The organism is Ancylobacter rudongensis (genome assembly GCF_900100155.1).
GTDB classification, from domain to species: Bacteria; Pseudomonadota; Alphaproteobacteria; order Rhizobiales; family Xanthobacteraceae; genus Ancylobacter; species Ancylobacter rudongensis.
The window spans coordinates 57672-112868 of sequence record NZ_FMTP01000005.1 but is presented as its reverse complement, the minus strand read 5'-3'; the positions used below and the strand labels follow the sequence as shown (position 1 = coordinate 112868).

Here is a 55197-nt window from a genome sequence, read left to right as displayed (position 1 = left end):
GAAAAGCGTCCGGGGCCCAAGGACGGCTCCAGCTCGGTGCCGGGCTCCCACAGGCGGAACAACAGCGGCTTGCCGGCCTCCAGCACGATCGGCAGCGCGACCCTGGCCCCGGCCTCCCGCAGCCGCCGCACCAGCGGATCGGTGGCGATCTCGCCACCAATGGGTGAGAAGACGGAGACGACCTCGTCCGCCACCCCGCCGAGCCATTCCATGGCATTGGCCGCCGCCGCCTCGGCCGCCTCGGCGCGCGCGGCCGGGTCAAGCGCCGCCCGCCGGGCGAGCGCCAGGGTGCGAAGGCTGGCCTTGTCGAGTTGGGCGTCGGTCAATTGGGGCATGATACGATGAGTGCGGAGCCGCGATGGCCGTTGGAGGCTCGATCCCGGGAACCTACAACGTAGGTGGGCACCGTGTGTCCAAGCCCAGGGGCTTGGTCAGGGACAGTTCCCTTTGAGATCGATAAGGCCCCGGAAATATGTGCTCCTGACGAACCCCGCAGCCCCGCAGGACAAATCTAGGATGCCACCGGCCAAATTGCCAGAGGGGGAACGCCCGGGGTGAACAGCTTTCGGTGAACGGGGGCGGGCGCGTGGCGTTTCCGCCAAAGAGTCTCTGCTGGGTCCCGGCTCGGCGCTCCGGCTGCGCCGTCGCTGGACCGGGACACGAAGCGCTGGGTCCCGGACCAGCGGCGCAAGGCGCCGCGCCGATCCGGGACCCAGCGAAGAGTCCTCAGTAGGCCCCTCGCCCGGGCATCCGCCGCAGCGATCTGTCAGGCCTCACCCCACGCTCAGCATGATCTTGCCGATATGGGCGCTGGTTTCCATGCGGGCATGGGCCTCGCTCGCCTTCTCCAGCGGGAAGGTCTGGTCCAGCACCGGCTTCACCGTGCCGGCCTCGATCAGCGGCCACACCTTCTCGACCAGCGACGCGGCAATGGCCGCCTTCTCCGCCTTCGGCCGCGAGCGCAGGGTCGAGCCCATATGCGACAGGCGCTTGAGCATCAGCCGCATGAAGTCGATCTGCACCTTGGAGCCTTCCATGAAGGCGATCTGCACCAGCCGGGCCTGCGGCGCGGCGGCCTCGTAATTGCGGGCGATGTAGGAGCCGCCCACCATGTCGAGAATGACGTTGACCCCCTTGCCGCCGGCCTTCTCCTTCACCACGGCGACGAAGTCCTCGGTCTTGTAGTCGATGGCGACATCGGCGCCGAGCTGGCGGCAGACCTCGCACTTCTCCGGGCTGCCGGCGGTGGTGAACACCGTGGCGCCGAAGGCCTTGGCGAGCTGGATCGCCGTGGTGCCGATGCCGGAGGTGCCGCCATGCACCAGGAAGCGCTCGCCCACCTTCAGCCCGGCCAGGTCGAACACATTGGTCCAGACGGTGAAGAAGGTCTCCGGCAGCGCCGCCGCCTCGACCATGGAAAGACCCGCCGGCACCGGCAGGGCGGAGCCCTCATCGGCGAGGCAATACTGCGCATAGCCGCCGCCGGACACCAGCGCGCACACCTTGTCGCCCAGCTGCCAGCGCGTCACGCCCGCGCCGAGCGCGACCACTTCGCCGGAGATTTCAAGGCCGGGAATATCAGGCGCGCCGGGCGGCGGCGGGTAGAGCCCCTTGCGCTGCATCACATCAGGCCGGTTGACGCCGGCGGCGGCGACCTTGACCAGGATTTCGCCGGCACCCGGCACCGGCACCGGGCGCTGCTCGGGAACCAGGGCTTCCGGGCCGCCCGGGGTGGGCAGGCCGATGGCGGTCATGGTGGCGGGCAGCTCGGTCACGGCATCGTCCTCATCCTGTCGAATGTGATGTCCGTCCTAGGTCAAGCCGCCAGCGCTGGCAACCGCAGGCAGCGGCGGCTAGACTGGCGCGAACAGCCATCCGCCGGCCGGCGGTCCTCGTGCCGGCGGTGAATGGGAGCGGCGCCATGGCGATCGACGACGACCTCTTTCCCTCCACCACCCCGGCCCTGAAGCCGGCGGGGCATGTGGTCGGCAGCGACATTTCCGCCCTGTCCGAGACCGAGATCGAGGAGCGCATCGGCCAGCTTTCCGCCGAGATCGAGCGCCTCACCCGCACGCTGGAGGCCAAGCGCGCCTCGCGCTCGGCCGCCGAGACTTTCTTCAAGCGCTGAGACGGGGCGTCTTAACCCGCGGTTAAGCTTTCCAACCTATTACTGGCGATGGTCTTTTTTGACCGCGAGTGGCCTCTGTCCACTCTGTTTGACGCATCCCTGTCTATCACTTTGCGAGCCGCCCCCTGGGCGGCTCTTTTTTCATCCCCGCTATCCCCCAGCCGAATCGAACCCGCGCCGAATCCCGCGCCGCCGACTGGACAGCGCCGCGCCGCTGCGCGACAGACTGCGGGGTCGGGCGCCGCCATGCGCCAGTGAGGGTTTCGGCACGATGGGCAGCTTCCGCGACGGTTCGGACAGAGACGGCACGCCGGATGCCAGCCCGCGCGCGACCCGCGAGGCCCCCTCGGCCGAGATGATCCGCTTCGCCGAGCGTCGGCTGGCCTCGCCCGCCTTCTTCGCGCTGTTTCAGGACGGCATGGCGCTGGTTGAGGAGACCGCCGCCTATCTCGACGGCGAAGGGCGCGCCGCCAGCGCCACGCTCTCGCCGGGCCGGCTCGCCGCCTATGTCCAGCAGAGCATGCGGCTGTCCACCCGGCTGATGCAGCTTGCCTCCTGGCTGCTGCGCCGCGCCGTCGCCGAAGGCGAGATGGCGGAGGCCACCGCCCGCCGCGAGGCGGGCAAGATCGACATAAGAGGACCGCTGCGCGACATCGACCAGGAAGCGCTGGTGCCGGATGCCCTGGTCGCGCTCATCCAGCGCAGCTTCGAGCTGCAGGGACGCATCGCTCAGCTCGAATCGGCGCTGTCAGCGCCATCAGCGGTGGAGAATGCCGGCCTGCGACCGAATGTCGTCGCCGGGCAGATCGGCCGCCTGCGCCGCGCCTTCGAGAACCGTTGACCGCCCCCGCGCTTCAGTTTGCACCGGACGCCAGGCAAACGAAAACCCTCGCGCCAGGCCAGGCCTTGCGCGAGGGCGGATGCCGATGGTTCGACAAACGCTGCGGTGGCGCGCCCCGAGGGGCGCCCCTCCCCGGCCGATCAGGCCTTGAGGAAGCCCGCGAACTTCTTCTGGAACTTGGACACGCGGCCGGCGCGGTCAAGCAGCTGGCCGGAGCCGCCGGTCCAGGCCGGGTGCGAGGTCGAATCGATATCGAGCTGGAGGACGTCGCCCTCCTTGCCCCAAGTCGTCCGGGTCGTGTACTCGGTGCCGTCCGTCATCACCACCTTAACGAAGTGGTAGTCGGGATGGATGTCGCTCTTCATGGGTAGCATCCTCAGCCGCCGCAGGCCGGCCCCTCGCGGGAGCCATGCGGCGATCTACAAAACGATCCTGCCGGAAATCCGAGCGGCTCTATAACCGAGACATGCCCGTGACACAAGCCGCCTCCCAGCCTTCCCCATCCGCGTCCACCATCGCGTCCACGGCCGCCATGCCCGACAAGGCCGCAACGCGCCGCCCGCGCCTCAAGCCGCTGATGGCGCTCTGGCCGCATCTGCTGCGCTATCGCGGCCGCGCTTTGGCGGCGCTCGCGGCGCTGCTGGTGGCGGCCATCGCCACTCTGGTGGTGCCGATCGCGGTGCGGCGGATGATCGATTTCGGCTTTGACGAAAGCCATGCCGGCTTCATCGACCGCTATTTCGCTGTGATGATCTGCGTCGTGGCGGTTCTGTCGATGGCCTCGGCGGCGCGCTATTATCTCGTCATGACGCTGGGCGAGCGCATCGTCGCCGATCTGCGCACCCAGCTGTTTACCCACGTGCTGACCCTTGATGGCGCCTTCTATGACGGCGCCAAGTCGGGCGAGCTGATCTCGCGCCTCACCGCCGACACCACCCAGATCAAGTCGGCCGTCGGCGCCTCCGCCTCCATCGCCCTGCGCAACATCGTGCTGTTCTTCGGCGCCACGGTGATGATGGTCATCACCAGCCCCTGGCTTGCCGCCACGTTGCTCATCGCCATCCCGGTCATCGTCGCGCTGCTCATCGGCGCCGGGCGCGGGGTGCGCAAGCGCTCGCGCAGCGCGCAGGACACGTTGGCCGAGGCCTCCGCCTATGCCGCCGAAGCCATCGGCTCGGTGCGCAGCCTGCAGGCCAACACCGCCGAGGGCGCCGCCTCCCGCCTCTTCGCCGGCGAGGTCGAACTTGCCTTCAACGCGGCGCGCAACGCCGTGCGGGCGCGTTCCTGGCTCACCGGCATCGGCATCTTCCTGGTCTTCGCCAGCGTCGTGGGCATCCTCTGGGCCGGCGCCAACGCCGTCCTCGCCGGCTCGATGAGCGCCGGCACGCTCGGCCAGTTCGTGCTCTACGCCGTGCTGGCAGCCAGCGGCCTCGGCCAGCTCGGCGAGGTGTGGGGCGAGATTTCGCAGGCTGCCGGCGCCACCGAGCGCATCGCCGAGCTGCTGCACGAGAAGCCCAAGGTCGCGGCCCCGGCCAACCCCGTGCCGCTGCCCGCGCCGGCGCGCGGCGCCATCGCCTTCCGGGACGTCGCCTTCGCCTATCCCGCGCGGCCGGACGTGCCGGCGCTGGCCGGCGTCAGCTTCAGTGTCACCCCGGGCGAGCGCATCGCCGTGGTCGGGCCCTCGGGCGCCGGCAAGAGCACGCTGTTCCAGCTGCTGCTGCGCTTCTACGATCCTGTCGCCGGGCAGGTGCTGGTGGACGGCGTCGACATCGCCGAGGCCGATCCGCAGGCGGTGCGCGCCCGCATCGCGCTGGTGCCGCAGGACGTCGCCATCTTCGCCACCTCGATCCGCGAGAATATCCGCCTCGGCCGCCCCGATGCCAGCGACGCCGAGGTGGAGGAAGCCGGCCGGCTCGCCCGCGCCGACGAGTTCGTCGCCCGCCTGCCCGAAGGCTGGGAGACCCCGGTGGGCGAGCGCGGGGTGACGCTGTCCGGCGGCCAGCGCCAGCGCCTCGCCATCGCCCGCGCCATCCTGCGGCAGGCGCCGATCCTGCTGCTGGACGAAGCCACCTCGGCGCTGGACGCCGAAAGCGAGACGCTGGTGCAGCAGGCGCTCGACCTCTCGATGCAGGGCCGCACCACGCTGGTCATCGCCCATCGCCTGGCGACGGTGCTGTCGGCCGATCGCATCCTGGTGATGGAGGGCGGGCGCATTGTCGAGGAAGGCACCCATGCCAGCCTCGTCGGGCGCGGTGGCCTCTATGCCCGGCTGGCGGCGCTGCAGTTCGGCGAGGCGAATGGCGGCAGGTAGACGCCCCCCGTCGGCCGGATCACCCTCACCGGCCTGACACTCCACGTCATCGGTCCAGAACTCACCCTCATCGGCCTAACGCTGAACCCGACGCTCCATCCGCAGCGTCGGGCGGCCGGAGGTCGGGTTGACCCCATGGCCGACCACGGTGAAGCCGGCCTTCTCGTAAAAGCGCACCGCGCGCTCATTCTGCTCGTTGACGTCGAGCACGAGATGGCGCGGCGAGCGGGCGGCGGCGGCGGCGACCAGCCGGCTGGCCACCCCGGCGCCCCAATGGTCGGGATGCACCACAAGCTGGTCGACATAGCCGGTGCGCGGGTGCACCGAGACGAAGCCGAGCAGCGCCCCGGGCGCGCCGCCCTCCCCCGGCGCCAGCGCCAGGTCGATCGCGGCGCCCTCGTCGAGCAGCGTGCCGATACGGTGGCACAGCCAGCCGCGCCGGGCCTCGAAATCGATCTCGGGCAACGCCTCCTGCCACGCCTCGACCCACAGATGCGTCATCTCGGGCATATGGCTCCAGTCGAAGCCGATCAGCAGGGGCGCGGGGGACTCGCTCATCGCCGTCGGCTCATCGCTCGGTGAGCTTGAGTTCGATACGGCGGTTGCGGGCGCGGGCCTCGTCGTCGCTGCCGGAATCGATCGGCTGGTATTCGCCGAAGCCGGCGGCGACGAGATGCTGGGGCGATACGCCCCTTTGCGCGAGATACTGCACCACCGCGATGGCGCGCGCCGCCGAAAGCTCCCAGTTCGAGGGATAGAGCGGGGTCGAGATCGGCCGGTCGTCGGTATGGCCGTCGACGCGCAGCACCCAGGGAAGATCGGCCGGGATCTGTTTCTCCAGCTCGATCAATGCGGTAGCGAGCTTGTCGAGCGCCGGCAGCGCATCGTCCCGCAGCTGCGCGGCGGCCCGATCGAAGAAGATCTCGGACTGGAAGACGAAGCGGTCGCCCACCACCCGCACATCCGGCCGGTCGCCGAGAATGGCGCGCAGCCGGCCGAAGAAGTCCGAGCGGTAGCGGGTCAATTCCTGCACCCGCTGGGCGAGGGCGACATTGAGCCGCCGGCCGAGATCGGCAAGGCGCGACTGGCTCTCCTTGTCCTTCTGGTCGGAAATGTTCAGCGCCTCCTCCAGCGCGGCGATCTGCCGGCGAAGCGCGGCGATCTGCTGGTTGAGGATGGCGATCTGCGCCGCGGCCTGGGCGGCGGCGTCCTTCTCCTGCCCCAGCTCGCGGGCGAGTTCGGCGCTGCGGCTCTGCGCGGCAGCGATTTCCTCCGGGCCGGCGACAGCGATCGCCGCCTCCCGCAGCGCGTCGCGCTCCTGCTCCAGCCGCAGCAGGCTGGCGCGCAGCGCGCCCATCTGGCTGTCGGTCTCGGCGTCGCTCGCCCGCTCCAGCGCCAGCAGGTCGGTCAGCTCGCGGATCTGCGCCTGCAGCCGCGCCATGGCGTCGTCCTTGGAGCCGATCTCCTGGGTCAGCACGAATTGCGCGAGCACAAAGACCGACAGCAGGAAGACGAAGACCATGAGCAGCGTCGACAGCGCGTCGACGAAGCCGGGCCAGTAGTCGATGTGGCGCTCGCCACGGCGGGAACGTCCCAGGGCCATCAGGCGCTCTCGCGATCCGACTTGGCGTCGGCGATGCGTTCCAGCAGGCGCTTGATGTCGCGCTGCTGTTCGGCCTGCGCCTCGACCCAGTCACGCACCATCTGCTGCTCGCTGCGCATGTGCTGCACGAGTCCCTGCAGGCTTTCCGCCAGATGCGCCATCGCGGTGGTGACGCGCTGCGAACCGGCTTCGGTCATGGTGCGCTCAAGCCGCGCAATGGCGGCGGAAAGATCGCTGAAATCAGGCGCCGGCGGCGCCGGCAAGGGCAGCGGCAGCGGTCCGATCGGCGCCGCGTGGGACGGCACGGGAACCGGCCCCCGGGCGCGGGCCGCCTCCGTGCCGAGATCCTCGACCGTGGTGGAGAGCCAGTCTTCAAGGTCGATATAGAAGCGGTTCTGCGCCTGCCCCGCCTGGAGGTCGAGGAAACCCAGCACCAGCGAGCCGGCAAGGCCGAACAGCGAGGAGGAGAAGGCGATGCCCATGCCGCCCAGCGGCGCGGCCAGGCCGGCCTTCAGCGTGTCCAGCACCGACCCCGATTCCGGGCCGACATCGAGCGCACTGATCACCCCGGCGATCGAGCTGACGGTCTCCAGCAGGCCCCAGAAGGTGCCGAGAAGGCCGAGAAAGACGAGCAGGCCGGTAAGGTAGCGCAGCAGGTCGCGCGCCTCGTCGAGACGGGTCCCGATGGATTCGAGGATGCCGCGCATCGTCGCCTGCGAGATCGACATGCGCCCGACCCGGTCGCCGAGCAGCGCCGCCATCGGCGCCAGCAGCACCGGCGCCTGCCGCACTTCAAGGCCGGGATCGGCGATGCGGAAGCTGTTCACCCATTCGACTTCCGGCAGCAGGCGCACCACCTGGCGGAAGGCGAAGATGATGCCGATCAGCAGAACACCGAAGATGACGCCGTTCAGGCCGGGATTGTTGAGAAAGGCACGCCAGATCGGTTCGTGCAGAATGGAGGCTAGCGCCACGCACAGCAGGATAAACACGAACATCCGCACCAGAAAGATGCGGGGCGATGACAATTTATGAAAAGAATCCGTAGCGCTCATACCCTCGGCCGTCCCCGTGAAGGACGGCGATGGCCCGAAAAGACCGCCCTTCGGGCCGGACTATGCCACAGACGCACGGAAAAGGAACGCCGCAGAACCCAGATGGACCGGCGCTATCTTTTTACCGTTACGGCTTTCTCTACGCCTTGCTTACGAGCGCGAGAAGGTCGCGGCGCACCGTGTCGTTGCCGACGATGATGTCGCCCTTGGCCAGCATCTTGTCGCCGCCGTCGAGATCGGAGACATAGCCGCCCGCCTCGCGCACCAGCACGATTCCGGCCGCCATGTCCCAGGGGCTGAGGCCCCGCTCCCAGAAGGCGTCGAAGCGGCCGGCGGCGACCCAGGCAAGATCGAGCGCGGCGGTGCCGGTGCGGCGCAGGCCCGCCACCTTCGGGGCAATGGTCGCATATTCACGGCCGAACTGCGCGAAGTCGCCGCGGCCCATATGCGGCAGGCCGCAGCACACCACGGCATCGGCCAGGTTGCGCCGGGCGGCGACGCGGATGCGCCGGTCGTTCATGAAGGCGCCGGCGCCCTTCTCGGCGACGAAAAGCTCGTCCGTGACCGGGTTGTAGATCACCCCCGCCACCGGCACGCCGTCGCGCGCCAGCGCCAGCGAGACGCAGAACAGCGGGATGCCGTGCAGGAAATTGGTGGTGCCGTCGAGCGGGTCGATGATCCAGCGATGGCTCTCGTCGGCCCCGTCGACCTCCCCACTCTCCTCCATGATGAAGCCGTAGCTCGGGCGCGCCTTGGTCAGCTCGTCCTGGAGGATGCGCTCGGCCTTGCGGTCGGCGTTGGAGACGAAATTGGCCGGGCCCTTGAGCGACACCTGCAGGTTCTCGACCTCACCGAAATCGCGGATCAGGGAGCGGCCAGCCTTGCGGACGGCCTGGACCATGACGGTCATCAGGGGAGTACGGATCATGTCAAATTCCAGATGAAGCGCGATCGGCAGCCAGAGAACGGTCTGCTCCTGTGCGCCGCGCGGCGAACCGCGTCAAGCCCGTCAGGCCCGCCGCCCGGGGCGCGGCGGCGAAAGGCGGCAGGCGCAAACCCGCACCGCCGCAACAGCTTTCAGCCCATCCCCACGCCGCCGGACGGGCTGGTGCCCAGTTCCCGGGTCAGGCGCTCCAGCCGCTCGGCGGCGGAGGCGACGCTGCGGGCCAGCCGCGCCTCGGTCTCGCCGAGCCGCTGGGTCGCGGCGCTGCGGGCGGCGCGTTCGGCGGCGGCCTCCTGCTCCAGCGCGGCCAGCCGCCGGCGCGCCTCGCTCAGTTCATCGGCGATGGTGATCGCGGCCATGATGCTCAGGCGCTGGTCGCCGATCTCGCCAAAGGCGACGCGCAGCTGGTCGATGCGGGCATCGACCTCCTCGCCGAGCCCGCTGAGGTGGTCTTCCTGGCCGTCGTCGCAGGCCATGCGATAGGCGCGCCCGCCGATGCTGATGGTCACATACGCCATAGCCGCCCCTTAGCGTTCCTGCGCGGCGAGCACCGCGCGAATGGTTTCCATGGCGCTGCCGAGGCGGCGCGCTACCTCGTCATTGGCGGTATCGAGGCGGTCGGCGCGAGCCTGCGCGCCGTCGAGAGCGTCGGCGAGGCGCGAACGGTCGGCCCCGAGGACATGAAGCTGCTGGGCGAGCGCGGCTTCCTGCCGCTCCACCTCCAGCCGGCGCTCGATCGCGCCTTCGAGCGCATCGACCGCACTATCGAAACGCCGCATCGCCGCTTCCAGTACGCTCGTCGGTTCACCCGCCTCGGGCGCGTTCATGACGTCTCCGTTCATTCGCCCGGCAAGGGCAGCCGTCGTGAAGCGATTCATCGCCGAACGATTCCGGCGATATTGAGCCTGCGGGGGGAAACCGCGTCAACTAACGCGCCCCGGGCGCAAACGACACACAGCTTCCGTGCCTCGGCGGCCGGCAAGGGCGGCCGACAGAGGCTGTCGCGGGCCTGTCGTCACACGCCTGTCTTTGACAGCGCGCCCGGTGGTGCTATCACTCGCCGGCCCCCGCCCGCATGCTGAGCTGGCCCGCCCGGGAGCAACGCCGCCCGGCCTGCGGCCTCGAAACGTCGCGCCCTGACACAGCAACCCATCTGCCTCGGAGACATCCGTCCTCATGTCGAACCGCGAGAAGCACGATCGCATGGCCAATGCCATTCGGGCACTGGCCATGGACGCCGTCGAAGCCGCCAATTCCGGCCATCCGGGCATGCCCATGGGAATGGCGGACGTCGCCACTGTCCTGTTCGGCAAGGTGCTGAAATACGACCCGACCGACCCGCACTGGCCGGACCGGGATCGCTTCATCCTCTCCGCCGGCCACGGCTCGATGCTCATCTACGCCCTGCTCTACCTCACGGGCTATGAGGGCATGTCGATCGACGACATCAAGAATTTCCGCCAGCTTGGCTCGCGCACGCCCGGCCATCCCGAATATGGCCATACGGTCGGCATCGAGACCACCACCGGGCCGCTCGGCCAGGGCCTTGCCAATTCGGTCGGCTTCGCGCTCGGCGAGCGCATGCTCGCCGCCCAGTTCGGCTCAGACCTGGTCGACCACCACACCTATGTCATCTGCGGCGATGGCTGCCTGATGGAAGGCATCTCGGAGGAGGCGATCGAGATCGCCGGCCGCCAGAAGCTGAACAAGCTCACTGTGCTGTGGGACGACAACCACATCACCATCGACGGCTCCACCGCGCTCTCGGTCGCGACCGACCAGCTCGCCCGCTTCGAGGCCTCGGGCTGGCACGCGACCCGCGTCGACGGCCATGACCCGGACGCCATCCTTGCCGCGCTGGAAGCCGCCAAGACCAGCGACAAGCCGACGCTGATCGCCTGCCACACCACCATCGGCTATGGCGCGCCCAACAAAGGCGGCACCAATGCCGTTCACGGCGCCCCGCTCGGCGCCGCCGAGATCGCCGCGGCCCGCGCCTTCCTCAACTGGGAATACGAGCCCTTCGTCATTCCCAGCGACGTGCTCGACGCGTGGCGCCTCGCCGGCCTGCGCTCGCGCCAGGCGCACAAGAACTGGAACCAGCGGCTCAGCGAGGCCGATGTCGAGCTGCGCGGCGAGTTCGAGCGGCGCGTGCGCGGCGACCTGCCCTCCAAGCTGGGCGAGACGGTCGCCGCTGTCATCGCCAAGGCCCGTGCCGATGGCGGGGCCGTGGCCACCCGCAAATCCTCCGAGATCGTGCTGGAAGCCCTCACGGCGGCGTTGCCGGAAATGGTGGGCGGCTCGGCCGACCTCACCCACTCCAACAACACGAAGACCAAGGCCACCTCGGTCTATGTCGAGCCGCCGAAATATGACGGCCGCTATGTGAACTGGGGCATTCGCGAGCACGGCATGGCCGCGGCGATGAACGGAATCGCCCTGCATGGCGGCTTCATCCCCTATGGCGGCACCTTCCTCGTCTTCTCCGACTATTGCCGCCCCTCCATCCGCCTCGCGGCGCTGATGGGCGTGCGCGTGGTCTATGTGTTCACGCATGATTCGATCGGCGTGGGCGAGGACGGCCCGACCCACCAGCCGGTCGAGCAGATCGCCGCGCTGCGCGCCATTCCGAACCTCCTTGTCTTCCGCCCCTGCGACACGGTGGAAACGGCGGAAGCCTGGAAGCTGGCGCTGGAGCACAAGACCGGCCCGAGCGTGATGGCGCTGACGCGCCAGAACCTGCCGCTGCTGCGCACCGACGACAGCGAGCGCTGCCTCACCGCGCGCGGTGCCTATGAGCTGGCGAGCGCCTCCGACGAGGCGCAGGTCACGCTCTTCGCCTCCGGCTCGGAAGTCTCGCTGGTGATGAAGGCCCGCGAGCAGCTGGAAGCGCAGGGCGTGCCGACCCGCGTCGTCTCCGTGCCCTGCTTCGAGCTGTTCCTGAACCAGCCCGAGGAAAGCCGCCGTCAGGTGGTGGGCACGGCGCCGGTGAAGATCGCGGTCGAAGCCCTGATCCGCCAGGGCTGGGACGAGATCGTCGGCTCCGACGCTGCCTTTATCGGCATGCGGGGCTTCGGTGCCTCCGGCCCGGCTCCCGAGGTGTTCGCCCATTTCGGCATCACCGTCGAAGCCGTGGTGGCGACCGCGCTCAGCCGCCTCAAGCGCTGAACACGCCCGACAAGCTATGCGGCTGGCGCATACATAATGCGCCAGCCCTGCGCCCAGCAAGCAGCGTCAAAAGAGCGACTGGTGTCCTGGCAATCGCCGCGCTATGAGGCCCTCGCGCGGATCATGATGATAAAGCTTACCTGGGGATTAAACGCATGACGCTCAAGGTTGCCATCAACGGCTTTGGACGCATCGGTCGCAATGTGCTGCGGGCCATCATCGAGTCCGGGCGCACCGATATCGAAGTCGTCGCCATCAATGATCTCGGCCCGGTCGAGACCAATGCCCACCTGTTCCGCTTCGACAGCGTCCATGGCCGGTTCAACGGCACGGTGACGGTCGACGGCGACACGATCGACGTCGGTCGCGGCCCGATCAAGGTGACGGCGGTGCGCAATCCGGCCGAACTGCCGCACACCGCGCTCGGCGTGGATATCGCGCTCGAATGCACCGGCATTTTCACCGCGCGCGACAAGGCTGCCGCCCACCTCGCGGCCGGCGCCAAGCGCGTGCTGGTTTCCGCCCCGGCGGAAGGCGCCGACCTGACGGTCGTCTTCGGCGTCAACCACGACAAGCTGACCAAGGATCATCTGGTCGTCTCCAACGCCTCCTGCACCACCAATTGCCTCGCGCCGGTGGCCAAGGTGCTGAATGACGCCGTCGGCATCGACCACGGCTTCATGACGACGATCCACTCCTACACAGGTGACCAGCCGACGCTGGACACCATGCACAAGGATCTCTACCGCGCCCGCGCTGCGGCGCTTTCGATGATCCCGACCACGACGGGCGCCGCCAAGGCCGTCGGCCTCGTGCTGCCCGAGCTCGCCGGCCGGCTGGACGGCACCTCGATCCGCGTGCCGACCCCGAACGTCTCGGTCGTCGACTTCAAGTTCGTCGCCAAGAAGAAGGTGACGAAGGAGGAGATCAACGAGGCGATCAAGGCCGCCGCCGCGAGCGGTCCGCTCAAGGGCGTTCTCGGCTTCACCGACCAGCCGAACGTCTCCACCGATTTCAACCACGACCCCCATTCCTCGATCTTCCACCTCGACCAGACCAAGGTGCTGGAAGGCAATTTCGTCCGGGTGCTGTCCTGGTACGACAATGAATGGGGTTTCTCGAACCGCATGTCCGACACGGCGGTCGCCCTCGGAAAGCTGATCTGAAATCCGGCCCGGCCGGGTCTCCCGCCAAGGAGGCCCGGCCGTTTCGCTTCCAAGATCAACAATCCAAGGGAGAAGACCATGAGCGAGGCCTCCGCCTTTCGCACCCTCGACGACGCCGACGTCGCCAATAAGCGCGTGCTCGTGCGCGTCGATCTGAACGTGCCGGTCGATAATGGCCGCGTCACCGACGACACCCGCATCCAGGCCGTGCTGCCCACCATCCGCGAAATCTCCGACAAGGGCGGCAAGGTCATCCTGCTCGCCCATTTCGGCCGCCCCAAGGGCGAGGACCCGGCGCTGTCGCTTGGGTTCATCGCCCAGGAAGTGGCGAGCCGGCTCGGCAAGCCGGTCGCCTTCGCCCCCGCCACCATCGGCCCGGTGGCCGAGGCGGCGGTCGCGAAGCTCCAGCCCGGCGACGTGCTGCTGCTGGAAAACACCCGTTTCGACAAGCGCGAAGAAAAGAACGACCCGGACTTCGTGGCGGCGCTGGCCGGCCTCGGCGACCTCTATGTCAACGACGCCTTCGCCACCGCCCACCGCGCCCATGCCTCGACCGAAGGCCTCGCGCACAAGCTGCCGGCCTTTGCCGGCCGCTGCATGCAGGAGGAGATCGAGGCGCTGGCCAAGGCGCTGGAGAAGCCCGAGCGCCCGGTGCTGGCCGTCGTCGGCGGCGCCAAGGTGTCGTCGAAGCTGGACCTGCTCGGCAATCTGGTCGCCAAGGTCGATATTCTGGTGATCGGCGGCGGCATGGCCAATACCTTCCTCGCCGCGCAGGGCAAGGATGTCGGCAAGTCGCTGTGCGAGCACGAGCTGGCCGGTACCGCGCTGGACATCCTCGACAAGGCCAAGGCCGCCGGCTGCGAGATCGTGCTGCCGGTCGACGCGCTCGCCGCCACCGAGTTCAAGGCCAACGCGCCGCACCGCGTCGCCTCGGTCGATGACATCCGGCCGGACGAGATGATGCTCGATGCCGGCCCGGCCTCGGTGGAAAACGTCGTGGCCCGGCTGAAGGACGCCAGGACCATCGTCTGGAACGGCCCGTTCGGCGCCTTCGAGCTGCCGCCCTTCGACACGGCGACGGTGGCGGTTGCGCGGGCGGCGGCGGAACTCACGGACGCCGGCGGACTTCTGTCGGTAGCGGGCGGCGGCGACACGGTGGCCGCGCTCAACCATGCCGGGGTGGCGGACCGCTTCACCTATGTGTCGACGGCGGGCGGCGCCTTCCTCGAATGGCTTGAGGGCAAGCCCCTGCCGGGCGTCGAAGCCCTGAGACGTTGAACGACGCCTGGGCGGCGTGGTCCTGTCATTCAGGATCGCGCCGCCCGGTGCTAGTATCCGACAGGTCCGGCCCCGCGTTCGATCCGGTCGCGGTGCCGGACGGTCAGTTTCGCGCGGGAGAGAGAGACATGACGGCAAGCCTCGAAGAGGTTGCGTATAAGCTAGCGGCGGGTGGCAAGGGCCTCCTGGCGGCGGATGAGAGCGCCAGCACCATCAAGAAGCGCTTCGATGCCATCGGCGTCGAATCCACGTTCGAAAATCGGCGCGATTACCGCGAGATGCTGTTCCGCTCCGAGGCGATGAAGCAATACATTTCGGGCGTCATCCTGTTCGACGAAACCATCCGCCAGAAGGCGCAGGATGGCACCACGCTGGTCTCGCTGATCGAGGCCGCCGGTTCCATTCCCGGCATCAAGGTCGATCTCGGTGCCCAGCCGCAGCCGGGCTGCCCCGGCGAGACCATCACCGAGGGGCTCGACGGCCTCGCCGGCCGCTTCAAGGAATATTACGATCTCGGCGCCCGCTTCGCCAAATGGCGGGCGGTGATCGATATCGGCCAGCACATTCCCAGCTACACCTCGATCCTCGCCAATGCGCAGGCGCTCGCCCGCTATGCGGCGCTGGCGCAGGCGGCCGGCATCGTGCCGATCGTCGAGCCGGAAGTGCTGATGGATGGCGATCACGACATCGACCGCTGCTACGACGTGACCGAATGGGTGCTGAAGGAAGTGTTCCAGCAGCTCTTCTATGGCCGCGTGAAGCTTGAAGGCATGGTGCTGAAGCCGAACATGGTCATCGCCGGCCGCAAGGCGCAGAAGCAGGCCTCGGTCGAGGAAGTCGCGGCCAAGACCGTGCGCTGCCTCAAGAACTGCGTGCCGAGCGCCGTCCCCAGCGTCGCCTTCCTCTCCGGCGGCCAGTCGGACGAGGAGGCCACCGCCCATCTCGACGCCATGATCCGTGGCGGCGGGCTGCCGTGGAACCTCACCTTCTCCTATGGCCGCGCCCTCCAGGCCGCGCCGCAGAAGGCATGGTCCGGCAAGCCGGAGAACGTCGCCGCCGGCCAGGCCGCCTTCACCCACCGCGCCCGGATGAACTATCTCGCCGCGCTGGGCCAGTGGACGCCGGAGAGCGAGCAGCAGAAAGCCGCCTGATCGGGCTCTCTTCTCACGACTGCAGGACGCCGCCGCAAGGCGGCGTCTTTTATTTGTCGGCTTATAGTCGACCGATCGACTTTTATCTCACCTTGACCTTGCGCAAGGCGTGCATGTTCCCAGTCTCTAACCTTGGCATCATGGCAAGGGAGAGACGCGCGTGCGACACGATCTCAAGACGAGCCTTCCGCCCGGCGGCGTCGATCCGCACGGCCTCGCCCCTTTCTCCGCCCGGGCCGGCGAGCCCTCGCCGAGCCCGGTGAAGCTGGACATCCGCCATGTCGGCTTCCGCTTCGGCTCCACGCCGGCGCTGCACGACATCTCCTTCCCCATCCACGCCAACCGCGTGACGGCGCTGATCGGGCCTTCCGGCTGCGGCAAGTCCACGCTGCTACGGGTGCTGAACCGCATGGCCGACCTTTATGAGGACCAGCATGTCGAGGGACAGGTGCTGCTCGACGGGCAGAACATTCTCGCCCCCGATGTGGATGTGCTGACGCTGCGCCGGCGCGTCGGCATGGTCACGCAGAAGCCCTCCCCCTTCCCGATGTCGATCTATGACAATGTCGCGATCGGCATGCGCCTCAACGAGGAACTGACCAAGGTACAGCTCGACCAGCGGGTGGAGGATGCGCTGCGCCGGGCGGCGCTGTGGGAAGAGGTCGGCGGCCTGCTCGACCATTCCGCCCTCAGCCTGTCCGGCGGCCAGCAGCAGCGCCTGTGCCTCGCGCGTACCATGGCGGTGCGGCCGGAAGTGATCCTGCTCGACGAGCCGTGCTCGGCGCTCGACCCGATCTCCACCGCCAGGATCGAGGAGACGATGGAGGAGCTCAAGAGTGTGAGCACCCTCGTCATCGTCACCCACAATCTGCAGCAGGCGGCGCGGATCGCCGATTACACCGCGTTTCTCTATCTCGGCGAGCTGGTCGAGTTCGGTGCGACCACCCAGCTGTTTTCCGCGCCGCGCGAGGAGCGCACCCTCAGCTATATCTCGGGCCGGATGGGCTGAGCCACTGGCGTTGCTTGCCGCCGGCCACGGCGAAAAAAGAATCCCCGGCACATGGCCGGGGATGATGTGTTGCTAGGCCTGTTGGACGGGTCCGGCTCAGCGGCGCCCGCCGCCGAAGCCGCCGCCAAAGCCACCATGGAAGCCGCCGCCAAAACCGCCGCCGCCGCCGCCGAAGCCGTCGTGGAAGCCGCCGCCATAGCCGCCGCCATAATGGTCGCCGCCGCCGAAGCCGTCATAGCCGCCGGACCGGGCAAAGCTGTCGGCGCGGGCGTCGCCATAGCCCTGATACTGGCGCTGCTGGTCGAGCCGGCCGATCTGGTCGGCATCGGTGGTGTTCTTCCAGCCGTCGATCGACTGGTGCTGCCAGCCATTATCGGCGTCGTACTGGTGAATCGAGCCGTCATGATCGGTGTAGATGTTGCCGTTGTTCCAGGCGACGCCATTGCCGGTCTTGGCATTGCCGGCGACGCCGCGGCTGTCGACGCTGACATGGCCATCATTGTCGACCACGCCCGTCTGCGAGGCATGGCCGATGCCGGTCGTCGGGTTGTAGCCGGCCGATTCACGACCCGCGACGGCATTGCCGGTATAGGCATTGCCCGCCACACCCGCACGCGCCTCGCCATGCGCGCCGGTATAGGGATTGAAGAAGGCGGCCGAGCGGCCGGCGGCATAGTTTCCGGTCCAGGGGTTGAAGGCGGCCCCTGAGCGCCCGGCGAAGTCGGTGCCCCAGCCGGTCACGCCATGCACGGCATTGGCGCCCCAGGCGGTGCCATACGGACCGACGCCCCAGGCGTGATCCCACGTCGCCGCCCCGCCCCAGGCGCCATAGATGTTGGTGCGGGCAATGTCGACGCCCGCCCAGGGGCCGCCCCACGGGCCGGGCCGCCAATAGGGGCCCCACCAGGGATACATCGCCCCCCAGCCGAACGCGGCGTCGTAGCCGAAGCCGAAGCCGCCGGTCCAGACGAAAGCGGCGTCATAACCATATGTGGCGGGGCAGCCATACCAGTAGGTGCCGATATAGCCGACGCAGTTATAGCCGGTGCCATAGACCACCGTGCCGCCCGGCTCGATCACCACGCCCATATAGCCGGGCGTGTAGCCGACCGTCACCACATCCGCCGTCGAGGCGTAGACGCGGACATAGGTGACGTAGTGCAGCGGCGAGGACACCGGGATGGTGTAGATCGCGTCCGGCACCACGTCCGCGACCAGCCACGGGCCGGTCGGTGTCGTCGAGACGAACCAGGCGCCCTGGAACAGCGCGTAGTAGCGCGCCGGGTCGAGCTGGATCACCGGCGTGCGGGTGTTCGCCGCATAGGCCAGGATGGTGCCCTTGATCGGCTCGAACTTCGGCGCCCCGCCGTCATATTTGATGGTGAGCTGGGTATCGCGCTTGATCGAGGCGGTCTGCGGCACGGTGGCGGCAATCGCCGCCTCCTTCGCCTGCGGCGTGCCGGGCACCGCGACCAGCGCATTGGCCGCCGGATCGGTCGGTGCGATCTGGGCGAAACCGGCGGGCAGGCTGGTGCCGGGCACGAAGCTCCACGGCCCGGCAAAGCCGGCGGCGCGGAACCAGCGGCCCGAGATCAGCACATAATACTGGTTGCTGTCGGGATCGAGGATGATCGCGTGGTCGGCATTGCTGACGCGCAGCAGCGAGGTGCCGCCCACCGGCGTCATCTGCGGCGCGCCGGCAGTGATGACGAGCTCGGCAGGGGTGGTGGAGACGATGATCGCCGGGGGCGTCGCCGGCTTCTGGCCATTGGCCGGCAGCATGGTCTGCGCCGGCTCCTCATAGGTCGCGGTGCTGCCGGCCGCCTCGAGCGCCGGGTCCGGCTGGGCGGTGACGGTCCAAGGCCCCGTGATGGCGGGCGCCTGGTACCAGGTGCCGGCGGCCTGCAGGTGATAGAGGCCCGCGCCATCGACCAGCATCAGCGGCTGGGTATTGACGATACGCTGGAAGCCCTGCACCCCGTCGATCGGCCGCGGCACCGGCTCGCCGGCCACAAGCACGAGCAGGGTCGGCGTCTGGGCGAAGACGATGCGCGGCGGGGTATTCTCCACCGGCTGCGTCATCTCCTTGTCCAGCTGCTTGGTCGCGGCGTAGCTGGTCATCAGATGGTCGAGGGCGAAGGTCATGCCCTGCGGCGAGATGCGCGACTGCAGCGCGTTCAGCAGCACCGCGTCCTGCGAGGAATCGGTCGGCACATCGACCGAGGTGATGCGGATATTGCTCAGCTGTGCCAGCTTGGACGGCTTGTCGATCGCCACCCGCGCGGTGAAGCGGGCGAGGCCATAGGTCGGGCCCGCCGCCGGCGCGCCGGAAGCGGCGAGGTCCGGCTTCGGGCCGATGGCGACGGCGGCGCGACCGGAAATCTGATCGCCGTTCCACTGCTCGATCATCGGCTGGTAGACCTGCAGCAGCTTGTCGCCGAGGTCGAAACTGCGCGGCCAGGCCAGCGCCGGCGGGATCGCCGAGGCCGGGGCGGCGGTGGAAGCGGTCGTGGCCGCCGGCGCGGCCGGCTGCTGCGCGAGAGCCGGCGTGACGCTCAGGGCGAGCACCGCCGCAAGCGCGGCAGCGGGACGAGGATGATGGCGCATGTTTCCCCCAACGGGTAGCAACGATCCGGCGACGGGCCAGGCACACCCGCCCGGCCAACCAATATCACCGCCATTCTGCGCCGATAAGGCTGGCCTGAGCCTGACGCGAAATGACGGGAGGAAAGAACGCCGTTAAAATGTTACCGCATTATGGCACAGCCGGGCGCTCCCTGCGTTCAGGCGCCTGACTGGACCGCCAAGGGGCGGGCGCGCTAGACAGTCAGGCGCGCGTGCCGTGCTTTCGCCGCCATCCTGCACGATGGCTTCACCCATGGCTCGTCACAAGACTGTTTCCTGATGGCACGTTCCTCCTCCCGCTCCGATTCCGCGCCGCCCCGACCGGCGCCCCGCCTCTATGTGCTCGTGCCGGCCCTCGCCGATCCGGCCGGCATCGCGGCACAGGCCGAGGCGCTCCGCCAGGCCGCGCAGGAGGTCGACATCGCGGCCGTGCTGCTGCGTCCGGGCGATGGCGCGGCGGCACAGGCCCTGGCGCCGCTGATCGAGGCCTGCCAGGCCATCGGCGCCGCCGGGCTCGTTGACGGCAACGCCGCGCTCGTCGCTCCCCTTGGCGCCGACGGCGCGCATTTCGACGAGGCGGCGGCGCTGAAAGGCGCGGCGCCGTCGCTGCGCCCTGACGGCATCGCCGGCGCTGGCGGGCTGCGCAGCAAGCACGACGCCATGACGGCGGCGGAAAACGGTGCCGATTATGTGATGTTCGGCGAGCCCGATGCCGAGGGGCGCCGCCCGCCCTTCGAAGCGACGCTGGAGCGCACCGAGTGGTGGGCGCAGCTCTTCGAGCCGCCCTGCGTCGGCTATGCCCGCACGCTGGACGAAGTGGCCGCGCTGGTTGCCGCCGGTGCCGATTTCGTGGCGGTGGACACGCTGGTCTTCGACGCGCCGCGCGAGGGCGCCCGGGCGCTGGCCGAGCGTCTGGTTCCTGCCGGGGACGCCTCCTGATGCCGCCGCGCCCGCCCGGACGACACATGGCCCTCCCGGCCGGCGCGCTGCTGGCGTGCCTGGCATGGGCCGCCCCGGCGAGCGCGGCACAGGGACAGTCGCCGGCCGACACGGCACCCAGTGCCGTGAAGCGCGCCGCGCCGAATACGGCCGCCCCCAGGCTGGCGAGCCCGACGACCCTGCCCCCGTCGGGCGCGGACCCCGACCCGGCGTACACCGCCTTTCAGCGCGGGCGGTACCGCACGGCCCTCGACCTCGCGGTCAGCCGTGCCAATGCGCAGGGGGATGCCGTCTCCATGGTGCTGGCGGCGGAGTTGCTTTCCCAGGGCTATGGGGTGCGCCAGGACCCGACGGCGGCGCGTCAATGGTATGAGGCGGCGGCGGCGAAGGGCAATCCCGACGCGCTTTTCACCCTTGGCGGCATTCTCATGGCCTCCGCCTCCACCGCCAACAAGGATCAGGCGGTCGATTTCTTCCGCCGGGCCGCCGAAGCCGGCAGCGCGCGTGCCGCTTATAATCTCGGTCTTGTCTATCTCCAGGGCGAGGTGGCGCCGAAGGAGCCCGCCATCGCCGCCGAATGGTTCAAGCGCGGGGCCGAGAGCGACCAGCCGGACGCCCTCTACGCCCTGGCGACGCTCTACCGCGACGGCAATGGCGTGCCGCAGGACGCTGTCGAGTCGGCCCGGCTGCTCCAGCGCGCCAGCGAGGTCGGCAACGATGTCGCCACCACCGAGCTTGCCATCGTCGTGTTCAACGGCACGGGCGTGCCCAAGGACGAGGAGCGCGCCGCCGCGCTTTTCCGCAAGGCGGCGCTACAGGGCAATGCCATCGCGCAGAACCGCTATGCCCGTATTCTCTCCGCCGGTCGGGGCGCTCCCAAGGACGTGATCGCCGCCGCCGCCTGGCACCTCGCCGCCAAGGCGCAGAAGCTCGACGATCCCATGCTCGACAAGCTGGTCGCCTCCCTCACCCCCGAACAGCGGGCGCAGGCGCAGGCGCGGGTCAAGCCATGGGCGCCCGCCCCGGCCTATTAGCCGGGCATGGCGTTTGCGATCACGACCCGGTTGCGGGGAGCGGGCGCCTCCCTTCCAGCCCGACGCCGGCGCCGGGTGGGGCGTTCCCGCCTTGCTCATGCCGCCGGGCACCGTTACTCATCGTGACGCTTCGCCGTCGGCAGCCGGCGGCGCGGCGTCCAAGACCGTCTTCTGGGGATTTCGCTTGCTCATCGCTTGTCCAGTGCCGTCGCGGGGAACGCCGCGTCTTCCCTCCCGCCGGCCGGCCGTCGCCCGGGCGTTCGCGGTGGTGGCGGCGCTGCTGTTGGCGATGCTCGCCCTGGGCATGCCGGGCGCCCAGGCGCTGGAAGCGGTGGCGATCCGGCTCGATGCCCCGGTGGTCGACCTCGCCCCCGCCATTGAGCGCCGCACCAGCGACACCGACCGCATCCAGGTTTCCACCGTGCCGGGCGCCGACGGCATCGTCCGCCGCATCGAGGTGCGCTCGGTGGCAACCGGGCCGGATGGCAGCAAATGGGCCGTCTTCGCCCTCGCCAACAACACCGACGAGCAGGTCGACCGGCTGATCGTCGCCCCGCATTACCGCATGGTCGGCTCCGGCGTGTTCTGGCCGGACCTCGGCAATCGCCGCATCCTCAATGTGACAACGAGCCAGGGCTTCCGCCCCGAATTGCAGAACGCGCCCGATGCCGACGTGTTCTTCCTCACCCTCGACCCCGGCACCACGGTGACGCTGGTGGCCGAGCTCGGCGATGGCGGCCTGCCGCAGCTCTATCTGTGGGAGCCGGAGGCCTACAAGGACAAGGTCAACAGCTTCACGCTGTATAATGGCATCGTCATCGGCATTGCCGGCCTGCTCGCGCTCTTTCTCACCATCCTGTTCGTGGTGAAGGGCAGCGCCATGTTCCCGGCGGCGGCGGCGCTGGCCTGGGCGGTGCTGGGCTATATCGGCCTCGATTTCGGCTTCTGGTCGAAAGTGTTCGGCATCTCGCCGCTGGCGCAGCAATTCTGGCGCGCGGCGGGCGAGGCGATCCTCGCCGCGACGCTTGTCGTGTTCCTGTTCGCCTATCTCAACCTCAACCGCTGGCATGTGCGCTACGCCCATATCACGGCGGGCTGGCTGGTGTTCCTCGCCGCCATTGTCGGCCTGGCCCTGCTCGACCCCTCGGCGGCGGCCGGCATCGCCCGGCCCTCGCTGCTCGTCGTCTCCTTCATGGGCTTCGGCGTGGTCGTCTGGCTGGCACTGCACCGCTACGACCGGGCGGTGCTGATCATTCCGACGCTGTTCCTGCTGGTGGTGTGGGTGATCACCGCCGGGATGGCGGTGTCGGGCCGCATCGGCAACGATCTCGTCGCCCCGGCGCTGCTCGGCGGCCTCGTCCTCATCGTCATGCTGATCGGCTTTACCGTGATGCAGCACGCCTTCGCCGGCATCGGCTCGGTCGCCGGCAGCGCGCAGGAGCTGGAGCGCCGGGCGCTGGCGGTGGCGGGTTCGGGCGACATCGTCTGGGACTGGGACGTCGACACCGACCGCATTCATGTCAGCCCCGAGGCCGAGCACATGCTGGGCCTCAAGCAGGGCACGCTGGAGACCGAGGCCGCCGGCTGGCTCGACATCATCCATCCCGGCGACCGCGACCGCTTCCGCGCCACGCTGGACGGGCTGCTGGACCAGCGGCGCGGGCGCATCGACCAGGATTTCCGCCTGCGCGCGCATGACGGCCATTATCTCTGGTTCAACCTGCGGGCCCGGCCGGTGGTCGGCACCGATGGCGAGGTGGTGCGCTGCATCGGCACGCTCTCCGACGTCACCGACAGCCGCACCGCCGAGGAGCGCATGCTCCATGACGCGGTGCATGACAACCTGACCGGCCTGCCCAATCGCGAGCTGTTCCTCGACCGCGTCTCCGGCGCCGCCGGCCTCGCCCGCAGCGACGACCAGATCCGCCCGACGGTGATGCTGATCGACCTCGACCGCTTCAAGCAGGTGAACGCCTCGCTCGGCATGCCGGCGGGCGATTCCATCCTGCTCACCGTCGCCCGCCGCCTGATGCGCCTCGTCAAGCAGCAGGACACGCTCGCGCGCCTGGGCAGCGACCATTTCGCCCTGATCCTGCTCTCCGAGCGCGACCCCGAGCGCATCACCGCCTTCGCCGACACGCTGCGCCGCACGCTGCGCGCGCCGATCACCTTCGGCGACCGTGAGATCTTCATCACCGCCTCCATCGGCCTGCTGCTCGCCGACGGCCAGAAACGCACCCCGATGGAGACGCTGAAGGATGCCGAGCTGGCGATGTACTTCGCCAAGCGCGTCGGCGGCGACCGCATCGAAGTGTTCCGGCCCAACATGCGGACGCAGAAACTCGACCGGCTGACGATGGAGCAGGACCTGCGCCAGGCGCTGCAACGCGGCGAGATCAGCGTTCTCTACCAGCCCATCGTCGATCTCGCCACGCGCCGGATCGCCGGCTTCGAATCGGTGATGCGCTGGCAGCACCCCACGCTGGGGACCATGGCCGCCGACGACTTCCTCGGCCTCGCCGAGGAAACGGGGTTGATCGTCGATCTCGGCCTATTCGTGCTCGACACCGCCGCCCGCCAGCTCGGCGTCTGGCAGCGAACCCTGCGCGGCGAACCGATCTTCGTCTCGGTCAACATCTCCTCGCGCCAGATGCTGCGCCACGACATGCTGCAGGACCTCAAGGCGGTGCTCGCCCGCAATGTCGTCGCCCCGGGCACGCTGAAGCTGGAGCTCTCCGAGTCGCTGGCGATGGAGAACCCGGAATATACGGCGCAGATTCTCCTGCGCATGCGCGAGCTCGATGCCGGCCTGACGCTGGAGGATTTCGGCTCCGGCTATTCGGCCCTCGCCTATCTCCAGCGCTTTCCCTTCGACAGCATCAAGGTCGACCGAACCTTCACCAAGGCGCTGGGCCGCAGCGGCAACAAGGCACAGCGCCCTGTCATCCTGCGCACCATCGTCAACATGGCGCAGGATCTGGGCATGGACATCATCGCCGAGGGTGTCGAAAGCGAGCAGGTCGCCGCCGCGCTGGGCAAGCTCGGCTGCCGCTATGGCCAGGGCCGCTTCTTCGGCGAGGCGCTGACGACCGACGAGGCGCGCAAGCGCCTGCAGCCCGAGCAGCCGCCGACCTCGCTGCTCGAACGCGGGCGCCAGCTCTCGCGCGGCGCTCGTGCCGGCGCCGGATCGGCCACCACACCGCTGGCCGCCGCCCGTCCCGCCAGCGCCGCCGAGGCCGCGCAGCATGTCGAAGCCAAGCAGCGCGCCGCTCAGCCGGCCGTCGCCACGGCAGCCCCGCAGGCGCCGGCCCGCCCGGCCGCCTCACCTTCGGTGACACCGGCATCCGCGCCGACCACCCAGGCCTGACACGGAAGGCAGGCGCGGCCCAAAGTGCGGACCGGCTCGCGTGCCGGCTCAGGCGTGGCCGGCCTCGCTGGAGAGCATGCCGGGGTCGATGCCGATCTTGCGCAGTGCCAGATCGTATTTCTGGCCGGCCTCGGCCTCGAACACCAGAGTCGAATCGGCCGGGCAATGCAGCCAGCCATTCTGCTGGATCTCGTTTTCGAGCTGCCCCGGCGCCCAGCCGGCATAGCCGAGCGCCAGCATGGCGTTCGCCGGTCCGCTGCCGGTTGCCATCGCCCTGAGAATGTCGAGCGTCGCCGTCAGGCAGATGCCGTCATCGATCGGCAGGGTCGAATCCTGGATGAAGAAATCGGCGGTGTGCAGCACGAAGCCGCGCCCGGTCTCGACAGGCCCTCCGCGCAGCACCTTCACCCCGCCGGCGCTGCGCGGCAGATGGATACGCTCCTCTTGCGGGATGACGTCGAGCTGCACCAGCAGATCGGGAAAATTCACATGGCTGGCCGGCTGGTTGACCACGATCCCCATCGCCCCTTCCGGCGAATGCGCGCACAGATAGATCACCGCCCGGGCGAAACGCTCGTCACGCATGCCCGGCATGGCGACCAGCATCTGTCCGTCAAGAAAGGTCCCGCCCGCAGGGGCGTCGGAGTTCCGGGGGCGCTCGCGTCCGATCCACATGAAGAGAAGCCTAATCCCCGCAGGGGCATTTTCAAGCCCGCCCGTTCGCCACGGCGCGAGGTCGGGCGTGGCCTCACACGAAAGTGCGCCCGGCGCGGCTTCCCCATCGGGAGCGGAGAGGCTATCGCCTTGGCCATGCTCTCCCGTCTGCGTCACTACACTCTGTGCTCGCTTGCGCTCGTGCCCCTCGCGGGCCCGGCCCTTGCCGGCGACATGTCCGCCTGGTCCGCCCCGGAAGGCACCGCCGCGCGCCTCGTCGCGGGCGGGAGCCAGGACGGCGCGCTGATGGGCGGTGTTGAAATCCGCCTGCCCCCGGGACTGAAGACCTATTGGCGCTATCCCGGCGACAGCGGGGTGCCGCCGCATTTCGACTGGAGCGGCTCGCGCAATGTCGAGGCGGTCGAGGTGCTGTGGCCGGCCCCCACGCGGTTCGACGATGGCGGCTCCTTCTCCATCGGCTACAAGCACGACGTCGTGCTGCCGCTGCGCATCACCCCGAAGGACCGGGCGCAGCCGGTCGAGCTGAAGCTGAACCTCGATTTCGCCGTCTGCGGCAAGATCTGCCAGCCGGCCAATGCCGCGCTCGACCTCGCTCTGCCGCCCGGCGGCGCCGCCACGGCCTACCCCGCTCTGAAGCAGGCGCTGGCAAGCGTTCCGCACCCGGCCACGCTCGGCGCGCAGGGCGAAACGGGGATCGCCACCGCCGAACTGCACCAGGGCGCCGATGGCGCCGTCCTGCGCATCGTGACCCATGTCGACCACGCCGAGGCGGCCGATCTGTTCGTCGAGGGACCGGGCGAGGACTGGGCGCTGCCGCTGCCGTCGCGCGAGACCGGGGCCGACGGGCGGACCGTTTTCGTGTTGCCCGTCGAGGGCGTTCCCAGCGGCGTGGACGTCGCCACCGCCCGTCTGCGCTTCACCCTCGTCGATGGCGAGCGCGCCATCGAGGTGGACGCGCCTCTTTCCGCCCGCTGAACCCGCTTCCCGCCACGCGGGAAATCGCTATGGTACCGTCCGACCTGACCCGCCCGTCGCGGCGGGCGCCGGTCTGCACGGTCCCTCGGCGGGTTCCGTTCCCCATTCTCCGCCGTAAGAAAGGAAACACCCATGACGATCAAGGTCGGCGACCAGCTTCCCAGCGTCACTTTCCGCGTAGCCACGGAGGACGGCCCGGTGCCGAAATCCACCGATGAGCTGTTCAAGAACAAGAAGGTCGTGCTGTTCGCCGTTCCCGGCGCCTTCACGCCCACCTGCCACAAGAACCACCTGCCGAGCTTCATCGCCCGCGCCGAGGAAATCCTCGCAAAGGGCGTCAGCACCATTGCGGTGACGGCGGTGAACGATCCCTTCGTGATGGCGGCCTGGGAAAAGGCGTCCAACGCCAATGGCAAGATCGTCTTCCTGTCGGACGGCAATGCCGAGTTCGCCAAGGCGGTCGGCCTCGACTTCGACGCCTCCGGTGCCGGCCTCGGCGTGCGCTCCAAGCGCTATTCCATGCTGGTCGACGACGGCGAGGTGATGATCCTCAATGTCGAGGACGTGCCGAGCAAGGCCGACAAGACCAACGCCGACGTGCTGCTCACCCAGTTCTGAGCCTGTCGACGCCGATCCCGGCCGACGGCGCAGCCCTCGCGCCGGGATCGTCCGCCTGAGCCCCGGACCGGCGATCCATCGCTCAGGCGATGATATCCGGGCAGATCTGATCCTCGATATAGCCGATGCGATCGCGCAGCTGCAGCTTGCGCTTCTTGAAGCGGGCGAGCTGAAGCTGGTCGCTGCCCGGCATGTCCTGAAGTGCCTGGATCGCAACATCCAGATCACGGTGCTCCTGCCGCAAGCGCTCTAGGTGAGCCAGGAGCTCGCGTTCCTCATCCGCCGTCATCTGTGTCAAACGCCTGACCCGAAAACCGACTCATCCCCGGCAGGGCCGGGATCCAAACAGAGTATCGCCGTCCAGCGCCCCGGCCGCAACAGCGGGGCTGCCGCCCCCTCCGGTTACCACGCTGCAGCGCAGCACATCCTTTCATCGACAGCCCGTGTCTCTCGTGACAGACTGATGACGTTCGCTTCGGAAGACAGGAGATACTGTCCATGACCATGCAGTCGCATGTTGCCGAGTTGGAACGTCGCCACCAGGCACTCGAGAAGCAATTGCGGGAAGAGATTACCCGCCCCGCGACGGACGACACCCGCATCGCTGATCTCAAACGGCGCAAGCTGATCCTCAAGGACGAAATCGCCCGCTGCAAGGGCGCGACCCTCCACTAGACCACGCCCCCGCCAGGCCTGCCCCGCACGCGGATCGGACAACACGTTCTCTTTTGCAGAGCGATAGGCGTTTGCGCGAGCAGATCGGTCCAATCGGATCGCATCCTGGCAGTGCTCGGTCGGCATGACCGGCCCTCCACAGGACTGGACACAAGACCCGGCCGCCGGCCCCCAGCCGGCGGTTCGCTTTTGTGCGCTTGGGCGCACCGCCGCAGGCAAGCTGACGACCAGAAGCAACCCGACGAAGGGCGTAAGCATTTCAGCGTCTTGCCAGATGCGCGCGAAAGACGAACTCTCGGAGCCATAAAAAACCTGCCCGACAAGAACGTTCCCGAGGGAGACGCCCGCCATGCCCGGTGCCGCCAGCCGCTACCCCGACCTGCATGCCCATTCCATCCGCGACCCGGAAGGCTTCTGGCGCGACGCCGCCCGCGCCATCGACTGGACGTCGGAAGGCGAACGGGTCTTCGATTCCACCCTTGGCATTTACGGCCGCTGGTTTCCCGGCTGGACCACCAATGTCTGCCACAATGCGGTGGACCGGCATGTCGCCGCCGGGCGCGGCGCGCAGCCAGCGATTTTTTATGACAGCCCGGTCGCCGGCGCCAAGCGCAGCATTACCTATGCCGAGCTGAAGGGCGAGGTGAGCCTGCTCGCCGGCGTGCTGGGCGAGCTCGGCGTCGGCAAGGGCGATCGTGTCGTCATCTACATGCCGATGATCCCCGAGGCGATGTTCGCGATGCTGGCCTGCGCCCGGATCGGGGCGGTGCACTCGGTCGTGTTCGGCGGCTTCGCGGCGGCCGAACTTGCCAGCCGCATCGAGGATGCCCAGCCCAAGCTCGTGCTCTCCGCCTCCTGCGGCATCGAGCCCTCGCGCATCGTCCACTACAAGCCGCTGCTCGACCTCGCCTTGAGCATGGCGAAGCACAAGCCCGATGCCTGCCTGATCTTCCAGCGCCCGCAGGTGGAGGCGAAGCTCGCGCCCGGCCGCGATCATGACTGGGCCACACGGCGCGAAGCCGCGCTCGCCGCCGGCCTGCGGGCAGAATGCGTGCCGGTGGACGCCACCGATCCGCTCTACATCCTCTACACCTCGGGCACGACCGGAAAGCCCAAGGGCGTGGTGCGCGACAGCGGCGGCTATATGGTGGCGCTGCGCTGGTCGATGGAGGGCCTCTATGATGTGCGCCCGGGCGAGGTCTACTGGTCGGCGTCCGACATCGGCTGGGTGGTCGGCCATTCCTACATCGTCTACGCGCCGCTGCTCGCCGGCTGCACCACCGTGCTCTATGAGGGCAAGCCCGTCGGCACGCCCGATGCCGGCGCCTTCTGGCGGGTGATCGAGGACTACAAGGTGGCGGTGCTGTTCACCGCCCCCACCGCCCTGCGCGCCATCAAAAAAGAAGACCCGGAAGGGCGGCTGATGGGCGCGTATGATCGCTCAAGCCTGCGCACCCTGTTCCTCGCCGGGGAGCGGGCCGACCCCGACACGGTGGAATGGGCCAAGGCCCGGCTCGGCGTGCCGGTGGTCGACCATTGGTGGCAGACCGAGACTGGATGGGCCATTGCCGGCAACCCGGTCGGCCTTGGCGCCCTGCCGATCCGCGTCGGCTCCACCGGCGTGCCGATGCCCGGCTATCAGGTCGACATTCTCGACGAGGGCGGCCACCCGGTCGGCCCCGACCGCATGGGCTCCATCGCCATCAAGCTGCCGCTGCCGCCCGGCTGCCTGCCGACCCTGTGGCGGCAGGATGAGCGCTTTCGCGAGAGCTACCTCGTCGATTACCCCGGCTACTACAAGACGGCGGATGCCGGCTTCACCGATGCCAATGGCCAGCTCTTCATCATGGGCCGCACCGACGACATCATCAATGTCGCCGGCCACCGCCTCTCCACCGGCGGCATGGAGGAAGTGCTCGCCGCCCATGCCGATGTCGCGGAGTGCGCGGTCATCGGCATTCATGACGAGCTCAAGGGCGAGGTGCCCTGCGGCTTCGTGGTGCTGAAGGCGGGAGTGGCGCGTTCGCCGGCCGAGATCGAGGCCGAGATCGTGGCGCTCGTGCGCGAGCGCATCGGCCCGGTGGCGGCCTTCCGCCTCGCCATCACCGTCAACCGGCTGCCCAAGACCCGCTCGGGCAAGATCCTGCGCGGCACGATGAAGAAGATCGCCGATGCCGAGCCGTGGAACATGCCCGCGACCATCGACGACCCGGCCGCGCTCGACGAGATCGCCCTTGCGCTGGGCGCGCGCGGCCTCGCCAAGGTGACGGTCGCCTAGAGCGTTTTCGAGCGAAGTGGATACCGGTTCGCGTGAAGAAAACGCGACAAAAGAAAGAGTTAGAGCGTTTCACTGTTTCCATGAAACAGTGAACAGCTCTAGCAGCCTCTCTCACGAAAAAGCCCGGGAGCGTGCGCCCCCGGGCTTTGATCCTTCAGGCCGTGCGCCCCGCAGGGCGGGGCTCATTCCTCGTCGTCGGCCTCGCTCTTGCGCGAGCCGCCGAGCTTGGCGAACACGGTCTCCAGGTCGATCGGCTCCTCGCGCGGCTTGCGGCTCGGCACGAAGGGCTCCGGCCCGTCGCCGATCGACACGTCGACCGGCAGCAGCGTCGCCTCGTGCTCGCCGGACGGCGCCACCGTGGCAGGACGGTCCTTGGAGGAGCGCTGCACCTCGATATCAAGGTCGATCTGCGAGCACAGGCCCAGCGTCACCGGGTCCATCGGCGTCAGATGCGCCGCGTTCCAGTGGGTGCGCTCCTTGATCGACTCGATGGTCGTCTTGGTGGTGCCGACCAGCCGCATGATCTGGCTGTCCTTCAGCTCCGGATGGTTGCGCAGCAGCCAGAGAATGGCGTTCGGGCGGTCCTGGCGCTTGGACACCGGGGTGTAGCGCGGGCCACGGCGGCGCTTGGGCTCCGGCAGGCGTACCTTCGATTCCAGCAGCTTCAGGCGGTAATTCGGGTTCTTCTCGGCGCGCTCGATTTCCTCGCGGGCCAGCTGGCTGGTGGTCATCGGGTCGCTGCCCTTGATGCCCTGCGCGACCTCGCCATCGGCGATGCCCTTCACCTCAAGCACATGCAGCTTACAAAAGTCCGCGATCTGGTCGAAGGTCAGCGCGGTATTCTCGACCAGCCACACGGCGGTGGCCTTCGGCATGAGGGGGGCGTTCGCCATGGGACGCAGCTCCATCCAGTGAGGCGCCGGGCTGGCGATGAAACCGAGCCGGCGTGCAGATTTGAGGTCTTTCGGCCGCGCAAACTTCTCCCCGCGCCCCACCACCCTGCGGGGCGGAGCCTCGGACCGTCTCGCGATGACCGGGATGTCGCGAATATAGGCTTCCGCGCGCCTTCCTGCAAATCCAAAGACGCGGCGCCGGGGGTGGCGGTTATGTTCCGGCGCTGCTAGCGTCCGCGCCCCCCCCAACCAGCAAGGATGACGCGATGAAGCCTGTTCGACTTCTGACCGCCGCCGCCCTCCTCCTCACCGCCGTCACCGGCGCCTTCGCGCAGGAAGCCGAGCGCGAAATGCCCGGCACCGAGGATGTCGCCGGCATCACCGGCGGCAGCTATACCGTCGACCCGGACCACACCCAGATCGTCTGGACCGTCGATCACATGGGCATCACCCCGCTCGCCGGCATGTTCGGCGCCTCCGCCGGGACGCTGGTTCTCGACCCCACCAAGCCGGACGAGGCGAAGCTGGACATCACCATCCCCATGTCGGGCCTGCGCGTCACCTCGGAGGGCTTTGCCGCCCATCTGGCGAGCCCGGAAATCCTCGACACGGCGAAATTCCCCACCGCCAGCTTCAAATCCACCCGAGTGACGGTTGAAGGCACCGACGCAACCATCGAGGGCGAACTGACGCTGCATGGGGTGACAAAGCCGGTCACGCTGGATGTCAGCTTCTTCGGCGCCGGCATCAACCCGATGACCAAGGCCGAGAATATCGGCTTCACCGCCACCGCCGAAATCCGCCGCAGCGATTTCGGCCTGGGCTTCGGCACGCCGGTCATTTCCGACGAGGTGGCGCTCGACATCGTCGGCGCCTTCATCAAGCAGCCCTGATCCGGCCCCGCTTGACAGCGCGGGCCCCGGCACCCATGACGGTGGCGAGGCCCCGCTGGACCCTGCGATGACCCCCGAAACATCTGCCCGGAAGCCCGAGCTTCGCGTTCTTCTCTGCGCCCCGCGCGGCTTCTGCGCCGGCGTGGTGCGCGCCATCGACGCGGTGGAGCGGGCGCTGGAGATCTATGGCCCGCCGGTCTATGTGCGCCACGAGATCGTGCACAATAAATACGTCGTGGAAGGGCTGAAGGCAAAGGGCGCGGTCTTCGTCGAGGAACTCGACGAAATCCCCGCCGGCACCACCGCCCCGGTCATCTTCTCCGCCCATGGCGTCGCCCGCGCGGTGCCGGAGGACGCGGCCCGCCGCAATTTCTTCGCCATCGACGCCACCTGCCCGCTGGTGACCAAGGTTCACCGCGAGGCCACCGTCCATCACAAGCGGGGGCGCGAGGTCGTGCTCATCGGCCATGCCGGTCATCCCGAGGTGATCGGCACGATGGGCCAGCTGCCCGAGGGCGCCGTCTCGCTGGTCGAGACCGCCGAGCAGGCGCGGCTGTTCCAGCCCCGCGACCCCGGCAATCTCGCCTTCACCACCCAGACCACCCTCTCGATCGACGACACCGCCGAGATCGTCGCCATCCTGCGCGAACGCTTCCCCGCCATGGTGGCGCCGCACAAGGAGGACATCTGTTACGCCACCACCAACCGGCAGGAAGCGGTCAAGCGCGTCGCCCCGGCGGTGGACGCGATGATCGTGGTCGGCGCGCCCAACTCGTCCAATTCCCAGCGCCTGCGCGAGGCGGCCGAGCGCGAGGGCTGCCGCCATGCCGTGCTGGTGCAGCGCGCCGGCGAGATCGACTGGGGCGTCTTCGGCGCCATCGCCTCGCTGGGCGTCAGTGCCGGCGCCTCGGCCCCGGAAATCCTCGTCGAGGAAATCCTCGACGCCTTCGCCGCGCGCTACACGCTGAGGGTGGAGACGGTGCATACCGCCCATGAGGATGTGTTCTTCCCGCTGCCCCGGCAGCTCCGTTCCGACGCTGCCGAATAGGCTCGACCCCACCCCATGGCCGTTTACACCGATGTCTCCCCGGAAGAGCTCGAAGCCTTCCTTGCCACCTATGATCTCGGCCGTCTGCGTGCCTTCAAGGGCATCGCCGAGGGCGTCGAGAATTCCAACTACCTGCTGCAGACCGAGGCCGGCAGCTTCATCCTCACGCTCTATGAGAAGCGGGTGAACCCGGCCGACCTGCCCTTCTTCGTCGGGCTGATGGAGCATCTGGCGACGCGCGGCATTGATTGCCCGCAGCCGGTGCGCAACCGCGAGGGCGTGGCGCTCGGCACGCTGGCCGGGCGGCCGGCGCTCATCGCCACCTTCCTGGTCGGCACCTCGGTGCGCCGCCCCACCGCCGCCAACTGCGCCGCCCTCGGCAGCGCGCTCGCGGAACTGCACAAGGCGGGGGCCGACTTCACCGCCTTCCACCGCGCCAATGCGCTCTCGGTCGCCGGCTGGCGCCCGCTCTATGAGCAGGCGGGCGCGCGGGCCGACACGGTGGCGCCGGGCCTGTCCGCCCTCATCGCCGACGAGCTCTCCGTGCTGGAGGCGCGCTGGCCGACCGATTTGCCGGGCGGCGTCATCCATGCCGACCTGTTTCCGGACAATGTGTTCTTCACCGATGGGCGGCTGTCGGGGCTGATCGACTTCTATTTCGGCTGCAACGACCTGCTGGCCTATGACGTCGCCATCTGCCTCAACGCCTGGTGCTTCGAGCCGGACGGCGCCTTCAACCAGACCAAGGGCCGGGCGTTGCTCGCCGCCTATCAGGCCGAGCGGCCGCTCGGGGCTGACGAGATCGCCGCGCTGCCGCTGCTGGCGCGCGGGGCGGCGCTGCGCTTCCTGCTCACCCGGCTGGTCGACTGGCTGAACGTGCCGCCCGGGGCGCTGGTGCGCCCGCACGACCCGCTGGAATATCTGCGCAAGCTGCGCTTCCACCGCTCGGTGACGAGCCCGCGCGACTACGGCATCATGGAAGGCCCAACGCTTTGAAGACAGCGCCCGGAACCGCCCGAGTCTTTGCCGACGATGCCTCGACCGACACGGCCAAGGGCATCGTCGCCATCTGGACCGACGGTGCCTGCTCCGGCAATCCCGGCCCCGGCGGCTGGGGCGCGATCCTGCGCTATGCCGGCTCGCAGAAGGAGCTGTCCGGCGGCGAGACCCCCACCACCAATAACCGCATGGAGCTGATGGCGGCGATCTCCGCACTGGAGGCGCTGAAGCGCCCCTGCACGGTCGATCTGCACACCGACAGCGAATATATGCGCAACGGCATCACCAAATGGATCGCCGGCTGGAAGCGCAATGGCTGGCGCACCGCCGACAAGAAGCCGGTGAAGAATGTCGACCTGTGGGAGAGGCTGGAAGCGGCCATCGCCCGCCACGAGATTCGCTGGCACTGGGTCAAGGGCCATGCCGGCGACGAGATGAACGAGCGCGCCGATGAGCTCGCCCGCGCCGGCATGGCGCCCTACAAGGCGGCGCGGGGCGCCTTCTGAAACCCGAGCGGACAACCATGGCGGACAGCATCAAGGCGCCTAAGGGCGCGGCTATGGGCGCGCCGGCCCGGCTTTTGCGGGCCGAAGGGCTGGCCGTCTTCGCCGCCGCGCTGGTCGCCTATGCCGCGCTCGGTGCCAGCTGGTGGCTGTTCGCGGCGCTGATTCTGGCGCCTGATCTGTCCATGCTCGGCTATCTCGCCGGGCCGCGCCCCGGCGCCTTTTTCTATAATGCCGCCCACACTTATGTCGTCCCGGCCCTTCTCGGCGGGCTCGCCTATGGCGTCAGTGCGCCGCTTGCCGGCGCGATTGCCCTTGTCTGGACGGCGCATATCGGGCTCGACCGGCTGCTGGGCTATGGCCTGAAATATCCCGCGGGTTTTGCCCTCACCCACCTTGGCCGTGTCGGCCGACACTGAGGATGGCCGCGCGGGAAACGGCCGCGCGGATTGACAAGGCCCCCTCCCCTCCGCTATCAGCCGGGCCTCAATTTCTGCTGGCGGATCGAGGCGCGGCCATGGGGCGCCGTCTCATACGCAGGCGCCGTCGATCCGAAGGTTAGTGTCATGAAGATCCGCAACTCGCTCAAGTCGCTGCTCGGCCGTCACCGCGACAACCGTCTGGTGCGCCGCAAGGGCCGCGTCTACATCATCAACAAGACCCAGAAGCGCTTCAAGGCCCGCCAGGGCTGAGCCAGGGCTGCTGAACGAAGGCTGCTGAGCCTTCTGCCGGCCGCGTTCACGATTTAGCGGCCTTTAGCGGACAATATTGCTCAAGGGCGCCGTGACTCCTAACATGGAGACATGCGCGCCCTTTTTGCTGCCCTGATCCTTGCTGCCGCGCCGCTCGGCGCCATGGCCCAGACCCAGCCGCCCCCCAATGCCGGGGAGCGGCCGGAGGCGGCCGCGCCCGCTGAGTCGGCCAATCCCGGCGAGACGGCCAAATCCGACGAGACCGCCAAATCCGCCGAGACCGCGAAGCCGGCGGAACCTGACCGCGCCAAGCGGCTCGATGCGCTGTTTGCCGCGCTGAAGGCGGCGCCGGACGAGGAATCGGCCAAGGCTATCGCCGCCCGCATCGATGTCGCCCTGACGCCTTCGGGCAGCGACACGGCGGACCTCCTGATGGCCCGCGCCTCGCAGGCAACCCAGGCCAAGAAGTTCGATCTGGCCGTGGAACTGCTGGACGGCCTGCTGGCGATCGAGCCCGATTATCTGGAGGCGTGGAACAAGCGCGCCACCGTCTTCTTCCTGCGGCAGGACTTTTCCAATGCGCTGATCGACCTGCGCCAGGTCGTCGCCCGCGAGCCGCGCCATTATGGCGCCTGGGCCGGCATCGCCATCATCTGCAAGGAGATCGGCGACGAGAAGCGCTCGCTGGAAGCAGCCCGGCACGCCCTCGCCCTCTATCCTCATCTCGGCGAGATCAAGGATCTGGAAGAGGAACTGTCGATTAAGGTGGAAGGCCGGCCGATCTAGGATCGGTCGTTCGCAAGGTCGAAGGCCGGCCGATCCAGGATCGGCCGTTCGCAAGGTCAAAGGCCGCCAATCTGAGAGGGGCCGTTCTCGCCCCGTCGCCGCTCACGCCCGATCGTAATCCACGAAGCTGAAGGCGAACTCGTCCTTCTCGCCTTGGATCGGCCCTTCGCGGCCGACCTCCCGCCAGGCCTCGCGGGCAAAGGCGGGGAAATGCACGTCGCCCTCCGGCCGCCCATGCACCTCGGTCAGGCGCAGCCGCGTGGCATGGGGAAAGGCCTGCGCATAGATCTGCGCGCCGCCCACCACCGCCATCTCGTCGACGCCGAGCCGTGCCGCCTCCTGCGCCCCGCGCTCCAGTGCCGCGCCGAGCGAGGAAACCACCAGCACCCCCTCCGGCGGCCGGAACCCGGTGTCGCGGGTGATGACGAGGCTGGTGCGGCCCGGCAGCGGCCGGCCGATCGATTCGAAGGTCCGCCGCCCCATCAGGATCGGCTTGCCCCAGGTGATCGCCCGGAATCGCTTGAGATCGCCCGATATGTGCCAGGGCAGCGCGTCGCCGCGGCCGATGACGCCGTTCTCCGCCACGGCGGCGACAAGGGTGAGCACGGTCATGCGGACCTCCCACGGAGCAGCGCCAGCGCCGTTTCCGCCGCCGCAAGCCCGGTCTGGTGCGCGCCATGCGCGGTGGAATAGGCGTGGGGCGAGGACGCCTCGCCGGCGAACAGCACGCGCTCGCCGAGAGGCTCGGTCAGTGTCCGGGTCAGCCGCGCGCGCATCGGGGCGTAGCCCGGCAGCGCGCAGCTATAGCCGCCGCCGATCAGCGGGTCGGCGACCCAGCCTGTCGTGGCGACGCCGGCAATATGTGTCTCGATCCCGGCGCCGAAGGCGTCCTTGAGCGCGGCGAGGGCGAAATCGCGCATCGCCGCCGGCCCGGCCTGCACCAGCTCTGCGGCGTTGGCGCCGCCAAGCTGGGCGATCGCCATCGGCTGGCCGAACGGGTTCAGGGTGAGGTTCACCGGCGTGCGATTCGGGTCCCTGAGGTCGAGCGTGTCGATATAGCTGGTGGGCTCGACCCCGAACACGTCGCGGTCGAACAGGAAGGCGACCTTCTCCGCCGCCCCCAGCGGCAGCGCCTCGAACGCCTCGGCGAGGTCAGGCGGCAGCAGCGGCGCGAAGGCAAGGCCGCCGCGCGCGATTACCGCCGTCGGCACCGCGACGATGGCGAGCCGGGCGGTCAGCGTGCCGCGCGAGGTGGCGAGCGACACCCCCTCCCCCGACCAGTCGATGGTGGAGACCGGGCAGCCGGTCACGATGTCGAGATCCGGCGCCGCATGGGCGGCCAGCGCCTGCACCAGCGCGCCATAACCCTTCTCTACCGGGTAGTTCTCGCCCGTATCGGAATAGGCGGCGTAGTCGAGCGTCGAGAGCCGTTCCGGCTCGGCCGCCGAGAGCACGGTCAGCCAGTGCCGGGCCAGGCGGGTCCATCGCGTCGCCGGGCCGAGCACCTCGCTGGCCGCGATATCGCGCCCGTCCTCGCCGGCCTTGTGGAGGGCGGCGTAAACGGCCTGAAGGTCGTTCCAAACGGCCTGACACTCCACCTCATCGGCCCAGCGATCGCCGAGATGAGTCGCCCGCGCCTTGCGGTTTCCGCGCGCGACATAGGCGAAGCCGAGTTCGTCGGCGGCGGCACGCAAAGGATTGACAGAAGCCGAGTGCAGCCAATGACATCCGCGATCCCAGGCGACGCCGAAGGTCGCGGTATCGGTAAAGGCCCGCCCGCCGGTCCGGGCTGCGGCTTCCACCACGCGCACGTCGATCCCGGCCTGTTTCAGCCGCGCCCCGGCCGCAAGCCCCCCCGCCCCGGCACCGACCACGATCACATCATGCTGTGCAGCCACGGTCACGTCCGGCTTGGGCGGGGGTCATCTGGCGAGGGCCGTGCGCAAGGCGTTGCGACGACAGGTCTATTTCTTGCGGAACGCATCGAGCCGCACGACCTGGGCGCCGCCCGAGCCGCCATCGGTGGGTTCGTCGTCGTCCACCTTCGTCGGAGCGCCCTTGGCATCCCCGGCCTTGCTGTCGGACGTTTTTTTGTCGGCATCCTTGTCGCCTGCGGATGAGCGCGCAGCGCCCTCCGGGCTGGCGGCGTCGACGGAATGCTGCACCGGCGCGCGCGGGGCCGGCTTCGGCGCGGCCTTGGCATCGGGTACCGCGACCGGGGCGTCAGGCTTGGTCTCGGTGGGCTTCTGCGCGGCGGGCTTCGGCCCGATGGACCGCGCCGCTACGGCCTCGGTCGGCGCCGCCTTGGGCGGCACTTCAGTCAGGCGCGCGGGCGCGCGGGTGGAAGGAACCGAGGTGGGTCGTCCCTCGCCGATCGGCGTCGGCGCCGTGGCGGGGGGCCCATCCTGGCCATCGCCTTCCGCGTCGACGTCGCCCTCGTCTTCCACCGATTCGAACTGCAGCCCGAACTTGACCGACGGGTCGAAGAAGCCCTTCAGCGCCGCATAGGGCACATGAAGGCGCTCGGGAATGCCATTGAAGGAAAGGCCGACCTCGAAGAACTGGTCGGTGACGATCAGGTCCCAGAACTGATGCTGGAGCACGATGGTCATCTCTTCGGGGTAGCGTTCCTTCAGGCGCGGCGAAATCCGCACGCCGGGCGCGCAGGTATCGAAGGCCAGATAGAGATGGTGCTCCCCGGGCAGCCCGTCGCGGGCGACATCGGTCAGGACGCGGCCAACGACGCCGCGCAACGCATCCTGCACAAGCAGGTCATATCGGATCAGATCGACGCTCATGCCGGCAATGAACCCGATTTCCGCCCCGACGGCCAGTAGGTTGTGAGAATGAAGTGCAGGCTTCTGTTGCCAGGTGCCTGCGAACCCCGCCTCACGGTGCTACCCGCTTGGACTTATTTTCCGTAGATCAAACCGCTCACGCGGCCTGAGCAACCGGAGCATAGTTGTCGTTGGCAACTATATGTTTGGTCCGATGACGGCGGTACCATGCCGGGCGAAAGAAGACCCTTTACGCTCTCGTCGATCCTGTTTCGCCCCCGCCGCAGCCCACCCTTCGATGGGTTCCGGTGGAGGCGCCGGGTACTGCCCCCGGGTCCGAAGAGTTTATTCCGATGTCCGTTTATCGCCATATCCGGCTTGCGCCGGCAAACTGAATATAGGGGTTTGCCCGCCCGGTTGGAAGGGGGCATGCGCAACTCCCCCTTCCTATCCCCTTGCCGGCGCTACGCCTCGGTCTGGTCGCCATATTGCAGATGCTCGATCGGCCGATTGCCGCCATTGGTGCCGAGCAGCTTCTCCTCCTGCGCGGCAATTTCCGTCCGCAGCGTCTCCATGAAGATCTGGCGCATCATCTCATAGTCGAGCCGCACGTCGGAATGGGCACTACGCAGGGCCTGACCCTCGCGCAGCACCAGCGCCGGTGCCGTGTGAGCATGCTCCACCGTGAAGTCGAGCGGGTGCGTCGCATCCTTTTCCAGCAAGTTCAGGTGCATGCGCAGGCGATGCAGATCGGTGTTGAGCGCGTCGGTGCTTTTAGTCACGGCTTCCTCCCTCAGACTTTGGTCGCATCGGGACAAGTCGAGCCTGCCGGGAATGTTCCCCGTTACCGCCCCGGCCTGCGCAGGGGCTTGCTGGGAACGCCGGGCCGAATGGCGGCCGGCCGGGTGTGCCAGCGCCGCCTTATGCTATATGTAGTGGGCGGGAACGCCTCGGGAACCACAGGCATGCGGAACTATCACGAGCTTCTGGAACGGGTGCTGCGCGAGGGCACGCGCAAGGACGACCGGACCGGCACCGGCACGCTGTCGGTTTTTGGCCACCAGATGCGCTTTGACCTTGGAGAGGGCTTTCCCCTCGTCACCACGAAGAAGCTGCACCTGCGCTCGATCATCCACGAATTGCTGTGGTTCCTCGCGGGCGATACCAACATCGCCTATCTCAAGGAAAACGGCGTCTCGATCTGGGACGAGTGGGCTGACGCGAGGGGCGATCTTGGCCCCGTCTATGGCCATCAGTGGCGTTCCTGGCCGGATGGGCAGGGCGGGGTGATCGACCAGATCGCGCAGGTGGTCGCCGACATCCGCCGCAACCCCGATTCGCGCCGGCTGATCGTCTCGGCCTGGAACCCGGCCGACGTACCGAAAATGGCCCTGCCGCCCTGCCACTGCCTGTTCCAGTTTTATGTCCAGGACGGGCGGCTCTCCTGCCAGCTCTACCAGCGCTCCGCCGACATCTTCCTCGGCGTGCCGTTCAACATCGCCTCCTACGCCCTCCTCACCCATATGGTGGCGCAGGTGACGGGCCTTCAGCCCGGCGACTTCGTCCACACCTTCGGCGACGCGCACATCTATCTCAACCACCTCGACCAGGTGCACGAGCAGCTCTCGCGCACCCCGCGCGCCCTGCCGCGCCTGACGCTGAACCCCGGCGTGGATGACCTGTTCGCCTTCCGCTTCGAGGACATCGCGATCGAAGGCTATGACCCCCACCCGGCGATCAAGGCGAAGGTCGCGGTCTGATGCCCCTTGCCCTGCGCCCTGCCCGGCCGGACGACGCCGCGCTGATCCTCTCCTTCGTGCGTGAGCTCGCCGAGTACGAAAAGCTGCTGCACGAGGTGGAAGCGACGGCCGAGGATTTCGCCCGCGACCTCTTCGGGCCGCAGCCTCGCGTGTTCTGCGACATCGCCGAATGGGACGGCGCGCCGGCCGGCTTCGCGCTCTGGTACTACACCTTCTCCACCTTTCGCGGCCGGCAGGGCATCTTCCTGGAAGACATCTTCGTGCGCCCGCAATTTCGCGGACGCGGCATCGCCAGGGCGCTGATGCGCCGGCTGGCAAGGCGCTGCGTCGACGAGGCGCTCGGCCGCTTCGAGTGGAACGTGCTGGACTGGAACGCGCCCGCCATTCGCTTCTACCGCTCGGTCGGCGCCGTGCCACTGGACGCCTGGACCATGCAGCGCGTGAGCGGCGAGGCTCTGGAGAAGCTGGCTGAGGGCTGACGCCGCCGGCACCGGCGCCCTGCGTAAGGGGGCCACGACGGCACTCACGAAAAAGCCGCCGGCGAGACGCCGGCGGCTGATACGTGGGAGGCGGGTGGGGTGCCCGCCGCTGCAGCCGCTCAGAGCGGTTCGGCGTCCGGGCCGGCCTCCGGCCCGTCCGGGCCATCGTCCATCGGGCCGGGCGGCATGCGGTGGTGCATCGGGCCGTCGTGCCCGTACCCGCCGGGGCCGGCGCGATGCGGGCCGTGACCCTTGCCATCGCGACCAGGGCCGTGACGGCCGTCGGCCATCCGCGGGTGCTCGACCTGCTTGAACAGGATGGCGAAGCGGCGCTGCTGGGCCTCGTCGAGGGCGTCATAGAGCGGAGCGGCCGCGTCGGCGACCTTCTTCATCATCTGGCCGCGCTCGACCATGCCGTCGGCCTGCGCGCGCAGCCGCTCGATCATGTCGGGACGCTCGTCCTTGGACCTGTCAGCCCGTTCGGCGCGACGCTCGGCGCGATTTTCCATCCGCTCCTTGGCGGCTTCCTGCAGTGCGGTCCCCACCGCCGGCCACAGCTTCTCCTGCTCAGCGGTCAACCGCAGCCCGGCCTTGAGGGCGGCGATGCGCGCGTCGCTCATGGCGCCGGCGAATTCCGCCATCTGCTCGGCGCTCGGACGAGAGTGATCGGGGCCGCCCGGCTTGGGAGCCGCCACGCCAAAGGTCACACCGGCGAGAAGGGCAGCGGCAGTTGCAGCAATGATCGTACGGTTCATCGGCCTCATCTCCTGTGAAGGTGAGGCCGATGCTGGGTCATTCACACCAAAGATTCAAATGAAACTTCGGTAATGAACCTATATTACCTTCGGAAACGAAGATGAATAGACGTTCAGATTCATGAATAGTTATTAACTCGGAGATATCATCTTCTCAGGACGGACAACCGCATCGAATTCCTCATCGGTGACATAGCCGCCGCCGACCGCTTCCTGGCGCAGCGTCGTGCCGTTCTTGTGCGCGGTCTTGGCGATCTTGGCGGCGTTGTCATAGCCGATCTTGGGCGCCAGCGCCGTCACCAGCATGAGCGAGCGCTCCAGCGCCGCCTTGATGTTGTCCTCGCGCGGCACGATCCCGACGACGCAATTGTCGGTGAAGCTGATCGCCGCATCCGAGAGCAGGCGCACTGACTGCAGGAAGTTATAGGCCATGACGGGATTGTAGACGTTCAGCTCGAAATGCCCCTGGCTGCCGGCAAAGCCAAGAGCGGCATTGTTGCCGAATACCTGCACGCAGACCTGGGTGAGCGCTTCGCACTGCGTCGGGTTCACCTTGCCCGGCATGATCGAGGAGCCCGGCTCGTTTTCCGGCAGCGCCAGTTCCCCGAGGCCCGAGCGCGGGCCCGAGCCAAGGAAGCGGATGTCGTTGGCGATCTTGAACAGCGACACCGCGACCGTGTTGATCGCGCCATGGGAAAACACCATGGCGTCATGGGCGGCCAGTGCCTCGAACTTGTTCGGCGCCGTGGTAAAGGGGAGGCCGGTGATGGCGGCGATCCGCTCGGCCACCTTCTCGGCGAAGCCGACGGGCGCGTTGAGCCCGGTGCCGACCGCCGTGCCGCCCTGCGCCAGCTCCATCAGCCGCGGCAGCGTCTGCTCGACGCGCTCGATGCCGCTCGCCACCTGATGCGTATAGCCGGAGAATTCCTGGCCCAGCGTCAGCGGCGTCGCGTCCTGGGTGTGGGTGCGGCCGATCTTGATGATGTGCTGCCACTGCGCGGCCTTCTCGCCCAGCGCATCGCGCAGCTTGGCGAGAGCCGGAAGCAGGCGGTGGGCGATCTCCTCGGCGGCCGCGACGTGCATCGCCGTCGGATAGGTGTCGTTGGACGACTGGCTCATATTGACGTGGTCGTTCGGGTGCACCGGCTTCTTCGAGCCGAGCGTGCCGCCGAGCATCTCGATCGCCCGGTTCGAGATCACCTCATTGGCGTTCATGTTCGACTGCGTACCCGAGCCAGTCTGCCAGACCGCCAGCGGGAAATGCGCGTCGAGCTTGCCGTCGATCACTTCCTGCGCCGCCGCGATGATGGCGTCGGCGAGCGCCGCGTCGAGATGACCGAGGTCGCGATTGGTCTCTGCCGCCGCCCGCTTGACGATGCCGAGCGCCCGAACCACCGGCAGCGGCTGCTTTTCCCAGCCGATCTTGAAATTGCCCAGCGAGCGCTGCGCCTGCGCGCCCCAGTATTTGTCGGTCTCCACCTCGATGGGCCCGAACGTGTCGGTTTCGATGCGGGTAGTGCTCATCGGTCAAAGCCTTTCGGAGGTCGGGTGCGGCAAGGTGGCCCAATCGGACAGGGCATCGGCCCTCGCGGCCCGTTTAGCACGCGGCGCTGAGGGACGGAATGCGGCGGCGGGCAGGCGACAGCCGCCCGCAAGGTTCCCAGGCTACCGATCACAAACGCGTGATACCTACCCCCTTCAAGGCCTGTGCAAGCTTGGCTTGCGACCTACCTGGACACCTCCATCGTATCCGATGGACTCAACAGCCGGCTACCTGCAACGCTTTTCGCCATCGGCGGCAGCGACGGCCGCCACATACCATGCACCCGCAAATTCTTGGAAAGAACCATTTTCGCCGATATTATGAGAGAACTAATGAAGCCCGACGCGCAGATTCTGCGCCCCCTTTTATCGGAGGTCGGCGCCCATGGGCGACATCGTGAATCTCAACCGCCATCGCAAGCGGATCGCGCGCGCCGAGGCGGAACAAACCGCCGCTGCCCGGCGTTTGGAGTTTGGTCGTCCAAAGTACCAGCGTGAGCTGACCGCGGCCGAGGAACGAAAGCAGGAAAAAATGCTTGAAGGGCATAGGCGCATACGAGAGGACGAGACATGAAGAGCCCCGTGGTTAAGCGGTCAATCGTGATTGCCGGGCACAAGACCAGCGTCAGTCTGGAGGATCAGTTCTGGGACGCCCTCAAGGAGATTGCCGCCAATCGGCGCAGCACCTTGTCGGAGATCGTCGCCTCGATCGATTCCGGGCGAAATCAGGGCAACCTGTCATCGGCGATCCGCCTTTATGTTCTGGCGCATTACCGCAGCCCGTCGCCCGGCCGCGAGGCGGTGGAGCACACCGAGCGCAATGGATCCCTGCGCTCTACCGTTGCGTAAACCCGAAGCAGTTCCCATATCGGGAGGTGGCGGCGCGTTGTAACCTGATGCCTCGTCACCTATAACCGCTTCGTCACGTCGTTCGGACGGCGAGGCGCGGGTTTTCTTGCACGGTGGCGTCTGCCGGTTCTGCGCTTGCGAGCCCGGACAAGCCGGGCGCGCAAACGGAGTGGGCGCGGAATGTCATGGAAGAACCAGAGCGGCGGGCCATGGGGCGGTGGACCGCGCGGCCCCTGGGGCACTGGTCCGCAATCGTCGGGACCGAATTCTCCCGATCTTGAAGACCTGATCCGTCGCGGTCAGGAGAAGCTGCGGACGGCGATCCCGGGCGGCTTCGGTACCGGCAAGGGCATCGTGGTGGTGGTGGCGCTTGCCATCGTCATCTGGCTGCTCTCGGGCTTCTACCGCGTCGAGCCTGACGAGCAGGGTGTGGTGCTGCGCTTCGGAAAATTCGTCGGGACCACCAATCCCGGCCTGAACTATCATCTTCCCTATCCGGTCGAGACCGTACTGACCCCCCAGGTCACACGCGTAAACCGTATCGATATCGGCATCCGCACCGGCGACGATCCGCGCCGTGGCGCCACCGCTCGCGACATCGCGGAAGAGAGCCTGATGCTCACCGGTGACGAGAACATCGTCGATGTGGACTTCGCCGTCTTCTGGATGGTGAAGCCCGCAGCGGCCGGTTCGACGGAGGACGTCGGCGCCGCCAACTTCCTGTTCAACGTCCAGAACCCGGAAGGCACCATCAAGGCCGTGGCCGAAAGCGCGATGCGCGAGGTGGTCGGTCGCACCAACATTCAGCCCATCCTCACCGGCGCCCGCCAGAACATCGAAACGGCGGTACAGGAACTCATGCAGCGCACGCTCGATGACTACCGGGCCGGCGTTCTCGTTACCCAGGTTCAGCTGCAGAAGGTCGATCCGCCCTCGCAGGTGATCGATTCCTTCCGCGACGTGCAGGCGGCACGTGCCGACGCCGAGCGTCTGCAGAACGAGGCCCAGGCCTATGCCAACCGCGTAGTTCCCGAAGCCCGAGGTGACGCCGCGCGCATCACCCAGGGTGCCGAGGGCTACAAGGAACGGGCGATCATCGAGGCCCGAGGCCAGGCGGCGCGCTTCCTTAGCGTTCTGGGCGAGTACCAGAAGGCGCCGGAAGTCACGCGCCAGCGGCTTTATCTCGAAACCATGGAACGCGTGTTCGGCGGAATGGACAAGGTGATCATCGATCCTGCGGCAGGCGGCTCCTCCGGCGTCGTCCCCTACCTCCCCCTCGCCCCGCTCACGGGCGGCACCACCGCTCCGGCGGCCGCTCAGGGAGCCGCGAAATGAGGAACAGCCTCGGTCTCGTTCTCGCGATTGTCGTCGCCATCGTCCTCATCGGTCTCTTCTCGTCCCTCTTCAGCGTCTACCAAACCCAGCAGGCGCTGGTGCTGCGCCTCGGCGAACCCATCCGGGTCATCGAGGAGCCGGGCCTGCACGCCAAGATCCCGCTCATCGACAGCGTGATCTTCATCGACAAGCGCATTCTGGACCTCGAAAATCCCTCGCAGGAGGTGATCGCCGCCGACCAGAAGCGTCTCGTCGTGGACGCCTTCGCCCGCTACCGCATCGTCAATCCGCTGCGCTTCTACCAATCGGTCGGCACCATCGACGCGGCCAATTCCCGCCTCGCCACCGTCCTGAACTCGTCTCTGCGCCGCGTGCTGGGCGAATCCACCTTCATCGAGGTGGTGCGCGACCAGCGCGAGGCCCTGATGGCGCGCATTCGCGACCAGGTGAACCGTGAGGCGGCCGGCTTCGGCATCGATATCATCGATGTCCGCATCCGCCGCGCCGACCTGCCGGAGGCCAACAGCCAGGCGGTGTTCCAGCGCATGCAGACCGAGCGTCAACGCGAAGCGGCGGAAATCCGCGCGCAGGGCGCCGAAGCGGCGCAGACCATACGCTCCCGCTCCGACCGCGACTCGACGATCATCGTCGCCGAAGCCAATGCCACCGCCGACCAGCTGCGCGGCGAGGGCGAGGCCCAGCGCAACGAGATTTTCGCGCAGGCCTATAATCAGGATCGTGGCTTCTTCGACTTCTATCGGTCGATGCAGGCCTACGAAGCCTCGCTGAAGGGCTCGGACACGCGGATGCTGCTGGCGCCGGATTCGGAATTCTTCCGCTTCTTCGGCAATCCGGCGGCCCGCCCGGCCACGCCTCCCGGCCCGGCGGCTGCGCCTGTTGCGCCAGCCCCCGCTGCGCCGCTCGTGCCCGCCAACTAAAGCGGCGCGACGATGTATGATCTCATCGTCGCGCTCGGCCTCGTGCTGGTTATCGAGGGCCTGGCCCTGGCCGCTGTCCCGGCGGCAGTGCGGCGCTCGGCCGAAGCGATCGCGCAGCTGCCCGATTCGCCGCTGCGGGTTGCCGGCATTGTCGGCGCCATTCTGGGTCTTGCCATCGTCTGGCTGATCCGAGGCTAAAGAGGCGGGGCCACGCGCCCCGCCTCGCGCTCTTTTGGCTTGCATCGCATCTTGCGCCGGGTAGCGTCTGACGCAACGGCCACTGGATTTCGGGCCGTTCCGCCCGGATCCGCGTGGCGGCGTCAAGGAGGCGTCATGATTCACTGCCTTGAGGGCCCCGGCCTTAAGCGATCAACCCCTGCGCTTCCGGCCCGGAAGCTGGACTTTTCCTCCGCCTCACTCAACCGTGCTGGAGGCCGCCTCGCGCGGCGCCTCGCCGCCGCGTTCATCGCCCTCAGCCTTGCCGCACCACTGGCGATGTTGCCGCAGGCGGCCAGCGCCGCCGCGACCAAAGGCCCGGACACCGTGGCCGACACCGCCGCCCAGATCATGGATGCGGTGGTCAACATTTCCACCTCGCAGACCGTGGCCCCCTCGCGCAGCGTGCCGACCCCGGAACTGCCGCCGGGTTCTCCTTTCGAGGAATTCTTCGAGGAGTTCTTCAAGCGACGCCAGCAGCAGGGCGAGGATCAGGCCCCGCGCCGCGTCTCCTCGCTGGGCTCGGGCTTCGTCATCGACGCCGCCGGCTTCATCGTCACCAATAACCACGTCATCGCCGATGCCGACGAGGTCTACGCCAATTTCGCCGACGGCTCGAAGCTGAAGGCGGAGATTGTCGGGCGCGATACGAAGATCGACATTGCCCTGCTCAAGGTGACGCCCGAGCCCGACAAGCCGCTCAAGGCGGTGAAGTTTGGCAATTCTGACATTCTGCGGGTTGGCGACTGGGTGATGGCGATCGGCAACCCGTTCGGTCTCGGCGGAACGCTCACCGTAGGCGTGATTTCCGCCCGCAATCGCGACATCAATTCCGGCCCCTACGACAATTTCCTGCAGACCGACGCGGCCATCAACCGCGGCAATTCCGGCGGTCCGCTGTTCAACATGGAAGGCGACGTGGTCGGCATCAACACCGCCATCATCTCGCCCTCCGGCGGCTCGATCGGCATCGGTTTCGCCGTGCCTTCAAACACCGCCATCCCGATCATCGCCCAGCTCAAGGAATTCGGTGAAACGCGGCGCGGCTGGATCGGCGTCCGCATCCAGCAGGTCACGCCGGAGATCGCCGAGAGCCTCTCGCTCGATCGCGCGCGCGGCGCGCTGATCGGCTCGGTGAACGAAGACGGCCCCGCCGCCAAGGGCGGCCTCAAGGCCGGCGACGTGGTCGTCAGTTTCGACGGCAAGGAAGTGCGTGACATGCGCGCTCTGCCGATCATCGTGGCCGACACGCCGGTCGACAAGGAAGTGGACGTCGTCGTCATCCGCAAGGGCCAGCAGGAGACGCTCAAGCTGGTCGTTGGCCGTCTCGACGAGGGCACGGCCTCGCCCAGCGCCGCCGAGACGCCGGAGCAAAAGCCGGACGCCCCGCCGCCGGTGACGACCCGCAAGCTGATGGGCGTCGAGATGGCGGAGATGACGCCGGAACTGCGCACCCGCTTCAAGATCAAGGATGAGCTCAAGGGCGTAGTGGTGATGTCTGTCGATGCCGGCTCCGTCGCCGCCGAGCGCGGCATCGCTGCGGGCAACCTCATCGTCGAGGTCAATCAGGAAGCCACGCTGACCCCCGGGGATGTCGAGAACCGCCTCGCCGCGCTCAAGAAGGAGGGTCGACGCTCGGCCCTGCTGATGGTGGCCGATCCCGAGGGGCAGATCCGTTTCACGGCGCTGCCGATCGAATGATCGATAGCGCCTGATCCGGTAACCGGCGGGCACATCACCTGATATCGCTACGACGCAAGCACCCCGGAGCCCTGCTCCGGGGTTTTCGTTTACAACGTCGGCGGGCGAGGCCGCAGAACGCCGTTGCGGCGCTCTCAGGGCCGCGGCGGCGGCATGGGCGGCAAGGGCGCAAGCCCGCCGGTCGGCAGGCCCGTGCCGGCCTCGGCCTGCGAGGTCTTGCTCTCGGTCAGCTGGACGGTCCAGCTCTTCTGTTCGTGGGTGTCGACCTCGAAGAAGCCGGTGCGGTCGAAGCCACGCGCCAGGCAGTCCTGGATGCCGCGAATGGTGAACTCCTTCTCGCGGGTGCACATGAAGGCCTTGCCAGACCATTCCCCGCCGAGATCGTAGTCGATGGCGTAGACATAGTAGAAGCGCGCCACCAGATCGCCGCGCAGCAGCGTCTCGCAGCTATTGGCGCCGATGTTCCACCAGCCCTCGGTCGACCAGGCATTGCCGTCCTTGTAGCCGAGCGCGATGCCGACCCGGCTGCTGGAGCGATTGCACAGGCGGAAATCCGCTGCCGCTGGCGCCGGCATCAGCGTGGCGAGCACCGGCAACGCCAGAACGGCCGCCAGAACGGCTCGACCCAGCCCACCGCGCCGACAGCCCGGGACAGCGGGCGCGGCCTGGGAATCAATGTCACTCGTCGACGAGAACGGCTCGGAAATCATTGACGTTTGTGCAAGTCGGCCCCGGCGTGAGCAGATCTCCGAGGGGCTCGAAGAAGCTGGTTGAATCGTTATTGGCGAGAAAGGCGGCAGGATCGAGACCCAGCCCCTTCGCGCGGGCCAGCGTGTCCGGCATCACATAGGCGCCGGCCGGGTCGGATGCGTCACCGCCGCCGCCATCGGTGCCGTCAGTATCGCCGGCCACCGCGTAGATCCCCGCCGCCCCGTCGAGCGCCACCGCCAGCGCCAGCGCATATTCCTGGTTCGGGCCACCCCGGCCCTGGCCGCGCATGGTGACGGTGAGTTCGCCGCCGGAGAGCAGCACCGCCTTGCGGCCCGCCGCCTTCAGTTCCTTGGCCTTGGCCGCCTGGGCCTGCGCCACCTCGCGGGCCTCGCCTTCCAGATTATCGCCCAGCAACACCGGCTCGATCCCGGCCTCGCGAGCGATCTTCTCCGCAGCGACGAACGAATCGGCCGGGCGGGAGATGAGGATGTACTCGGAACCGGCAAAGGCCGGGTCGCCGGGCTTGGGCGATTCATTGGCAGGGTCTCGCAGCGCCACCGCGACGGAAGGCGGCGGGTCGATGCGATAGCGGGCGAGCACGTCGCGGGCTTCCGCCAGCGTGGTCGGGTCCGGCACGGTGGGGCCGGACCCGATCACCGCCGGATCGTCGCCCGGCACGTCGGACACGGAGAGCGTCACCACCCGCGCTGGCTGGGCCAGCGCCGCGAGACGCCCGCCCTTGATGCGCGACAGGTGCTTTCGCACGGTGTTGATCTCGGTGATGTTGGCGCCCGAGCGCAGCAGCGCGCGGGTCAGCGCCCGTTTGTCGTCAAGCTCGACGCCGAAGGCCGGAGCGATCCAATTGGCCGAAGCCCCGCCCGAGAGCAGCACCAGGACGAGGTCGTCGGCCGTGGCGGAGGTGGCAAGGTCGATCGCCTTCTGCGCGCCGGCAAGGCCCGCCGCATCGGGCACGGGGTGGCCGGCCTCGACCATCTCCAGCTGGCGGGTCGGGCGACCATAGCCGTGGCGGGCGACGCCGATGCCGACCAGGCGGGACGGGTCGACGCCCATCTCGTCGAGATAATGCCGCTCGGCGACTTCCAGCATCGACCCGGCGGCCTTGCCGGCGGCGAGCAGGATCAGGCGGCCCTGAGCGGGAGGCGGTGGCAGCGCTGGCGGCAGGCAGGTGGACGGGTGCGCGGCCGCAACCGCAGCGGAAAACAGGCGATCGAGAAAGTTACGCGCCGAAACCTCAGTCATCACCACCCTGCCCGCCCCTGAAGGAGCCCTTCCTGCCGGTCCATTGCCCGGCCATTGCTTATTGCGCGCGAACGCGAATCCCGGCCGCGCGACGCGAAACGGGCGTATTCCTATGGCACCGCAGGGCCCACGTCGATATCCTCTTGAACACTTCGCCTCAGCTCACGGGCAATTATGCGCCGCCTTTCGACGGACGATTCCACAACCACCGCCGCCCCGCCCCCTTTCCCCGCTTTCGAGCGCATTCCGGGAACGCTGGAGGTGGGGCTGATCCTGCTGTGCGACCACGCCTCGAACGCGCTGCCGCCGGCCTATGGCTCGCTCGGCCTGCCCAAGGCCGAGCTGGAACGCCATATCGGCTATGATATCGGCGCCGCCGGCGTCACCCGCATGCTGGCGCACCGTCTCGGCTGCCCCGCCGTGCTCTCGCGCTTCTCGCGCCTGCTGATCGACCCCAATCGTGGCGAGGACGACCCCACCTTGGTGATGCGCCTGTCGGATGGCGCGGTGATCCCGGGAAACCGCCATGCCGACGCGGCGGAAATCGAGCGCCGGCTCGCGCTGTTCCACCGTCCCTATCACGACGCCATCCATGCCGAGATCGAGGCGGCACTGGCGCAGGGCGTGGTGCCGGTGCTGCTCTCCATCCACAGCTTCACGCCGGTGTGGCGCGGCCTCGCCCGCCCCTGGCACGCCGCGGTGCTGTGGGACAGCGACCCGCGTTTCACCCGCGAACTGATCGACGCGCTGGAGGCGCCCGGCGACCTCATCGTCGGCGACAACGAGCCTTATGACGGCGCGCTGCGCGGCGACTGCCTGTTCCGCCACGCCACGCTGCGGGGGCTGGCCAACACGCTGCTGGAAATCCGCCAGGACCTGATTGCCGAGGTCGAGGGCCAGCGCGCCTGGGCCGACCGTCTCGCCGGGCTGCTGCCGGACATCCTCGCCCGCCCGGAATTGCATGAAGCCAGCGCCTATGGCTCGCGGACTGGCCCAGTGCCCCCCATCTGACCGGAAGACCTACCCGGGAGACTTCGATGACCGATCTCGACGACAAGACCCGCACCGAGCTGGAGGCGGCCGCGTTTCGCCGGCTCGTCGCCCATCTGCAGGCGCGCACCGACGTGCAGAACATCGAACTGATGAACATGGCCGGCTTCTGCCGCAACTGCCTCTCCAACTGGCTGCTTGACGCAGCCAAGGAACGCGCCGTGCCACTGACCAAGGATGCAAGCCGCGAGGCAGTCTACGGCATGCCCTATGAGGAGTGGAAGGCGCGCCACCAGAGCGAGGCCACCCCTGAGCAGAAGGCGGCCTTCCCCGGTCCCGGCGGCCACTGATGCCGCCCTGCGGCGCGGCACATGCCGCGCTGGCGTGGATTGGCGGTGGATAGCGGGGCTAGCCGGCCCTGAGGCATGGCGGGAGCGCGCCTTTGCCTTGACGACCCGCCCGGCTTGCGCTCCCTATCGCCGCCCGAATTGCCGTCTAGACGCCGGGCCCTGCCCGATGCCCCGGAGACCACATGTCCGATATTCCCAACGATCAGCCTTTGTCCGATGCCGCTGCCGGCTTCGCCAAGGAACAGCTTAAATCCTTCATCGAGCGCATCGAGCGCCTTGAGGAGGAAAAGAAGACCATTGCCGATGACATCAAGGATGTCTTCGCCGAAGCCAAGGGCACCGGCTTCGACACCAAGGCGCTGCGGGAAATCCTGAAGATCCGCAAGCAGGACGCCGACCAGCGCGCCGAGCACGAGGCCATCGTCGACCTCTACATGCAGGCGCTGGGAATGCTCAGCCCGACCTGACGCCGGCCGCCCCCCTTCGATCAGCCAACCGACCGGGCGGCCAATGGCCGCCCGTTCCGTTTGGCGCAACGGGGTCAGAGCTTCTTGAGCGGGGCGGGTCCGGTCATCATCGCCACCACAGGCACCGCCACCACCGCCTCGCCGGAGAATTGCGTGGTCGAGAGGCCCTTGGCGCCGTCACGGCTGAACTGCGCGGCGACGATGCGGCGCGGCGGCAGCACGAAAGCGGCGAAGCGGCGGAGTTCCGGCAGGTGCATGGAAACCTTGCCGGCGACGCTGGGGCCGCTGAACAGGCGGCGGATTTCCGCCACCATGGCCTGCGAATAGGGACGCGGCTTGCCCGCTTGCGCGGCTTGCGCGGCCGGCACTCCTGCCGGACGGGCGGCGCGGGCGGTAGCTGCGCCAGCTTCCGGCGCGCGGCCGGGCTGGAGACGCGGCGTGGCGAACACGCTGCCGGCGGCGTCGGCATAGGCCAGCGCCGGGCCTTCGCCATTGGTGCCGCGCACAATCACCTCAGGCAGCCCGCCCATTTCGCTGGGGCGAGTCTGCGGCAACGGCGCGCCGGAAAGGGCACTTGCGATCTGCCGGTCATTGGTCGCTTCAGGCGTACCCGGCAGCGGAATGGCGGCGGCGAGCGCGGCAAGGTCGGCCCTGTCGCTGGACGGCACGGGAGAGGCGACGGGACGCGGCGCCGGCGCGGCGGACGCCACCGCGCCGCGCGGCAGCGGATTGGGCTGGGGCAACGGCACGGAGCCGAGGGAAGCCACCTCAAACGGCGCGATCTCGGCCGGGGCCGCCGCGACGGCGGGAGCCGAAGCGGCCGGCAGCGCCGGACGGGGCGTCGGGGTGGGAACGGCAGCGGCCAGCGCGACCTGGACGGGCGCGGCCGGCGCAGGCGGGATCGGCGCCGCCGCAACCCGGGCCGGCGCCTCCTCGACAGCCGCAGCCGCCGGTGCGGCCTCCTCCTCGTCGTCGCTGTCCTTGGTGAACAGGCTGGCGAAGATGTTCTTCGGCGGCGCACCGTTCGCCGCCACCCGGCGCTTGGGATCATTGCCGCCGGAAAGGCCGGCGAAAGCGGCGCCGGCGCCGCCCGGCTCGCTGCCGCGCGCTTCGACCTGCGCAAGCGCCAAGGCGTAACCCGGCATCGGCTTGCCGTCGGCTGGCACATGCACGGTCTTGCCGTCCGGGAACACCCGGGCGAGTTCGGGCCGGCTCATGCGCGGCCAGTGACGTACGCCGCCGGTGTCCATGTGCACGAAGGGCGAGCCGGAGGTCGGGTAGAAGCCGACGCCGCCGCGTTGCAGCCGCAGCCCGGCCTCGCGCACCTTCGCCAGCGAGACCCCGGGAATGTAGAAGTCCATCGCCTTGCCCCGGGTGTGCAGGCTGGTCTGGGCGACGCCGCGCGAGCGCGAGCGCAGCATCGCGTTGGTCGCCGGCGAGCGGTAGCCGCCGATCACCTGGATCGGCTGGGTCGCATCGACCTCACGGTAGACCTCCCAGACGATGTCGAACAGCCGGGGGTCCATCTCGATCGATTCCTTGCGCCGCCAGTCCTGCATGAGGACGTTCAGCTGCTTCAGCGCCGCCGGGTCGTAGCGGCCATTGCGCTTGAAGGTGATGGTAGCGGTGGCGCCGGAATGGACGTGATGGAAGGTCAGCGTGCGCGTGTCACCATTGGCCACCGCGTCCTGCAGCAGATCGGCGCCGCACAGAGTTGCAACCGCGGCGATGGCGGCGACCTTGGCGAATTTCGACGAGCGGAGGGCAAGGGTGATGCGCAAGGACGGGGACCCGATATCAACGTTTCCTGAGACGATACGGGCAGGAGCGCCCGGACCGCGCTTGGTGAACATAGTCTTGTCGGGTTTGGTTAAGAGGTCATTACGACCCCGCCCCCACGCCTATTGCCTTTCGGACTAGGAACCCACTGTGGCAAAAGAGTGCCGCGCGGTCAAATTCACCGGCGATTACCGCTCCCGTCCACATTTTATGCTCGACCGTGCCCAGCATGCCACAGGGCGCTGGTGCGGGGCTGCCTTTCTCGACGTCAGCGCCGCACCGTTTCCGCCCGGCGGTCGGCAAACTGGCGCGCACCGCCGATGCCAAGCGCCGATTTGGTGGCGGCGTTGGTGCCGTAGAGGTCCTCGCGCGTCACCAATTGCCCGTTTCCGTCCACGAAGCTTGTGAAATAGACGAGGTGGACGGGGAATTTATTCTTCAACGGCAGTGATTTTTCGTTGCCGCCGAGCAGACGCGACAGCCGCTGCTGACTCCAGCCCTCGCCAGGCCGGCCAAGCGCAAACAGCGCCTCGGCAAACTCCATCGGCTCATGCACGCGCACACAGCCATGGCTGAAGGCGCGGCGGTCGCGGGCAAACAGCGCCCGGCTCGGCGTGTCGTGCAGATAGACCGAGTGCTTGTTGGGAAACATGAACTTCATGCGGCCCAGCGCATTGCGCTCACCCGGCTCCTGCCGGAACGAATAGCCCTGCGTGCCAGCGCGGCGCCAGTCCACCGTGCCGGGATCGATCACCCTGCCATTGCGCACCACATCGATGCCCTGGCGCACCAGCGCATAGGGGTCCGCCCTCAGCTTGGGCAGCATCTCGTTGCGGATGATGCTCGGCGGCACATGCCAGGACGGATTGAATACCGCATATTGCATGCTCTCGCTGAGGATCGGCGTCTGCGTCTCCGGCTTGCCGACCACCACCCGCGTCTCGTGAACAGGGCTGCCGTCCACCACGATACGGACCATGAATTCGGGAATGTTCACCATCACATAGGCCGGCGCGACCTCGTGCGGCAGCCAGCGCCAGCGTTCCATGTTGGCGATGATGTCGGGAATCGGATCGGCGCCGGCGTCGTTCAGCGCCGCCAGCGTGTTGCGACCGACAATGCCGTCGACCGACTGGCCGGCGAGGCGCTGGAAGGCGCGCACCGCGTCCACCAGACGGCCATCATAGAACTCGTCTCCCTCTTGCGCGCCAGCATCGACGCCAACGCCGAGGCGGGCGCGCAGCAACGGCACGCGTGGGTCGCTCTCGCCCGGCCGCAGCGAAGGCCCGGGAGGAATGGGAGCGTGGGAGACGACCTGCCCCTGCGCCTGCAGCTGCGCCAGTTGCTCCTTCAGCAGCCGGTACTGGTCATATTGCGGGGCGAAGCTGGCAAGGGCGGCGCGCGCCTCCTGCACGTCCCGGGCACCGCCGACACGCGCCAGCACCGCCGCCGAATCGGGCACGGTCGGGCTCGGGTCGATGTCCTTGGACAGCGTCTTGGGATCGAACCGGCCGCTTTGCACATGGCGCGCATAGAGCAGCGTCGCAGCGGCGAGCCGCATCTCGGTCTCGGCACGCTGCGCCGCGTCGGCACCGGCCGGAATCGGCGGCACGGCGTAGTCGGCGGGATCGAGCC

55 protein-coding genes, 2 other RNA genes and 1 pseudogene (2 of these 58 running past the window's edge) are annotated in these 55197 nt (G+C 68.3%); 33 read left to right on the top strand and 25 right to left on the bottom strand.

Annotated features, from left to right (window positions below; all coding sequences use genetic code 11):
- The 3 genes from BLO63_RS13935 to BLO63_RS13925 all read right to left on the bottom strand — a co-directional run.
- Nucleotides 1–335, bottom strand: partial view of a 5-formyltetrahydrofolate cyclo-ligase gene (locus BLO63_RS13935; protein WP_091441623.1) — the 5' portion only. It extends 271 nt beyond the left edge of the window; the window shows 335 of its 606 coding nt (coding positions 1–335); its start codon is at nt 333–335; the stop codon falls past the left edge of the window.
- Nucleotides 336–346: 11 nt separating this feature from the next.
- Nucleotides 347–502, bottom strand: a non-coding RNA gene (gene ssrS, locus BLO63_RS13930) — 6S RNA.
- 271 nt (nt 503–773) lie between these two features.
- A complete protein-coding gene (locus BLO63_RS13925) occupies nt 774–1775 on the bottom strand; it encodes an NAD(P)H-quinone oxidoreductase (protein WP_091441621.1) in 1002 nt (333 codons plus the stop codon).
- 146 nt (nt 1776–1921) lie between these two features.
- On the opposite strand from BLO63_RS13925, the gene BLO63_RS13920 reads away from it, so the two are divergent.
- Together BLO63_RS13920 and BLO63_RS13915 are read left to right on the top strand one after the other, a co-directional pair.
- On the top strand, nt 1922–2128 hold the full coding sequence (locus tag BLO63_RS13920) for a DUF1192 domain-containing protein (protein WP_091441619.1): 207 nt from the start codon (nt 1922–1924) through the stop codon (nt 2126–2128).
- A 271-nt stretch (nt 2129–2399) separates the two neighbouring features.
- Nucleotides 2400–2969: a DUF1465 family protein gene (locus BLO63_RS13915; protein WP_091441617.1), complete on the top strand. Its 570-nt coding sequence runs from the start codon at nt 2400–2402 to the stop codon at nt 2967–2969.
- A gap of 140 nt (nt 2970–3109) precedes the next feature.
- On the opposite strand, the gene rpmE is transcribed toward BLO63_RS13915, so the two are convergent.
- Nucleotides 3110–3334 (bottom strand): 50S ribosomal protein L31, encoded by a 225-nt coding sequence (gene rpmE, locus BLO63_RS13910; RefSeq protein WP_091441615.1) that lies wholly within the window; start codon nt 3332–3334, stop codon nt 3110–3112.
- Between the two features lie 101 nt (nt 3335–3435).
- Here rpmE and BLO63_RS13905 point away from each other — a divergent pair, with 101 nt between their 5' ends.
- Complete coding sequence (locus tag BLO63_RS13905; protein ID WP_091441614.1) at nt 3436–5280, top strand: ABC transporter transmembrane domain-containing protein; 1845 nt, start codon at nt 3436–3438, stop codon at nt 5278–5280.
- A gap of 75 nt (nt 5281–5355) precedes the next feature.
- Here BLO63_RS13905 and BLO63_RS13900 read toward each other — a convergent pair whose 3' ends face one another.
- The 6 genes from BLO63_RS13900 to BLO63_RS13875 form a co-directional block, all read right to left on the bottom strand.
- Complete coding sequence (locus tag BLO63_RS13900) at nt 5356–5838, bottom strand: GNAT family N-acetyltransferase (protein ID WP_091441612.1); 483 nt, start codon at nt 5836–5838, stop codon at nt 5356–5358.
- Nucleotides 5839–5848: 10 nt separating this feature from the next.
- Entirely contained in the window at nt 5849–6883 is a 1035-nt protein-coding gene (locus BLO63_RS13895) for a peptidoglycan -binding protein (RefSeq protein WP_091441610.1), read from the bottom strand.
- Entirely contained in the window at nt 6883–7938 is a 1056-nt protein-coding gene (locus BLO63_RS13890; protein ID WP_205409337.1) for a flagellar motor protein MotA, read from the bottom strand. Before BLO63_RS13890 ends, BLO63_RS13895 begins: the two co-directional genes overlap by 1 nt.
- 139 nt (nt 7939–8077) lie before the next feature.
- A complete protein-coding gene (locus BLO63_RS13885; RefSeq protein WP_205409336.1) occupies nt 8078–8866 on the bottom strand; it encodes an inositol monophosphatase family protein in 789 nt (262 codons plus the stop codon).
- A gap of 149 nt (nt 8867–9015) precedes the next feature.
- On the bottom strand, nt 9016–9399 hold the full coding sequence (locus tag BLO63_RS13880; protein ID WP_091441605.1) for a cell division protein ZapA: 384 nt from the start codon (nt 9397–9399) through the stop codon (nt 9016–9018).
- Between the two features lie 9 nt (nt 9400–9408).
- Nucleotides 9409–9708, bottom strand: a complete 300-nt coding sequence (locus tag BLO63_RS13875; protein WP_091441603.1) for a DUF4164 domain-containing protein — start codon at nt 9706–9708, stop codon at nt 9409–9411.
- A gap of 349 nt (nt 9709–10057) precedes the next feature.
- Here BLO63_RS13875 and tkt point away from each other — a divergent pair, with 349 nt between their 5' ends.
- The 5 genes from tkt to pstB all read left to right on the top strand — a co-directional run bounded on the left by tkt (nt 10058) and on the right by pstB (nt 16653).
- The gene (gene tkt, locus BLO63_RS13870; RefSeq protein ID WP_091441602.1) at nt 10058–12049 is read left to right on the top strand and encodes a transketolase; all 1992 of its coding nucleotides are present in this window, start codon (nt 10058–10060) and stop codon (nt 12047–12049) included.
- A gap of 155 nt (nt 12050–12204) precedes the next feature.
- A complete protein-coding gene (gene gap / locus BLO63_RS13865; protein WP_091441600.1) occupies nt 12205–13215 on the top strand; it encodes a type I glyceraldehyde-3-phosphate dehydrogenase in 1011 nt (336 codons plus the stop codon).
- Nucleotides 13216–13293: 78 nt separating this feature from the next.
- A complete protein-coding gene (locus tag BLO63_RS13860; protein WP_091441599.1) occupies nt 13294–14493 on the top strand; it encodes a phosphoglycerate kinase in 1200 nt (399 codons plus the stop codon).
- Between the two features lie 128 nt (nt 14494–14621).
- Complete coding sequence (locus BLO63_RS13855; protein WP_091441597.1) at nt 14622–15644, top strand: class I fructose-bisphosphate aldolase; 1023 nt, start codon at nt 14622–14624, stop codon at nt 15642–15644.
- A 160-nt stretch (nt 15645–15804) separates the two neighbouring features.
- Nucleotides 15805–16653, top strand: coding sequence for a phosphate ABC transporter ATP-binding protein PstB (gene pstB, locus BLO63_RS13850; RefSeq protein WP_425284336.1), 849 nt, complete (start codon nt 15805–15807; stop codon nt 16651–16653).
- Between the two features lie 96 nt (nt 16654–16749).
- Here pstB and BLO63_RS13845 read toward each other — a convergent pair whose 3' ends face one another.
- On the bottom strand, nt 16750–19260 hold the full coding sequence (locus BLO63_RS13845) for a carbohydrate-binding family V/XII (RefSeq protein WP_091441595.1): 2511 nt from the start codon (nt 19258–19260) through the stop codon (nt 16750–16752).
- Nucleotides 19261–19557: 297 nt separating this feature from the next.
- On the opposite strand from BLO63_RS13845, the gene BLO63_RS13840 reads away from it, so the two are divergent.
- The 3 genes from BLO63_RS13840 to BLO63_RS13830 all read left to right on the top strand — a co-directional run bounded on the left by BLO63_RS13840 (nt 19558) and on the right by BLO63_RS13830 (nt 24618).
- A complete protein-coding gene (locus tag BLO63_RS13840) occupies nt 19558–20217 on the top strand; it encodes a thiamine phosphate synthase (protein ID WP_091441593.1) in 660 nt (219 codons plus the stop codon).
- A gap of 26 nt (nt 20218–20243) precedes the next feature.
- Nucleotides 20244–21251: a tetratricopeptide repeat protein gene (locus tag BLO63_RS13835; RefSeq protein ID WP_244517875.1), complete on the top strand. Its 1008-nt coding sequence runs from the start codon at nt 20244–20246 to the stop codon at nt 21249–21251.
- A 289-nt stretch (nt 21252–21540) separates the two neighbouring features.
- Nucleotides 21541–24618 carry an EAL domain-containing protein gene (locus BLO63_RS13830; protein ID WP_244517890.1) on the top strand — a complete coding sequence of 1026 codons (3078 nt, stop codon included), beginning with the start codon at nt 21541–21543 and terminating at the stop codon, nt 24616–24618.
- Nucleotides 24619–24666: 48 nt separating this feature from the next.
- Here the strand turns inward: BLO63_RS13830 and BLO63_RS13825 are convergent, their stop codons facing one another.
- Entirely contained in the window at nt 24667–25293 is a 627-nt protein-coding gene (locus BLO63_RS13825) for a YqgE/AlgH family protein (protein ID WP_091441590.1), read from the bottom strand.
- 135 nt (nt 25294–25428) lie between these two features.
- Here BLO63_RS13825 and BLO63_RS13820 point away from each other — a divergent pair, with 135 nt between their 5' ends.
- Nucleotides 25429–26268 (top strand): protein-disulfide reductase DsbD domain-containing protein, encoded by an 840-nt coding sequence (locus BLO63_RS13820; RefSeq protein ID WP_244517889.1) that lies wholly within the window; start codon nt 25429–25431, stop codon nt 26266–26268.
- Between the two features lie 132 nt (nt 26269–26400).
- Nucleotides 26401–26886: a peroxiredoxin gene (locus tag BLO63_RS13815; RefSeq protein ID WP_091441585.1), complete on the top strand. Its 486-nt coding sequence runs from the start codon at nt 26401–26403 to the stop codon at nt 26884–26886.
- Between the two features lie 82 nt (nt 26887–26968).
- Here BLO63_RS13815 and BLO63_RS13810 read toward each other — a convergent pair whose 3' ends face one another.
- Nucleotides 26969–27175 (bottom strand): YdcH family protein, encoded by a 207-nt coding sequence (locus BLO63_RS13810; RefSeq protein ID WP_018387729.1) that lies wholly within the window; start codon nt 27173–27175, stop codon nt 26969–26971.
- A gap of 209 nt (nt 27176–27384) precedes the next feature.
- On the opposite strand from BLO63_RS13810, the gene BLO63_RS13805 reads away from it, so the two are divergent.
- On the top strand, nt 27385–27561 hold the full coding sequence (locus BLO63_RS13805; protein WP_018387730.1) for a YdcH family protein: 177 nt from the start codon (nt 27385–27387) through the stop codon (nt 27559–27561).
- Between the two features lie 349 nt (nt 27562–27910).
- On the top strand, nt 27911–29839 hold the full coding sequence (locus tag BLO63_RS13800) for a propionyl-CoA synthetase (protein ID WP_091441583.1): 1929 nt from the start codon (nt 27911–27913) through the stop codon (nt 29837–29839).
- 182 nt (nt 29840–30021) lie between these two features.
- Here the strand turns inward: BLO63_RS13800 and BLO63_RS13795 are convergent, their stop codons facing one another.
- The gene (locus BLO63_RS13795) at nt 30022–30732 is read right to left on the bottom strand and encodes a DUF1013 domain-containing protein (protein ID WP_091441581.1); all 711 of its coding nucleotides are present in this window, start codon (nt 30730–30732) and stop codon (nt 30022–30024) included.
- Between the two features lie 266 nt (nt 30733–30998).
- On the opposite strand from BLO63_RS13795, the gene BLO63_RS13790 reads away from it, so the two are divergent.
- The 7 genes from BLO63_RS13790 (at nt 30999) to BLO63_RS13760 (ending at nt 35653) form a co-directional block, all read left to right on the top strand.
- A complete protein-coding gene (locus BLO63_RS13790; protein WP_091441580.1) occupies nt 30999–31625 on the top strand; it encodes a YceI family protein in 627 nt (208 codons plus the stop codon).
- A 67-nt stretch (nt 31626–31692) separates the two neighbouring features.
- Nucleotides 31693–32673 (top strand): 4-hydroxy-3-methylbut-2-enyl diphosphate reductase, encoded by a 981-nt coding sequence (gene ispH / locus BLO63_RS13785; protein WP_091441578.1) that lies wholly within the window; start codon nt 31693–31695, stop codon nt 32671–32673.
- A gap of 15 nt (nt 32674–32688) precedes the next feature.
- Complete coding sequence (locus BLO63_RS13780; protein ID WP_091441577.1) at nt 32689–33669, top strand: homoserine kinase; 981 nt, start codon at nt 32689–32691, stop codon at nt 33667–33669.
- The gene (gene rnhA / locus BLO63_RS13775; protein WP_091441575.1) at nt 33666–34178 is read left to right on the top strand and encodes a ribonuclease HI; all 513 of its coding nucleotides are present in this window, start codon (nt 33666–33668) and stop codon (nt 34176–34178) included. The genes BLO63_RS13780 and rnhA overlap by 4 nt, the downstream gene beginning before the upstream one ends.
- A gap of 17 nt (nt 34179–34195) precedes the next feature.
- Nucleotides 34196–34594, top strand: a complete 399-nt coding sequence (locus BLO63_RS13770) for a DUF4260 domain-containing protein (RefSeq protein WP_091441573.1) — start codon at nt 34196–34198, stop codon at nt 34592–34594.
- Between the two features lie 147 nt (nt 34595–34741).
- On the top strand, nt 34742–34867 hold the full coding sequence (ykgO, locus tag BLO63_RS13765; protein WP_013167868.1) for a type B 50S ribosomal protein L36: 126 nt from the start codon (nt 34742–34744) through the stop codon (nt 34865–34867).
- A gap of 111 nt (nt 34868–34978) precedes the next feature.
- On the top strand, nt 34979–35653 hold the full coding sequence (locus BLO63_RS13760) for a tetratricopeptide repeat protein (RefSeq protein WP_091441572.1): 675 nt from the start codon (nt 34979–34981) through the stop codon (nt 35651–35653).
- A gap of 102 nt (nt 35654–35755) precedes the next feature.
- Here BLO63_RS13760 and BLO63_RS13755 read toward each other — a convergent pair whose 3' ends face one another.
- The 5 genes and pseudogenes from BLO63_RS13755 to BLO63_RS13735 all read right to left on the bottom strand — a co-directional run bounded on the left by BLO63_RS13755 (nt 35756) and on the right by BLO63_RS13735 (nt 39212).
- Complete coding sequence (locus BLO63_RS13755; protein ID WP_091441570.1) at nt 35756–36265, bottom strand: dihydrofolate reductase; 510 nt, start codon at nt 36263–36265, stop codon at nt 35756–35758.
- A complete protein-coding gene (locus tag BLO63_RS13750; protein WP_244517874.1) occupies nt 36262–37551 on the bottom strand; it encodes a flavin monoamine oxidase family protein in 1290 nt (429 codons plus the stop codon). The genes BLO63_RS13755 and BLO63_RS13750 overlap by 4 nt, the downstream gene beginning before the upstream one ends.
- 402 nt (nt 37552–37953) lie before the next feature.
- Nucleotides 37954–38451: pseudogene (locus BLO63_RS21535) on the bottom strand (SspB family protein); the annotation flags it as partial.
- A gap of 52 nt (nt 38452–38503) precedes the next feature.
- Nucleotides 38504–38857: a transfer-messenger RNA gene (gene ssrA / locus BLO63_RS13740) on the bottom strand.
- Nucleotides 38858–38894: 37 nt separating this feature from the next.
- A complete protein-coding gene (locus tag BLO63_RS13735; protein ID WP_091441566.1) occupies nt 38895–39212 on the bottom strand; it encodes a hypothetical protein in 318 nt (105 codons plus the stop codon).
- A gap of 183 nt (nt 39213–39395) precedes the next feature.
- Here BLO63_RS13735 and BLO63_RS13730 point away from each other — a divergent pair, with 183 nt between their 5' ends.
- Both BLO63_RS13730 and BLO63_RS13725 read left to right on the top strand, forming a co-directional pair.
- Nucleotides 39396–40190, top strand: coding sequence for a thymidylate synthase (locus BLO63_RS13730; protein WP_091441565.1), 795 nt, complete (start codon nt 39396–39398; stop codon nt 40188–40190).
- Complete coding sequence (locus tag BLO63_RS13725; RefSeq protein ID WP_091441564.1) at nt 40190–40669, top strand: GNAT family N-acetyltransferase; 480 nt, start codon at nt 40190–40192, stop codon at nt 40667–40669. The genes BLO63_RS13730 and BLO63_RS13725 overlap by 1 nt, the downstream gene beginning before the upstream one ends.
- 119 nt (nt 40670–40788) lie before the next feature.
- Here BLO63_RS13725 and BLO63_RS13720 read toward each other — a convergent pair whose 3' ends face one another.
- The gene (locus BLO63_RS13720; RefSeq protein ID WP_091441563.1) at nt 40789–41424 is read right to left on the bottom strand and encodes a Spy/CpxP family protein refolding chaperone; all 636 of its coding nucleotides are present in this window, start codon (nt 41422–41424) and stop codon (nt 40789–40791) included.
- A gap of 132 nt (nt 41425–41556) precedes the next feature.
- Nucleotides 41557–42948, bottom strand: a complete 1392-nt coding sequence (fumC, locus tag BLO63_RS13715) for a class II fumarate hydratase (RefSeq protein WP_091441561.1) — start codon at nt 42946–42948, stop codon at nt 41557–41559.
- A 403-nt stretch (nt 42949–43351) separates the two neighbouring features.
- Here fumC and BLO63_RS13710 point away from each other — a divergent pair, with 403 nt between their 5' ends.
- From BLO63_RS13710 to BLO63_RS13685, 6 genes are all read left to right on the top strand, one after another.
- The gene (locus BLO63_RS13710) at nt 43352–43540 is read left to right on the top strand and encodes a DUF4169 family protein (RefSeq protein WP_091441560.1); all 189 of its coding nucleotides are present in this window, start codon (nt 43352–43354) and stop codon (nt 43538–43540) included.
- Nucleotides 43537–43815 (top strand): ribbon-helix-helix domain-containing protein, encoded by a 279-nt coding sequence (locus tag BLO63_RS13705; protein WP_091441558.1) that lies wholly within the window; start codon nt 43537–43539, stop codon nt 43813–43815. The genes BLO63_RS13710 and BLO63_RS13705 overlap by 4 nt, the downstream gene beginning before the upstream one ends.
- Before the next feature lie 180 nt (nt 43816–43995).
- Nucleotides 43996–45150, top strand: coding sequence for an FtsH protease activity modulator HflK (hflK, locus tag BLO63_RS13700; RefSeq protein WP_091441556.1), 1155 nt, complete (start codon nt 43996–43998; stop codon nt 45148–45150).
- Nucleotides 45147–46088 carry a protease modulator HflC gene (gene hflC, locus BLO63_RS13695; protein WP_091441554.1) on the top strand — a complete coding sequence of 314 codons (942 nt, stop codon included), beginning with the start codon at nt 45147–45149 and terminating at the stop codon, nt 46086–46088. Before hflK ends, hflC begins: the two co-directional genes overlap by 4 nt.
- Before the next feature lie 12 nt (nt 46089–46100).
- Nucleotides 46101–46286, top strand: coding sequence for a DUF2065 domain-containing protein (locus tag BLO63_RS13690; RefSeq protein ID WP_091441552.1), 186 nt, complete (start codon nt 46101–46103; stop codon nt 46284–46286).
- 297 nt (nt 46287–46583) lie between these two features.
- Nucleotides 46584–48005 carry a Do family serine endopeptidase gene (locus tag BLO63_RS13685; RefSeq protein ID WP_244517888.1) on the top strand — a complete coding sequence of 474 codons (1422 nt, stop codon included), beginning with the start codon at nt 46584–46586 and terminating at the stop codon, nt 48003–48005.
- Between the two features lie 134 nt (nt 48006–48139).
- Here the strand turns inward: BLO63_RS13685 and BLO63_RS13680 are convergent, their stop codons facing one another.
- Entirely contained in the window at nt 48140–48715 is a 576-nt protein-coding gene (locus BLO63_RS13680) for a DUF1036 domain-containing protein (RefSeq protein ID WP_091441551.1), read from the bottom strand.
- Complete coding sequence (locus BLO63_RS13675) at nt 48684–49976, bottom strand: glycerate kinase type-2 family protein (RefSeq protein WP_091441549.1); 1293 nt, start codon at nt 49974–49976, stop codon at nt 48684–48686. The genes BLO63_RS13680 and BLO63_RS13675 overlap by 32 nt, the downstream gene beginning before the upstream one ends.
- 174 nt (nt 49977–50150) lie before the next feature.
- Between BLO63_RS13675 and BLO63_RS13670 the strand changes: the two genes are divergently transcribed.
- The 3 genes from BLO63_RS13670 (at nt 50151) to BLO63_RS13660 (ending at nt 51783) form a co-directional block, all read left to right on the top strand.
- A complete protein-coding gene (locus BLO63_RS13670) occupies nt 50151–50987 on the top strand; it encodes an N-formylglutamate amidohydrolase (protein ID WP_091441547.1) in 837 nt (278 codons plus the stop codon).
- Between the two features lie 26 nt (nt 50988–51013).
- On the top strand, nt 51014–51316 hold the full coding sequence (locus BLO63_RS13665; protein WP_091441546.1) for a DUF1244 domain-containing protein: 303 nt from the start codon (nt 51014–51016) through the stop codon (nt 51314–51316).
- Between the two features lie 182 nt (nt 51317–51498).
- A complete protein-coding gene (locus BLO63_RS13660; protein WP_091441544.1) occupies nt 51499–51783 on the top strand; it encodes a DUF2312 domain-containing protein in 285 nt (94 codons plus the stop codon).
- Nucleotides 51784–51857: 74 nt separating this feature from the next.
- Here the strand turns inward: BLO63_RS13660 and mepK are convergent, their stop codons facing one another.
- Together mepK and BLO63_RS13650 are read right to left on the bottom strand one after the other, a co-directional pair.
- Nucleotides 51858–53564 carry a peptidoglycan L,D-endopeptidase MepK gene (gene mepK, locus BLO63_RS13655; protein ID WP_091441542.1) on the bottom strand — a complete coding sequence of 569 codons (1707 nt, stop codon included), beginning with the start codon at nt 53562–53564 and terminating at the stop codon, nt 51858–51860.
- A 266-nt stretch (nt 53565–53830) separates the two neighbouring features.
- On the bottom strand, nt 53831–55197 hold the 3' portion of the coding sequence (locus tag BLO63_RS13650; protein WP_091441541.1) for a L,D-transpeptidase family protein. It continues 733 nt past the right edge of the window; 1367 of the gene's 2100 nt are visible here — the last part of the coding sequence; its start codon lies beyond the right edge, outside the window; the stop codon is at nt 53831–53833.

Coding starts and splice junctions, on each gene's coding strand:
- BLO63_RS13920 (WP_091441619.1), top strand. CDS start 1,922: ATGGCGATCGACGACGACCTCTTTCCCTCCACCACCCCGGCCCTGAAG.
- BLO63_RS13915 (WP_091441617.1), top strand. CDS start 2,400: ATGGGCAGCTTCCGCGACGGTTCGGACAGAGACGGCACGCCGGATGCC.
- rpmE (WP_091441615.1), bottom strand. CDS start 3,334: ATGAAGAGCGACATCCATCCCGACTACCACTTCGTTAAGGTGGTGATG.
- BLO63_RS13905 (WP_091441614.1), top strand. CDS start 3,436: ATGCCCGTGACACAAGCCGCCTCCCAGCCTTCCCCATCCGCGTCCACC.
- BLO63_RS13900 (WP_091441612.1), bottom strand. CDS start 5,838: ATGAGCGAGTCCCCCGCGCCCCTGCTGATCGGCTTCGACTGGAGCCAT.
- BLO63_RS13895 (WP_091441610.1), bottom strand. CDS start 6,883: ATGGCCCTGGGACGTTCCCGCCGTGGCGAGCGCCACATCGACTACTGG.
- BLO63_RS13890 (WP_205409337.1), bottom strand. CDS start 7,938: ATGAGCGCTACGGATTCTTTTCATAAATTGTCATCGCCCCGCATCTTT.
- BLO63_RS13885 (WP_205409336.1), bottom strand. CDS start 8,866: ATGATCCGTACTCCCCTGATGACCGTCATGGTCCAGGCCGTCCGCAAG.
- BLO63_RS13880 (WP_091441605.1), bottom strand. CDS start 9,399: ATGGCGTATGTGACCATCAGCATCGGCGGGCGCGCCTATCGCATGGCC.
- BLO63_RS13875 (WP_091441603.1), bottom strand. CDS start 9,708: ATGAACGCGCCCGAGGCGGGTGAACCGACGAGCGTACTGGAAGCGGCG.
- tkt (WP_091441602.1), top strand. CDS start 10,058: ATGTCGAACCGCGAGAAGCACGATCGCATGGCCAATGCCATTCGGGCA.
- gap (WP_091441600.1), top strand. CDS start 12,205: ATGACGCTCAAGGTTGCCATCAACGGCTTTGGACGCATCGGTCGCAAT.
- BLO63_RS13860 (WP_091441599.1), top strand. CDS start 13,294: ATGAGCGAGGCCTCCGCCTTTCGCACCCTCGACGACGCCGACGTCGCC.
- BLO63_RS13855 (WP_091441597.1), top strand. CDS start 14,622: ATGACGGCAAGCCTCGAAGAGGTTGCGTATAAGCTAGCGGCGGGTGGC.
- BLO63_RS13845 (WP_091441595.1), bottom strand. CDS start 19,260: ATGCGCCATCATCCTCGTCCCGCTGCCGCGCTTGCGGCGGTGCTCGCC.
- BLO63_RS13840 (WP_091441593.1), top strand. CDS start 19,558: ATGGCACGTTCCTCCTCCCGCTCCGATTCCGCGCCGCCCCGACCGGCG.
- BLO63_RS13835 (WP_244517875.1), top strand. CDS start 20,244: ATGGCCCTCCCGGCCGGCGCGCTGCTGGCGTGCCTGGCATGGGCCGCC.
- BLO63_RS13830 (WP_244517890.1), top strand. CDS start 21,541: ATGCTCGCCCTGGGCATGCCGGGCGCCCAGGCGCTGGAAGCGGTGGCG.
- BLO63_RS13825 (WP_091441590.1), bottom strand. CDS start 25,293: ATGTGGATCGGACGCGAGCGCCCCCGGAACTCCGACGCCCCTGCGGGC.
- BLO63_RS13820 (WP_244517889.1), top strand. CDS start 25,429: ATGCTCTCCCGTCTGCGTCACTACACTCTGTGCTCGCTTGCGCTCGTG.
- BLO63_RS13815 (WP_091441585.1), top strand. CDS start 26,401: ATGACGATCAAGGTCGGCGACCAGCTTCCCAGCGTCACTTTCCGCGTA.
- BLO63_RS13810 (WP_018387729.1), bottom strand. CDS start 27,175: ATGACGGCGGATGAGGAACGCGAGCTCCTGGCTCACCTAGAGCGCTTG.
- BLO63_RS13805 (WP_018387730.1), top strand. CDS start 27,385: ATGACCATGCAGTCGCATGTTGCCGAGTTGGAACGTCGCCACCAGGCA.
- BLO63_RS13800 (WP_091441583.1), top strand. CDS start 27,911: ATGCCCGGTGCCGCCAGCCGCTACCCCGACCTGCATGCCCATTCCATC.
- BLO63_RS13795 (WP_091441581.1), bottom strand. CDS start 30,732: ATGGCGAACGCCCCCCTCATGCCGAAGGCCACCGCCGTGTGGCTGGTC.
- BLO63_RS13790 (WP_091441580.1), top strand. CDS start 30,999: ATGAAGCCTGTTCGACTTCTGACCGCCGCCGCCCTCCTCCTCACCGCC.
- ispH (WP_091441578.1), top strand. CDS start 31,693: ATGACCCCCGAAACATCTGCCCGGAAGCCCGAGCTTCGCGTTCTTCTC.
- BLO63_RS13780 (WP_091441577.1), top strand. CDS start 32,689: ATGGCCGTTTACACCGATGTCTCCCCGGAAGAGCTCGAAGCCTTCCTT.
- BLO63_RS13770 (WP_091441573.1), top strand. CDS start 34,196: ATGGCGGACAGCATCAAGGCGCCTAAGGGCGCGGCTATGGGCGCGCCG.
- ykgO (WP_013167868.1), top strand. CDS start 34,742: ATGAAGATCCGCAACTCGCTCAAGTCGCTGCTCGGCCGTCACCGCGAC.
- BLO63_RS13760 (WP_091441572.1), top strand. CDS start 34,979: ATGCGCGCCCTTTTTGCTGCCCTGATCCTTGCTGCCGCGCCGCTCGGC.
- BLO63_RS13755 (WP_091441570.1), bottom strand. CDS start 36,265: ATGACCGTGCTCACCCTTGTCGCCGCCGTGGCGGAGAACGGCGTCATC.
- BLO63_RS13730 (WP_091441565.1), top strand. CDS start 39,396: ATGCGGAACTATCACGAGCTTCTGGAACGGGTGCTGCGCGAGGGCACG.
- BLO63_RS13725 (WP_091441564.1), top strand. CDS start 40,190: ATGCCCCTTGCCCTGCGCCCTGCCCGGCCGGACGACGCCGCGCTGATC.
- BLO63_RS13720 (WP_091441563.1), bottom strand. CDS start 41,424: ATGAACCGTACGATCATTGCTGCAACTGCCGCTGCCCTTCTCGCCGGT.
- fumC (WP_091441561.1), bottom strand. CDS start 42,948: ATGAGCACTACCCGCATCGAAACCGACACGTTCGGGCCCATCGAGGTG.
- BLO63_RS13710 (WP_091441560.1), top strand. CDS start 43,352: ATGGGCGACATCGTGAATCTCAACCGCCATCGCAAGCGGATCGCGCGC.
- BLO63_RS13705 (WP_091441558.1), top strand. CDS start 43,537: ATGAAGAGCCCCGTGGTTAAGCGGTCAATCGTGATTGCCGGGCACAAG.
- hflK (WP_091441556.1), top strand. CDS start 43,996: ATGTCATGGAAGAACCAGAGCGGCGGGCCATGGGGCGGTGGACCGCGC.
- hflC (WP_091441554.1), top strand. CDS start 45,147: ATGAGGAACAGCCTCGGTCTCGTTCTCGCGATTGTCGTCGCCATCGTC.
- BLO63_RS13690 (WP_091441552.1), top strand. CDS start 46,101: ATGTATGATCTCATCGTCGCGCTCGGCCTCGTGCTGGTTATCGAGGGC.
- BLO63_RS13685 (WP_244517888.1), top strand. CDS start 46,584: ATGTTGCCGCAGGCGGCCAGCGCCGCCGCGACCAAAGGCCCGGACACC.
- BLO63_RS13680 (WP_091441551.1), bottom strand. CDS start 48,715: ATGATTTCCGAGCCGTTCTCGTCGACGAGTGACATTGATTCCCAGGCC.
- BLO63_RS13675 (WP_091441549.1), bottom strand. CDS start 49,976: ATGACTGAGGTTTCGGCGCGTAACTTTCTCGATCGCCTGTTTTCCGCT.
- BLO63_RS13670 (WP_091441547.1), top strand. CDS start 50,151: ATGCGCCGCCTTTCGACGGACGATTCCACAACCACCGCCGCCCCGCCC.
- BLO63_RS13665 (WP_091441546.1), top strand. CDS start 51,014: ATGACCGATCTCGACGACAAGACCCGCACCGAGCTGGAGGCGGCCGCG.
- BLO63_RS13660 (WP_091441544.1), top strand. CDS start 51,499: ATGTCCGATATTCCCAACGATCAGCCTTTGTCCGATGCCGCTGCCGGC.